The organism is Alphaproteobacteria bacterium (genome assembly GCA_004295055.1).
Taxonomy (GTDB): Bacteria; Pseudomonadota; Alphaproteobacteria; order SHNJ01; family SHNJ01; genus SHNJ01.
This window is the reverse complement of the sequence record SHNJ01000031.1, coordinates 57,672-115,342: the sequence shown is the minus strand read 5'-3', so window position 1 is coordinate 115,342 and position 57,671 is coordinate 57,672. Positions and strand designations below refer to the sequence as shown.

Sequence of the window (57,671 nt, the reverse complement as noted above, 5' to 3'; positions counted from 1 at the left end):
TTTAAGTTGCCTTGACGGTGGGGATTTTTATCGCTGAACGGGTACTCTGAAGCCCCGCAAAAAACCGAGATAGGGCCTAATCCTATCTTCACCTTACTCATATCAATCATTCTACTACATTACCTTTCTTCGTCTATCCTGCGTTTCTTATTTTTGCGCTCTTCTATATAAGCGTAACCTATATATAGGGTGCGGTATTACTCATTACATCTTACTTATGATAATAAATTATTAATGTGACAAATTGATGATTTGCACTGCAAAAAGCAGCTGAAATTTAATGTCTATTTAGTCTTGGACATTTAACAAATGGTTAAGAATATAGATTCAAATAGCTGAATTAGAATCAATATTTACGCCAATATCGATTCAAATCCCTGTTGCAATTTGGCTATGACTTCTTGCGGATTATCATATTCCATTTTGTCCGGCGAACCCCAAACCGGCTTTGGCCAGGCAGGATCCGATTCGAAACGGGCGATCACGTGAATATGCAATTGCGATACGATATTGCCCAGCGCCGCCGTGTTGATTTTTTTCGGCTTGAATAATTTTTGTAAAACGATGCCTGCCCAATTGACTTCATCGAACACCGCGTGGCGCATTTCCGATTCCATATCCTGAATTTCTATCAGGTTAGGTTCACGCGGAACCAAAATCAGCCAAGGCCAATGTGCGTTATTCATAAGTAATACTTCGCAGCAAGGTAGTTCTTTTACCCACAAACAGTCTTTTCGCAACTGCGAATGGATCCACGGCGGTGCGGTAAAGTCCTTCATGCTGAAATATCCTTTAACTTATTTAAAATGCGATGTTTTTTATAAAATCGTAGCGATAATACCATCTCATACAAATGCCACAATCTCCAAAATCCGCTTACAAATTGTGGCTATTTATAGTTGACAAGGAAAACGGTATGCCTATTCTCGGCCTTAGAATCCATATAAAAGCTTACTTTTAAAGGTAAAGCACAAGGATACAGGGTAAGGCAAGATAGCGTTATATGAGGATTTGTATTACGTCCATTTGCAACACTAAGAATTCTGCTGGCAAGGCGCTACTCCGGAAATCCGGGCATGTGCCGGGCTACGCATTATTGGCGGATTGGTGGCAGTCGCCACAGATTCGTTACGGCTGCTCGGTTAAAACATTGCTGTTATCGACTGAGCGCTTTTAACCCTAACCCAAGAAAAGTAAGGAGCTAAAACATGAATAACAGCACGAGCAAAATCTTTATCGCCGAAGTTATCGGCACTTTCACGCTGGTTGCGCTGATTTGCGGAAGCATTTTGGCCGGCAGCACCGGCTTGATCCCAGCAATCGCTGGCGGTCTGGCTTTGATGACCATGGTATATGCCCTGGGCGGCATCTCCGGCGGTCACTTCAATCCAGCCGTAACCTTGGCCGCAACCGTATCGCGCCGCTTGAACCCAACTGAAATGGTAACCTATTGGGTTGCTCAATTGGTTGGCGCTTTCTTGGCGATCGTAATCTGCCAAACCTTGTTCTCCACATCGGCTGCCGCCGCTGTAAGCACCCCAACCGTAGCTTCCGCTACCGCGATCACCGCAGAAGCCGTTGCCACCTTCTTCTTGGCATTGACGGTTTTGGGCGTAACTTCGCACCAATCGACCTCTCGCTCGGCCAACGGCCTGGCGATCGGCGCCACCCTGGTATTGGGCGGCTTGTTGATCGGTTCCTTGACCGGCGCTTCGCTGAACCCAGCTCGCTCGATTGCTCCAGCAATCATGAGCGGCGATTTCTCGAACCTTGCCACCTACATCATCGGCCCATTCGTTGGCGCCATCGTAGCTGGTTTGGTATCGAACGTTCTGTTCACTGCTGATTCGATCTCCTCGAGCAACAGCGGCTACAACAGCAACACCAATCAGCAATCGCGTCGCGCTGCCTAATCGCAGTACGATCTAGATTCGAAAGGCGGGCAAGCAATTGCCCGCCTTTTTCGTTGTCTAGAATTTTTTTGTTAATCACCAATTACGGCTTTTCAAGAGGGAGGCAAATATATTTTTTGCTATCTTGTAACCTCTTTTTCCAATTCTTATTTCTTCAGTGAGGCCGAAAAAGGCCGTAAGAATTTAATTATGGAAAGAGGAGAAAAATCATGAAACTGCGTATGTTAACCCCTTTGTCGCAAACAGATGCCTGGTCGCCGCTGGTAAATCGGATGTTTGAAGATTTCTTTACGCCGATGCGCACCGAGTCTAGCGGATGGAATCCGCGCATCAATATCGCGGAAACCGCCAAGGATTATCAGGTCAGTGTGGAATTGCCTGGCGTCGAAGAAAAAGATATCGATGTCAGCCTGCACGAAGGGCTTTTGACAGTGAAAGGTACCAAGCAGGCGGAGAAAGAAAGCAAAGACAAGAACTTTCATCGCATCGAAAGTTTTTATGGCAGCTTTGAACGCAGCGTGCAGTTGCCAGAGCACATTGAAGCGGAAAAAGTCGCCGCCGATTTCAAAAACGGCGTATTGCAGATCACAGTTCCCAAACTGGCGCAGATCAAGCCGGAACCGCGCAAGATTAGAATCGAAACAAAGTCTTAAACGTCTATTCCCTATTGGGAGTTATGCTTTTTGCTCTCTCCCTTAACCCTTCTCCGTCCCCTGCGGAGAGGGGCTTTTTTTATTTTCCTCCCTCTTTGGGGGAGGTGCAAATGCGCAGCACTTGCGGAGAGGGTTAGGTTCTTATACGCCTTACCCTCCCCGCTTGCCATAAATGGCTTCGCTGCCCCTCCCCAAGGGAGGGGAATTTCAATCTCGGATTATTTGACAAGGGGCGGCTCATCCTTTACATCAAGCCTGACCGATAAAGGAATGAAATGAAAGATAGCAAAGCGCCAAAAACACCGCCCGAATCGTTCGAATGCCGTATCGAAAAAATGGTCTTCGGCGGCTGGGGGTTGACCCATCATCAGGGCAAAGCCGTTTTCGTCAGCAACGTAGCCGCCGATGAAACGGTCGAAGCGCGCATTTATAAAAAAGCCAAAGGCGTGCGGTACGCCGAATTGAATAACGTAGTTACCGCCAACGCCAATGCTAGAACCTCAAAAAAATGCCAGCATGCCGGTCTGTGTGGCGGTTGCACGTACCAGCATTTGACCCAGGATTATCAGTTAAAAATTAAATTGAATATTCTGGCCGAAACCTTTCATCACAAAGCGGAAATTGGCGAAACCATCGTATCGCCGCGCCAGTTCAATTACCGCAACAAAATGGAATATGGCTTTACCCGTCCGCCTGGCGGCGAAATTACCTATGGTCTGCATCCACGCGGCCGGTTCCGGCATATTATCGATTTGCAGGAATGCCATTTAATCAATCCCGATTTATGGCAAACCGGCCAGACTATCAAACGCCTGATTCGTGAAAATTTCAGCAATGATACCACGGGCGAGCGCGGCGACTGGCAACATTTGACCATGCGCCAGGCATTTCATGATGGCAGCACGTTGATTATGCTGGAAGTCGAAGACCCGCAAAGCGACAAGGTACGTTTATTGGCCGAAAAGATTAAACAAACCTGCCCGACCGTTGTCGGCATTGCCGCCAAAAAACGCCATGGGCAACCTTCCCCGGTTTTGGGATTGGATTATTTAGAAGAAGTCATCGGCACATCAAAATTACGGTTTCATGCCGAAAATTTCTTTCAAGTGAATGTTTCGATTCTACCATCCTTGATTACCGAAATTGCAAAATTAGTAACTCCTATCGCCCCCAAAGTCCTATACGATTTATTCAGCGGCGTTGGCCTGTTTGGCGTGGCTTTGGCCCCGCATTTATCCAAGGATATTTCTATTATCGCCGCCGAATCCGACACTCGCGCCGCCGCCATTGCCCGGGACAATGCTGCGCGTAATGGCCTGACCAATTACCAAAGCCAGGCGATGGATTTGTATCAAAAAGGCTGGGGATCACAGTTACGCAGCAATAAAAGCCCGTCCGTGGCCATTATTGATCCGCCGCGCGCTGGCCTCGCCCAAAAAACAGTGGATGAGATCGGTGCCCTGGCCCCTGATCGGATCGTTTATGTCAGCTGCAACCCAACGACCCAAAAGCGCGATATCGATTGGCTGGAACGGTTTGGCTATAAATTGGGCGGCGTGCGGTTAATCGATATGTTCCCGCAAACATACCATCTGGAATCGCTGGCTTGGTTGGATAAAAGTTCCTAGAGGCCTAGTTCCTAGTACCTAGTTTTTACTAGGAAACAGGAGCTTGGAACTAGGTACTTACTTACCACTTATAGGTAAAGTTGAACTTGATTTCGCCATCCAGGTCAAAATCAATCTCGGTATTGAAATCGTCGCCGAATAATTGCAAGGCGGGGGTCAGTTTAAAGCCATCTTCAACATCGCTGATGCGGCTGGCGACCAACATGAACATCGATGAAATGCCATCATCGCCTAAATCCAGGTTCTTTAAACCCAAGCGCAATTCCTGACGGAATTTTTTAATGTAATCCTGGCCATAATAGCTTTCAAATTTGGCAGAGGTGTAAATTCTTGGATCCTGGTAATTATACTCGATCCCGCTGATCATCGCCTCGCCATAGGGATTGAACAGGCCCTTATTGGTCTCAAATTCACCATAACCCGAACGAACATATAAATCGGCGCTGCGATCGGCATTGCGCCAGTTATGAACCAAGTAATCCACTTGTTTACCGGAAAATTCTTCGACCAGACCCTGGTTCCGCCAGGTAATTTGACGTTCCGAAACTTTGGCCTTGCCGTCATCGGTAGTGGAATAATGATATTGGTAATCTTGAATCAAAGGCTCGGCAAAACTTACCCCGCCAGCCAATACTGAGCCGGTGAAAATCACAATAAAAAGAGCCCCACGCCTTAAAGTATCCATAAGGGATATTTTATCTAAAAACCTATAAAAAGTCAATAAGTTACCCGCCATCTTATCGTATCCTTTTATGTAAAATTCGTTAGATTCGCCCAAACTTCGTCGTTAAATGCCGTCAAATAAACCATTTTTGGCCATTGTTGACTTTGCAAAAACTGTTCCAAAGTAGCTTTGGCAATGCAGCAAGCTTCCTTTATTGGATAGCCGTAAACGCCCGTGCTTATGGCAGAAAAAGCAATAGTTTCGAGTTTTTCGCCCTCCGCCAAAATTAACGAATTGCGATAGCAGTCGGCTAAAAGTGCCGCCTCGTTTTTGCCGCCACCCTGCCAGACAGGGCCCACCGTATGAATCACAAACCGGGCGGGAAGCTGGAAACCGGGCGTTATGACCGCCTGTCCGGTCGGGCAGCCTCCAATTTTCCGGCAAGCTTCGAGGAGTTCTGGCCCTGCCGCCCGGTGAATCGCGCCATCAACCCCGCCGCCACCCGCCAAACGAGAGTTCGCGGCATTGACGATGGCATCGACCTTTATTTTGGTGATGTCGTCGCGGACGATTTTTAGGCGTGGGGAGAGAGTAAATTCGGACATGGCAGGAACTACCAGAACAAAAGTGAACGAAGTGCGGCCTTTGTACCATCGACCGGCGCATCGTCCAATAGATGTGCATAAAATCCTTTATTTATGCTGGTTTTTCGATGATATAATTTTGACTCGTATTTTTAAAAACGGCAAATCAATCCAAAAATTTCCGACAGGCGCGCCGCAATTCTGCCCAAAACAGCCACCAAAAAATCTGCCTCACGCCAAAGTAGTTCCGGTAAATTTATCACCAGCGAAAAAAAACTTGGCTTGGCCAAAAAAAGTTATTGCATATTTTGAAAAATGTTATAAATAATGTTCTTAAGACGCGAACGCACGTGCCTCTGCCCGCTGGCTTATCATAGAGCACCCGATGCAAAGGGGGATAAAGCTGGTTATGTAACGACGTAGACGTCCTTTTATTGGTAATTCCTTACGTATGGCAAAAGGAACGGATCATGGAAAAAGGACTGTTACATTTACAAGGGCGTAGATTCAAAAAATCTATTCCTGAAAAATTTTTAAAAATCCGCAGCAGGCTGCAACGGATGATGCTGCGTATTGGCGCTGGCCAGTCTTTCTATCTTCAACTCCAACATTGATACCGTGAATCGCTCGGCCCGTAGACGCGTCGGCATGTGATCGACGCTAAGGGGCCGGTACGGCATATCTTGCTGCCTTTCTTTTGGCGCCGGATATGCCCCGGGAAAAGTGCTGCCAAATTTTTGAAAAAGATCGTTGTTTTTGTTGGGATTTATTAGATAGAGATGAGAAGCGAATTTAAATACTGGAATCACCTGCCTTACCAGATCGGCCATAAAGCCGAAGTGAAGGTGCATCCTGTTCCTGAAATGATGAATTTCGCCAGCGTAGATGCGCTGATCCGCGAATTGAAACCGCGTGTGCCGGTCCATTGCATTCGTCCGCAAGTATTGCAACAAGTCGCCGAATGGTTTTTGGCGAACTTTCCTGGCGATGTATTATATGCCGTGAAATGCAACCCGGAACCTGCGGTATTGCACCATTTATCCGCGGCAGGCATTCGCCATTTCGATGTGACCTCCCTGTCCGAAATTAAGATGATTTCGAAATTCGCGCCAGGCGGCACAGCCTATTTCATGCACCCGGTGAAAAGCCGCGATGCCATCCGCAAGGCCTATTTTGATTATGGCGTGCGCGACTTTGCCTTGGACTCCAAGGACGAATTGCAAAAGATTATCGAAGAAACCGGTTCCGCAACCGATTTGAACCTGCATATCCGCCTCGCCCTGCCAAAAGGCGTTGCCGCACACGATTTGTCGGGCAAATTTGGCGCACACCCGGATTTGACCGTCGAATTATTGCAAGCCGCAGACAAAATCGCCCGCCAAGTCGGCATTTGTTTCCATGTCGGTTCGCAATGTTTGCACCCGGATGCGTATCGCCGCGCCATTAAATTGGCCGCGCAAGTCATCTCCAAATCCGGCGTTGAAATCGATGTATTGAATTTAGGCGGCGGATTCCCAGCCGTATATCCGGGCATGACCCCGCCGCCAATGTCGCGTTTCATGGATGCGATCAAGGCTGGACTGGCCGAAGACATTAAATTGCCAGCCCACACCAAAGTGCGCTGCGAACCTGGCCGTGCATTGGTTGCCGAAGCCGGATCGGTAGTCGTGAACGTTGAATTACGCAAAGGCGATAATCTTTATATCAATGACGGCGTCTATGGCAGCCTGTTCGATGCCGGTATTTTGAACATGCGCTATCCAGCGAAATTGATTCGCGGCAATGGCAGCGAACATAAAGCCCCATATAAAGGCTTTAAACTGTATGGCCCGACCTGCGATACCGTCGATTCCATGCGCGGACCATATTTATTGCCAGAAGATACCACCGAAGGCGATTGGATTGAACTTGGCCAATTGGGCGCGTATTGCACCACCATGCGTTCCAAATTCAACGGTTTCGATGAACACATGACCGTCGAGGTTTGGGATCAGCCGCAAATGCAAATGAAAGACTGGCAACCCCGCACCGACCGCCGTACCATGGACAAAGACAATGTAACCACATTGAATCTGATCGCATGGGAACGCGAAGCGTATGAGACGGAGATGTCTTAAACAACGCCACAAACAATTAAGGCGCCCATAACGGGCGCTTTTTTTTACTATGATTTATTTTTAATGGATTACCGCGCAGCTTGCGGCGTGCGGTGCCGTTGCAAGGCCTGCACGCTGGCGACATCTTTCGGATGGTTTTGGCCAAAGGCCTGATCCAATCGAACCAATTGCGGGGACAGGCCTTGACCGAGCATCACCGACGACCGGCAAATATCATAGGCATCGGGACAAGCCTGGGCAAATTGGCCGAGGGGAATTTCCGTATAGCGTTGGGAAAGAGGAGCATCTGAATTACGCTGGTAGGTCCGCAAGATTCCATCCGCGCAAAGTACGGCATCATAGGAATACCGGTTGTACCAATCTTCCCCCTGCGCCTTAAACGTATTGCTATATTCGCCCATTTGATTCGGAGGGTATTCTATGCTCGGAGATGGGACGAATTCATAATCCCCAGCCGTAAAAAAGCTGGGCGTATATTCCCGGATCTTAGGGGATCCAAAGGCGTAATGCTTCAAGTCGAAGCATGGCGCGTATGCCTCGCCGGGGTCAACATGGGTTTGGATAAACTGGGCGCAGGCGTCATATTGATCCGGAAACCGGTATGCGAACAAACGCAAGCCAATCGGATAGGCCGTTCCATCCGCGCCGTATTGAAAGGCTTGCGCGTCAACATATTCTCCGGCATATCCGCGACGCTGGATTTCGAAACTATAATCCTCGGTGGCGACCGTTCCGTCGGCGGTAAAATATTCGCGGGTCAAACACATTGAGGCCGGGCCAGGATATGGGGTGAAAACCTCATCGATCTTAGTCAGGGCGGGGGAGAGATAACCCAATTCCATTCTGATCAGAGTGCGGGCATCTTCTTGCGCCTCGGGGAACAGATTGCCGAATATGCGCGGGCTAACCTTGTGATTGGAGTCGCACCATTGGTCTTCGGACCGGAAATATTGATATTGCTGGGCGCACTCGATCTGCCCGTCGTCATAGATCGCCAGAGTATAGGTGATGGTATAATCCCAATCCCTAATTTGTTTCTCCATGAAGGTGTGCTTGGGGACTGAGTCGTGCCTTTGCTCGCATCCTACGCCCGGCATAAAAGTGGCGGCGGCCAGCAATCCGCTCAAACCTAAACTCCAACCGATCGATTGTCTCATGCGAGTCTCCTTAGCTTAAATGTTATCCTTTAGGTATAAAATATATTCTCATTCTGTCAATTGCAATCTTGCCCATCCCGTCAAACAATTACGTCCGGTCTCTAGTCCTGCGCTCCAACTTGCGCTTCGCCTCTTGTAATTGCAATTGTTCGAATTGCTGCGGGGTGCATTTCTCACCGCGCCACCAATATTCGATTTTGTCTGAGCGCACCACCGCCGGCCCGTCACCGCGATGCAATCGACCGTTTTCATACCAAGCCAAATAATTCGCGGCGATAATCGCGGACATGCCCATGCGGTGAAATTGTCCGCCCTCATTTCTCCATTCTAAACCTTGCGATGTTTCAATAACCGGCATATTTTTTTCCCGCGCAAAGAGACCGCGGGCGGTCCAGCACCGCTCTATAATATTATTTTCCGCATCGGCTTTTACTTGGGACGGACGGCCATTAAAAGAATGCAGCATTCCGCCATGCGTCATCAGATATTCATCGCGCGCGGCATCGTCTTTAATATTGGGATCTTGCTGCATGGCCGCCAAGACCGATGGATGTACCAAAAAACTTTTGCGATACCGGAAAAGCTGGTCCACCATGGCCAAGCCCTCTCCAGCCTGCACCGGTTCCATTTTCTGATAATCGACTTCGATGGCGATAAATCCGCCCAGTGTTTTAGGATCGATCACACCCAACGGCGCAAAGATAGCTAAATTATTTTGGGAGGGTTTGTAAAAATCAAGCCCATCCATATAAGGTTTTAGATTAAAATCCGGCGCTATCCCTGTCATTGGCTGGCTGGATTGCGCGGAAGGATGAATTAAAACATTCACTATTACAGCGCTAATAGCGACGCAGGACCAACCGACCAATTGACGCGGCAAACGGGAACGATAACGCATCCAACACCCCTTTTTATATTTATTAAGCCAATATTGGCCGATACGCTTGGCAAAATCAAAAAAGATCGGCGCACGATTATTTCCTTGGCTTTTGGCGCTGAAACGGCTATAAATGCCATTATAAGCTTTATCCATATGTCATTCTGAGCCGAGCGAATATCTTTTGCTATTCAGAGCTTTAGGTACGCCGTTCCGCTGAGAATGACATTTTAATTTGTAAAACGGACTGTATACGGACATGAATTTAAGAAATATTGCCATTATCGCCCACGTTGACCACGGCAAAACCACCCTGGTCGATCAAATGTTGCGCCAATCGGGAACGTTCCGTGAAAACCAAAACGTTGCCGAGCGCGTGATGGATTCCAACGATCTGGAAAAAGAACGCGGCATTACCATCATGTCCAAAGTGACCTCGATCATATGGAAAGACACGCGCATCAATATCGTCGACACCCCAGGCCACAGCGATTTCGGTGGCGAGGTCGAACGGATTTTATCCATGGTCGATGGCGTTGTCGTATTGGTGGATGCTGCCGAAGGCGCGATGCCACAAACCAAATTCGTGGTCAGCAAAGCGTTGAAGTTAGGCTTGAAACCCATTGTTTTGATTAATAAAATCGATCGTTCCGATGCCCGTATCGACGAAGTGCATCACGAAGTGTTCGATTTATTCGCGGCCCTCGATGCCACCGACGAGCAATTGGATTTCCCATTATTATACGCGGTTGGACGCGATGGCTGGGCCGTTGCCAATTTAAACGACACGCAGCGCGATTTAACCGCCCTGTTCGATTTAATCTTAAAACATGTGCCTGCCCCCAGCGTCGATGAAAATGCGCCGTTTTCGATGCTAATTTCGATGATCGAAGCGGATAATTTCCTGGGCCGTATTCTGACCGGCCGTATTTACAGCGGCAAAGTAAAGGTCAACGATACGCTGAAATCGATGAAATTGAACGGCGAAGCGGTGGAGCAAGGCCGGATTACCAAAATCCAAACTTTCCGCGGCATTGAACGCATATCGGTAGACGAAGCCAGCGCCGGCGATATTATTATGATCGCAGGCCTGCCAAAAACCACCGTGTCTGACACTGTCGCCGCACCTTCGGTGGCCGAACCGATTAAGGCTACCCCGGTCGATCCGCCAACATTGGCGATGACATTTTCGGTCAATAACTCGCCGCTGGCCGGCCGCGAAGGAAGCAAAGTGACTTCGCGCATGATCCGCGATCGTCTGTTCCGTGAGGCCGAAGGCAACGTTGCCATTCGCGTGCGCGATGCCGAAGGCGGCGATGCGGTCGAAGTGTCGGGCCGCGGCGAATTGCAATTGGGCGTGTTGATCGAAACCATGCGCCGCGAAGGATTTGAACTGTCGATTTCCCGCCCGAAAGTATTGCTGCAAAAAGACGAAGCGACCGGCGAAACGCTGGAACCATATGAAGAAATCATGGTTGACGTCGATCAGGAATATTCCGGCGTGGTGGTCGAAAAAATGGCGTACCGTAAATCGGAAATGACCGATATGCGCCCATCCGGCGGCAACAAAGTACGCATCACGTTCCATGGCCCCGCGCGCGGCATGATCGGATATCACGGCGAATTTTTAACCGACACTCGTGGCACCGGCATTATGAACCGGTCTTTCAAAGGTTATGGCCCGTACAAAGGCCAAATCGGCGGCCGCATCAACGGCGTGATGATTTCCCGTGAAGACGGCGAAGCCGTTGCCTACGCATTGTGGAATTTGGAAGAACGCGGCGAGATTTTGATCAATCCTGGCGATAAAATTTACAAAGGTATGATCATTGGCGAACATAGCCGCGACAATGATCTGGATGTCGTGCCAAACAAGGCAAAACAATTGACCAATATCCGCACCAAGGCAGCCGACGAAGCGATTCGTTTAACCCCGCCCCGCATCATGAGTTTGGAAGACGCGATTGCGTATATTCAAGACGATGAGTTGGTCGAAGTAACTCCAAAATCGCTGCGCCTGCGTAAAAAATTGCTGGATATGAACGACCGCGCCCGTGCTGCCAAAGACGCGAAAAAAGAAGCCGAAAAAGCAGCTGGGTAATAGGTGATGCGTTACATATAACGCATATGCGCGTCGTGATAGCGTTTTACTGCCGGTGGTGGCGTTGCACTACCGCCTGTTGAATCCCGCGCTTCTAACACATATTGTTTTTGTGCATCATAGGCTTTTGTATCCAGTGGTTCTAAACTAATTGCTGCTGCTTTCATCCCCATCTTTGGTGTCTTTCCACCAGTACCTAACCGCACTTCAGGCACGCCGTGCTTTTCTTTCATTCGTTTGGCGGCTTCTTTGTATAATACTTTGCAAACCGGATGATAAGTTTCATTTACTGGTTCCATAGAATCAAACACTAGCTCACCATTTTTAGCTAGCCACGCCCAAGATTGCGCGACAATTTTTTCGCCTTGCGGCGTTTTCTTGACCACCACATAAAATCCACCATATTCCGAGGTTGCCCCATGAACAGCCGCACGCTCGCCATGCCCTCCTACGGATTGGCAGTTATTGCTAAGTTGACCTAGAACCAAGCCACGGTAATCATTACAAGGCAGTTTATAAAATATGTAATCTCTAAATCCAATTTCTGCGCCATCAATTCTTACATCTGGCAGCTTGTCACTTGTCTTGAATCTTAATTCTAAACATTTATTAAAAGCATCTTCCGACAAACCGGCTTCGGCACAAACGCGTGCCAATTCAAGATTTTCTTTTCCTCGAGCATAAGCCGCATAAGGAAGAGCATCTTTTATTTCTTCCAATGTTCTTGGTGGCCGTCCCAAATGTTTTTCCACGCCAGGAGCAATACCCAGATATTTGGTCAAGCCCGGTCCATATTTTACCGCTAAATCACCCCAGGATTTTGGTGTCCATAATCCGCGTTTAGGTAATTCAAATTGGCAGAGATCGTGAACTGGCTGATTGGCATCCGCCTTACCATGCTGGCGCATATAATCTGCAACTTGCTGTTCATTTCCAAACAAACAGCAAAGTTTATAGGCCCATATCATAGGCTCATATGCTCTTTCATCACGGTTGTATGGATATTCCTGATTATAGGCAAATTGGATAGTTGGTAAAATTTGCGTAAACAAGGCTGGTTTAAAACCAAAAACAGGATACCGTGCTAATTCTTTACATGGCGGTTCCCGGTTCAAAACCTGTTGCCAAGCCGCTAAACCATCAAGCTGAATTAATTGATGTCTTTTTAAACCGGCAACAGTATTAATTTTGCCATTTACCTCTTTCCCTAAAATGTCTGGATCTGGAAGCAAGTCTCGAAATCTTGCTGCAATTACCAATTTCCCATCTGCACAAAAACGCAAGGCGGCGATTCTTATCAAGTGGATCTGATAATGTTTTAAAGGTCTTTCAATTCCAGCCTCTAATAACTCTAATGCTTTTTCTACATCTGCATTTCTGGTAAACCAATACGCATCCCTGGCATCTTGTGCAATAACAGCCCAAGCTTCCGAAACATTCGTGGGTTCTAAACTTCTACGAAAATCTCCTTCGGATCGAGGCCGCGATGGAATTTCTTGACCTGTTTCCAATATTGCCAGACGATTGACAAAATGAAAGAAAGTCCAAGAATTAGAATCGGTCACCGTATCAATTGTAGATTGGATATCAGCAGGAATAGAAAAACCACAACGCAACACTTGCGCTGCCATAATATCAAGAATAGAATCGGCCAACGTGAATCTTTCAGCTATTTTCTTACGTGCCTGCTGAACTGCGGCTTCCGCTATTTTTGGATGAAGAATTTGTTGATGTGGACCAGCAGTATATTGATATAATTCGTATTCATAGGCATCTGTCGACGCAAATAATTTAACCAATGATTTAAATGGATCATATTCCAAAGAAGGATCCGGATACTCAACCAGTTTAGGAATCTGCGCGGTAATTTTAGGGGCAATTTCCGCCTTTAAAGCTTCAATACCATTAGTACATTTTCCATCTATTGCGCGTAGAAAGAAAAAATATTTATCATCATTAGAAGCGCCTTGAAATAATTGTTGCCAGAAACCTTGACTGAAATCCTTGCGGGATAATGCTGCCCACATTATCGAACTGCGGACGCTATTACCATTAATTGGTTTTTGTAAATGCTGGCCAAAAGCCGCGTACAATTTCAGAACCGTTTGTTCTGGCGCCTTTTTTACAATCTCGGCTATTTTATCGCGTAAAGGTCCATCATTTTTAGTAAGCGCCAATAAAACATCCGGCTGTTCAGTCGATACAAGCATCACATCGATCAAATCCCACCGGCCAATTTCGATATACGTCGACAAAAAAAGGAAATAAGGCGCCCAAGAAAATCCTGCCGTTTGGTACGGCGGATTGGCGTGGTCACGCAGGGTTTTCCAATCAATCATTAATGGATCCTATAAAGATAGGATCGTATCTTAATGGTATAATGCTATACCGTCAAGTTAACTAAACCAATGATTATGTATGAGTTTTTAAGCCTTCGTATCAAGCTTGGTCCCGCGGCTTTTATCTTCGATATCGTCGTGGACTTTGCCATCGCGGCTGCCAATTAATCCCATGGCAAATGGGATACCGCCGATGACCACAAAGATTCCCAAAACTTCGATCCAACTTGGAATCTCGCCCAGGAAAATAGCGGCCATAATCACCGTTAACACTGGAATTAACGCGCCTGCCGCGCCAGCACCCGAAGCGCCAAAAATTGCAATTGCGGAATTGAAAAATAAAATCGCGCAAATCGATGTCAGAATGCCTTGATATAATCCTTGGAACAAAATGGTAGACACCGGATAATCAAAAATTCTGCCGCCAAAAGTAAAACTGTAAATTGGCAAATATAAAATCATCGATACAACGGCAATTAAGGCTACGCCATGCCAGGCATCAATACGCCACCACCGCACGCATACCGTATAAAAAGACCACGACAAAGAGGCCCCGATAAATAATAAATGCCCGATCCATTGATTGTCGTTGCCCGGCGTTAAATTCGGAAAACCGATTAAAAAGGCACCACCAATCACCAAGCCAATCCCTAACCACCGCACCACAGTGATAGTTTCATTCAATATCAACCAAGCGAGCAATGCGGTGAAAATCGGCACCATGCCCGGCATCAAGGTTGCACCATGGCTTGCTGGCGCAAATTTCACGCCATAGATAGAGGCCAGCGAATTAATCAATCCGCCCAAACAAGCGATAAGAATCGCCTTCCACCAAACCGTACCAAGACCGCGACGCACCAAAATTGGCAGCAAAATCAAACCCGCCACCGTCAACCGGATTGCAACAATATCGAATGGATCAACGCCATTGGTGACGCCGTAACGATTAAATACCCACCAGCCGGCCCAAATCAGACACGCTCCCAATAAATACAATAGTCCTTTGGTTTTTTCTGGCGTCAGGGCCAAAATGGTTTGTTTCATTTTTTGGGTTCCAAACAGGGTTACGGTATTGCCGTAAAATGTTAGAAAATATGGATAATTTCCTCTCCCCTATAGCAAAATCCGCCAAAATAGGCTAAGAAAATATGGTCATTTTTTCTAGGGTTTAATTATTGTCCACCACAACCGCCACTTCCCTGCCCGATTTTAACCAACCGGGCCTGACTTGGTTTAACGTACCAAAACCGCTGAGCATCTCCGAGGTGTTTGGGCGGCTGGTGATTCTCGACTTTTGGACATTTTCCTGCATTAACTGTTTGCATATTCTGCCCAGTATGCGCCGCATTGAAAAAGCGTTTCAAGATGATGTAGTGATCCTTGGCATCCATTCACCCAACTTCCCTTACGAACGCGATCCTATCAACGTATCCAAAGCCATCGCCCGGTATCACATTGAACACCCTGTGGTGCATGATCCGGAATTTAAATTATGGGATGCGTATGGCGTTAAGGTCTGGCCTACGCTGATTCTGGTTTCCCCAGATGGACAGATTTTCGCCCGGCAAGCTGGCGAGCCTGACGGCGATAAATTATTGGAAGCCGTCGGAAACGCCGTTCGCAAATACAAGGCCCAAGGCAAGTTGCGTCCGGCGGGAACCGAGCTGACCAAACCGGAAAAACAAGGCGGTGTACTGTTATTCCCAGGCAAAATGAAACGCCTGAAGTACAAAGGCAATTTTTATTGGGTGGTTGCAGATACGGGACATCATCAAATTGTCATTTTTAACGATCAAGGACAGCAAGTACAACGCATAGGACGCGGCGCACCGGCCAATTTAGACGGCGAATATAACCGCTGCGCTTTTGATAACCCGCACGGCATTGCCTGCGGCGAAGATGTTATTTATGTCAGCGATCTGGGAACGCATTTAATCCGCAGAATCGATTTAAAGGCGCAAACGGTTACCACGATTGCCGGCACCAACCGCCGCGGTTTGACTTTAACCAAAGAAGCGCCCGGCAAGGAAGTCGGCTTGGCTTCGGTCTTTGATATGGAATTGCATGGCGACCAGTTATACTTCGCCAATTCCGGAACGCATCAAATCGGCGTGATCGACACAAAAACTTTGGTTTTAAAACCGCTCGCCGGGGGCGGCGCCAAAGATATTCTGGATGGCGCTGGCCGCGCGGCGAAACTGGCGCAACCATCGGGACTCGCTTTTTCCGCCGAGCATAACCGGCTTTACTTTGCCGACAGCGATAATTCAGCGGTCCGGTATTTGGATCTAGCCGATCAGTTTAATGTGCGCACCGTCGTTGGGCGTGGCATGGCGGAATCGGGACGGCGCAATGGCTCCTTTAAAACCGCGCGATTCCAGCACCCTATGGGCATTACGATTTGCCAGGATTATTTAATCGCGGCGGACAGTTTTAACGCCAGTTTACGCAAATTGGATATTGCCAAACAAACCGTTGAAAATTTTGCCGAAGATTTTACCTGTACCGACGAAGCGCCGAAACCACTGCTAGATCCCGAAGGGATTGTGTGGGATGGCGCCGACCGTTTATTCGTGGTGGATTCCAACAATCATCGTATTCTGGCGTATGATTTGACAAAAAAGACTTGGGGCACTTGGACTCAATAATGCGGCTGGGTTATAAGCCGAAGTAGTTAGGAGAAATAATATGAAGAAAATTGCAATTTTAGGCGCTGGCAAAATCGGTTGGTCAGCCGCGCAATTATTGGCGGAATCCGGCGATTACAAAGTCACCGTCGCCGATAACAACGATCACGCCTTACAAAATCCGGCGGCAAAATCAGTAACCGCCATTCGCGCCGACCTGGCCAATACCAATGAAGTTGAAAAAATTCTAACCGGGCAAGAATATGTGATTAGCACTTGTCCGTTTTATTTGAACACCGCCATTGCCACCATTGCCCATAAACTGGGGGTGCATTATTTCGATGTCACCGAAGACGTGGAAACCACCCGCGCGATCAAGGAACTAGCCAAAAAAACCAAATGCGCCCTGGTGCCGCAATGCGGATTGGCGCCGGGCTTTATTTCGATTGCCGCCAATACCGTTGCCGGAAAATTCGACCAAATTTTGGATGTCACCATGCGCGTCGGCGCGCTGCCGCAATTTCCAACCAATGCATTGAAATACAATTTAACCTGGAGCACCGATGGATTGATCAACGAATATTGCAATCCTTGCGAAGCCATCGTCGAAGGCGAAATGGTGGAATTGCAGGCCCTCGATTCTATCGAGCACTTTACCCTGGATGGAAGCGAATACGAGGCATTCAACACATCGGGCGGCATCGGATCTTTGGGCGATTCCTTGTCCGGACAGGCGCGCAATGTGGCGTATAAAACCATCCGTTATCCCGGCCACCGCGATATTATCCAAACCTTGCTGCATGATTTGCGATTAATAGAACGGCGCGATTTATTAAAAGATATTTTCGAAGCCAGCATTCCATCCACCACTCAAGACGTGGTGTTAGTGTTTGTGACCGTAACCGGCATGCGCGCCGGCCGTCTGGTACAGGAAAATTTCCTGCGTAAGATTTACAGCCGCGAGTTATATGGCCGGACTTGGAGCGCGATTGAATTGACCACATCGGCCGCTTTATGCACCATGGTCGACCTGCATCGCGACGGTAAGTTGGCTAAAACCGGTTTCGTAAAACAAGAAGATATCGGCTTGCCGGTATTTCTAGCCAACCGATTCGGCAAATATTACGAAGATACTGCGGTAACGCCAGTGGCTTCTATCACCCACCCCCGCCGGGCTTAAAATATTCAGCCAATAAAAAAGGCCGCTGTAACAGCGGCCTTTTTGTTTTTTTAAACTTTTAATTAAGCATGCTCTCTGCGAGCAGCAGCAGCGGCAAGAGCAGCATCGCGAGTTTTGTCGCTTACTTTAGCGCCAACACGGCGTGCAGATTCATTGCCTGCTTGTACAGCTTCGGCTACAACCCGGCGGTGGCTGTGTTTTGCCATATATCCGGCTACCGCTTGTTCGCGGTCCGCTTTTTCATGCTGAATGGTGACAGCAGCTTGTTGCAAGCCCGACTGGCCAATGCCATTGCCTAAAATAATAGAAGCGGTGCGGTTGAAGCTTGTTTCATGGCCCGGTGTGCCGGCATAACCCATCACCGCCAAAGCTGCGGCAACTGCTGCGCGATCGAATTTGAATACTACACTCATTTCAACCCACTCCTTCTCTCTGACCCAATTCCTTATGCGTTTATTTCGCTATTAGTTCTTAAAGGTAATAAAATTACAAAAGTTAACAACACCTCTGATCTTTCTTACCTATTTATTAATATCTTACTTTTGGAAACAACTGTCAACGACTTTTTTGCAAAAAAGTCAAAATAGGCATGAATTTAATATTACGTACCTGTTATTGCTCGACTTATTTTCTGCTGAGGCCTATTTTTCATACCCTTTGATTATAGCATATTTTGGGCAGACGGAATTATTTTTTTAGCATCATCTGAATGTGGGCAGCGGCTTTGGCAACGGCGACAGGATTAACATCCGTCTGAATCCCATTGCGGGAGGCAAATTGCAGCACTTTTTCGGTGGCCACATTCCCCGGCGCACGCGTTCCAGCCGCCGATTTGGCATAAGGACAACCGCCAATCCCGGCAATCGCGCTGTCCACCACCCGGATTCCATAATCGCGCAGAGCAATTTCGATATTATCGATCGCATGGCCATAAGTATCATGGCAATGCATCGCCAGTTTCGATCCTGGAATCTTGGGCGTAATAGTATCCAACAACGCCTTAGTTTTGTCCGGCGTCCCCACCCCGATCGTATCGCCCAATGAAATTTCATATACGCCCATTTGATACAGCGCGTCTGAAACCTCGGCGACTTTCGCTGGGGCGATATCGCCTTCGAACGGGCAGCCCATGACGCAGGACACATAGCCGCGCACATCGATCTTATTGGCCTTGGCTGCTTCCATAACTGGGTTCAGCCGTTCCAAGCTTTCGGCAATGCTGCAATTAATATTTTTCTGCGAGAAAGTTTCCGATGCAGCAAGGAACACCGCAATCGTTTTTACCCCAGCCGATACCGCGCGTCCCATGCCCTTCATATTCGGCACCAAAACCGAATACCGCACGCCAGGTTTTTTATCAATCCCCGCAAAAACTACGTCGGAATCGGCCATTTGCTTTAATGCCGGACCAACGAACGATCCCACTTCAATATGCGAAAAACCGCAATCATTCAAATGATGAATCAGGCTGATTTTATCGGCGGCTGCAACGATTTTATCCTCGTTCTGCAATCCGTCGCGCGCGGTGACATCGACAATTTGAATGGATCGTGGAAACGCCATTAGCTTGCCGCTTCGATTGCAAGCAATTCGACGCCTTCCGATACTTGCTCGCCGACTTTATAGAAAATTTCCTTAACCTTGCCGCCGGATGGCGCCTTGATCGTATGCTCCATTTTCATGGCTTCTAAAATCAGCAAAGGCTGGCCGCGTTCGACATTTTGATTGGCGGAAACCAAAACCTGCACCACCTTGCCCGGCATCGGCGATTGCAAACCGCCGGCATGGCCGCGATGATCGGCCGCTTCGGCAAAACGGTGGAATTTGCAGTGGCCGGTATCGCCATTATACATAATCCAATAATCGTCATTTTGTGTAACGACAACCGCCTCGGTTTTATGGCCATTCAGGGTAAAACAAACGCCATCGTCACAAAATTCCGTATGGGCAATTTCAAACACGCGGCCGTCAATATGAAAACGACAGATGTCACCGGAAAATTCACATTTAACCGTGGTTGGCGCCTCGCCTGCCTCAAAATAGAAATAACTTTCGCCGCCGCCCGATAAACGCCATCCCATCGGTATTGTGCCGCAAGAAAATTCCCGCATACGGTATAAACACGCCAGCGCCATAGTAACATCAGCCAATTCGCCAGTTGGCTTATAAAATAAATTGGCGCGGTGCTTGGCGATGAAATCAGTGCTGACCTCGCCTTTGCCAAAGGCAGAATGCGCCATGATCGTGCGCAAAAAACCAAGATTGGTCACAAGCCCAGCGATTTTCACATCACGCAGCAAATGCTGCATTTGCGCGATGGCTTGGCCGCGTGTTTCCCCCCAAGTGATCAATTTTGCGATCATCGGATCGTAAAATGGCGTGATCGTATCGCCCGTTACCACACCCGTATCACAACGAACATGACGTGATGCAGACGGAAATTCCAAATGGCGCAACGTACCAGTCGCAGGCAGAAAATCTTTGTCTGCATCTTCGGCATATAGGCGCACTTCGATCGCGTGGCCATTGATCGATAGATCTTTTTGATCGAATCCCAATTTTTCGCCCGATGCCACGCGCAATTGCCATTCGACCAGATCTTTGCCCGTGATCATTTCCGTCACCGGATGTTCGACCTGCAGACGCGTGTTCATTTCCATGAAATAGAAATTGCCATCCTCGCCCATAATGAATTCCACCGTGCCAGCGCCCGAATAATTCACCGCGCACGCAGCATCGACCGCCGCCTTGCCCATAGAAGTACGGGTTTTTTCCGGCATATGCGGCGCCGGCGCTTCTTCGACTACTTTTTGGTGGCGGCGTTGAATCGAACAATCACGTTCGAACAAATATACGGTATTGCCAAAATTATCGGCGAAAACTTGAATTTCGATATGGCGCGGACGAACCAGATATTTTTCAACGAGCAATTTCGGATCGCCGAACGACGATTGCGCCTCGCGTTGCGCGCCTGCGACCGCGGACTCCAAATCGGCTTCCGATTCCACAATCCGCATGCCTTTGCCGCCGCCGCCTGCCGTCGCTTTTAATAAAACCGGATAGCCGATTTTGGCGGCTTCTTTTTTAAATGTTTTGATATCTTGATCTTCGCCATGATATCCGGGAACCACCGGAACCTTCGCCTTTTGCATCAGGGCTTTCGCCGCGGATTTCGATCCCATCGCGCGAATCGCGGATGCTGGCGGCCCGATAAATACAAGACCCGATTTCACACATAAATCGGCAAAATCGGCATTTTCAGATAGGAACCCATAGCCAGGGTGAATCGCCTCCGCCCCCGTTTGCTTGGCAGCGGCGATAATTTTGTCTTTGATCAAATAACTTTCCGCAGCCGTCGTACCGCCGAGGCGTACCGACTCATCCGCCATTTGCACATGTTGGGCATTGGCATCGGCATCGGAATATACCGCAACGGTTTTCACGCCCATCTGGCGCGCGGTGCGAATAATACGGCAAGCAATTTCGCCACGATTGGCGATTAGAATTTTTTTGAACACGATAATTCACCAAATTGAAAGTGGAATCATACCGCCATCCCTTTCCAACTCCCACAAAAAACCGGTGAAAAAAGGGAATTATATTCAGGCTTGACCAATCGACCGATAGTATTCTATAAGGAAACAGTAGGGTATAGATGACAAGAATAACACCAATCGATCATGCCGTTATTGCCGGTTTGGGCGACGGCCAACGCGGCCTGTTAACGGCTATTTTCTCCCGCAGCAGCGTAACGGAAATCGACCAGGCGCAATTTGAAAAACTATGCGTTGGATTGGGTTTCCAGCATGTGCGCGATGGCCATAATTTTAAGGTTTATGATACCAATGGAATTGTTCTGACGAAATACCACCCCAAAGGCGGACGTATTACCATTGTAGATCCTGGCGCGTTGAAAAATTTCGCAATCGCCTTAGCCGTTACCGGTTATATCACCGCCGACACTGCTGAAAAATTTGATCTGAAGAAATACAGGGATCTTCTGGAAATCGGAAAAACACGGACGGATTTTCTATCCGGCCTCGGATTCGTGAATCTGACCGATGCCGAAGAACCTGAACCAGCCACTGCTGTCGACCGCCATATTCATTTGCCTGTTCTGAATGAACTTACGACACATGATAAATCCTGCCCCACTATTCCCATCGGGTTGCGATTGCGCGGGTACGATTTAGCCGATCTTTCTACACCCGAGGCGCGCCAACAAGCGGAAACCGGCTATGCCCTGGCATTAACCGGGTTATTATTGTTGCCGCCCATGGAATACGAAAACCATAGTGGATATTGGAATAGTATCAATCAATTGATGCAAGAATTGGCCGGTATATTGCGCTTGGGTGCGAGACCAGTTTTCAGCCCGACAGAATTGGCTATCCTGGACAAGATATTGGAATTTGGAATCCGCCCGGATCAAAAAAACTTTGCTCAACCTTATCGCCGGGATACAACCATTATCGACATCCGCGCCAAAGCTTTGCGTCAAATCACCGGAATAACGGCCGACAGCGATGTGGGTGAAGCATTCGGAAAAGTAAAACATTTGCTGCGCAAAAACATGCGCGCAATCTTGGAAGCGCACGGTTTGTATCAACACCAGGCGCAGCGCGCGGATATAGCGCAACCGGCCCTGCCCACCGCAATCATCCAAGCCGCCACACCCCCCTTGGATGCGCCAAAAATGCCGCTCATCAAAGATGTTCTGCCGAAAGAACGGGTGCTGTTATACGATATCGATATCCATCTGGCCGAAGATCCAGCCACCGATCCTTTTGCCGACTTGCGCAAGCCATTTCCAACGCAATACATTCCATTGGCGCAAACTTTGGTACCGGGTTTAGCAATTCCGCCGGGTTTTTTTATCCGATCATCCTATTTAGAAAACCTTATCAAGGGTAAAGACAACGCTATCGTGACGGCAGCCCACGCCATTGCGCTCGCCTTTTTCCCGCATGGGTTTGCAAATATATATAGCCATAAACATACTCAGTTTCCTTTATCCTTCAGTATAGAAGATTGGGCGATGGCGTATCGTCTTATGACATTCGATCCCCATGGACCTGACAGTTTCGCGGCACACGCCGCAAGGCCCTTTTCCGCACCGATACAATTCAATGATTTATGTGCAGCGGCCAAAGCGTCCGGATACGGAGTCTGCGTTAGCGATAGACAAATGAAGTTTTTGTATCTTGTACTAAAGTACAGTGTTGACGTTTGCATCCAGACAGCGCTGAAACCTATTTACAGAAGAACTTATCGCACAGTTTCCCTGGCACACGCGCAGATTACAGGTCAAGCCCACAACCGGGAAGAAATTGACCGCGCCAATGCTTCTATTTCTTCCTGGTCGCTGGAAAATTGGGTTGTACCGAAAGGCTATGCAATTCCGAGACATGTTTTACAGCAAATATTCGCGCCTGCACCTAACAAGGATGCGGTGATGGATTTATACGATTGCATGGAACAAATTCTAATACCCCAGCAGATGAGACGGCCCCAACTTACTGCCTATTCGGAACATAGCCTGGCTTCTTTAGCAGTACTTGCGAAATTGCTGCAAATGTCTTTGGAAATGAGGTCTATCGCATCAATACAAGCTTTTTTGGAAGAGCCTTTCGCGGAAACCTGCGATCTAGGCAAAATCGCGGCGTTAGCCAATAGAAATGGCTTATACTACACTCCCGATCCCCAAAAGTTTACGGCCCGTTATACCAGCACTATCGATAGCCTTATACGCGGCACCAGGGCAGAACATATGGCCCGGGTAAAACGCATGCAGTCTTCTAGGCCTAGTAAATAGGATTTAAATACTACGCCCGTTTTTTCAACCATTTTGGCGCGCGTTTTTCCAAGAATGCGGAAATGCCTTCCTTGCCTTCGTGGCTGGCGCGGATTTTGGCGATTTGCTGCGCCGTCCATTCGATCAATTCAGAATTGTTTTTGCCCGACTGCACCTGGCGGATTAAATATTTGCATGCCGTTTGCGCGCCGGGTCCGCATTCCAATAACGCATCGACAATTTCTTCGACCGCGCTATCGAGTTCATCCGCATAACATAATTGATGCGCAAGCCCCATATCCAATGCGCGTTCTGCATCAAATCGTTCACCGGTTAAGAAATAACGCCGCGCATTGCGCGCACCGATGGCCGATACCACATAAGGCGAAATCACCGCCGGAATAAGGCCTAAACGCGCCTCGGACAATGCAAATTTGGCATCATAAACCGATACCGCAATATCGCAGCAAGCGATCAGCCCAACGCCGCCGCCAAACGCCGATCCCTGAACGCGCGCAATCGTGGGTTTGGTCATTTGGTCCAACGACGACATTAATTCGGCCAGCAACCGTGCATCGCGCAGATTTTCTTCTTCCGAATAACCGGACATCTTTTGCATCCAGCCCAAATCCGCGCCGGCCGAAAAACTTTTGCCATTCGCGGCCAGAATGACGACCCGCACATCCGAATCGGCATTCAATTGTTTTACCGCCTTTGTAAGATCGGCAATTAAACTTTCATCAAATGCATTGTGCACATCCGGCTTGTTCATCGTAATGGTGGCAATGCCGGGGGAATCTTTGGAAATTAAAACGGAATTGGTCATCGCAATCTCCTACATTCTAAATACGCCGAATCGTGTATCGTCCCACTGAGCGTTCAGCGAGGCTGAAATTCCCATCGACAACGCCATGCGCGTGTCGGTTGGCGATAAAATACCGTCGTCCCACAAACGCGCGGAAGCATAATAAGGATGGCCTTGATTTTCATATTGCTGGCGGATTGGCGATTTGAATTGCTCGGCTTCGGCGGCGGTTGGTTTTTTGCCTTCGGCCTCTGCCCTGTCCGCGCGGATCTGCCATAACACATTCGCCGCTTGTTCGCCGCCCATAACGGAAATCCGCGAATTCGGCCACATCCATAATAAATTCGGGTTAAAGGCCCGCCCGCACATTCCATAATTGCCAGCGCCGAACGATCCGCCAATCAGCACGGTAAATTTCGGCACATTGGCGCAAGACACTGCGGTCACCATTTTCGCGCCATCTTTGGCGATGCCGTCATTTTCATATTTGCGGCCAACCATGAATCCGGTGATATTTTGCAGGAACACCAATGGAATTCCGCGCTGACTGCATAATTCAATAAAATGCGTCGCCTTTAACGCGGCTTCGGAAAACAGAATGCCGTTGTTGGCGATAATACCGACCGGCATACCCATGATATAGGAAAATCCGCAAACGATGGTCGTGCCATACAGCGCCTTGAATTCATCGAACCGGCTGCCATCGACGATACGCGCAATGATTTCGCGGATATCGAACGGCTTGCGCGTGTCTTTGGGAATAATGCCAACCAATTCCGCCGGATCGTATTTCGGCAATTCCGGCGAGATACGATTTAATTTGGTTTGCGGCGAACGGTTTAGATTGCCAACAATATTGCGGGTGATTTCCAGCGCATGACGATCATGATCCGCCATATGATCGGCAACGCCCGACGTGCGGCAATGCACGTCCGCGCCGCCCAGATCCTCCGCCGTAACAACCTCGCCCGTCGCGGCCTTGACCAGTGGCGGGCCGCCCAGGAAAATAGTCCCTTGGTTTTTAACAATCACCACTTCGTCCGACATGGCGGGAACATAGGCGCCGCCTGCGGTGCAAGAACCCATCACCACCGCTATTTGCGGAATACGTCGGGAAGACATGCGCGCCTGGTTATAAAAAATACGGCCGAAATGATCGCGGTCTGGAAACACGTCATCCTGCATCGGCAAAAACGCGCCGCCCGAATCGACCAGATAAATGCAAGGCAAGTTGTTTTGCGCGGCGATGTCTTGCGCCCGCAAATGTTTTTTCACCGTCATCGGGTAATAGGTTCCGCCCTTAACCGTCGGATCGTTGGCGATGACGACCGATTCCTGGCCATTGACGCGGCCAATGCCGGTAATGATACTGGCGGCGGGCACATCATCTTCGTACATATTATATCCGGCAAAGGCGCTGAATTCTAAAAATGCCGAGCCGGGATCGAGCAAATGATTGATCCGGTCACGCGTGAGTAATTTGCCGCGCGCAGTATGTTTTTTGCGCGCGTCTTCGGATCCGCCCAGCTGAATCCGCGCCAGTTTTTCGTTCATATCGTCAATCTGCGATTGCATATGCGCGGCGTTGGTTTTGAAATCTTCGGATTTTGTATTGATCTGGCTGGATAAGGTTTTCATGCGGGTAATCGGGATAAGGGCTGGATATAGGAAAGCGGCCCTTAAGATGCCTTAAAATAAGCCGGATTCCAAGGAGATTTAGAGTGCGGGGCAATATGTGGAGAAATATATGGATAGGAGTGTGTTCAGGCTTTGAAATCAAGGTTTCAGAAGTATCAACCCATTTTTCTTAAATCAGCAAAATCTGCATCGTCATTGGCGGAACCAAATAACCCCGCACTCTTGTCATGCAGATACAGGCTTACAAAACAGGAATTCTGCAAACCAGTTGGCACATTAGGCACTTTCCCAGCACGCACTAATCCAAAGCTTTTTTGTTGTTTACCCGGATAAATCTCAGCAGCTGGAAATTGTTCATACAATAAGGATTGACCAGCAAGTTCTTCCAATAAATAGGTAACGCATAATTGCTCCGTGGTTGGACTGCCAAGAGCTTTTCTTCTGCCTAAAAATAAATTAACATCATACATAACAGCTTCACGGAAATTTTTATCGACCGCGAATGCGCTTTCAAACATATGCAGATACCTTATAAACTTATGATTATATTTCCATGCATCCCACCGCAGAATGCAATATGGAATCTTGAAATTGGATAATATGTGATATGATTCTTGCAGCCACTGATCGCCCTGAATATGGGCTTTCAATCTGGCATCGTTTTCCGACAATTTTAGATCCGCCATGTGATTATACCGATGCAAAGTATCGGTAAGATCGACGATGCAATCTTTAAAATTATCATTAGCCCATTCTACCAATGCCGCCAGACGATCACCTCTGTGATTATTGCTATCTAGACTTACGCCCAATACACAGCGATTATATAAGGCGATTTGATTTTTTGACGTTTTAATTTTGATTTCGAACATTCTGCGCCTCAATATGAAATGTCCGCATCGCTGTGCGTCGGTTTCTTCGATATATTCCAAATAAATTCAAACGCTCTTCGATTTTCTTCAGCAATGTTTTTCTCAGAAACAACTACAACACGAGGTGTTTCCATCCAACTAACCAAATAAGCGACTTTATCCGCATACACTAGCTTTACGTCACCCTTGGAAAATAAACTTTTATGCATCCATCTATATTCTGAAAGGTCACCCATTATGTATGTGTCGCCTTCCTCCAAAAGAAAGCGCATCTTAATGCCTTTTTTTCTTAGAAGACGCGTTTTCTCAATAACCTCATCCGTTGATCTTTTTTCAGAAGCAGAACTGAACAGAATTTCTTTTTCTCCTTTAACATTCAGGTCTTCAAAATCTTCCAGCAATTTTAGATAGCAATTTTCACCTTCATAAATTTGTACCAAATCCGTTTTGAGCTTCACACCACTGCCATCCGTAAAAATTACACCCGCCTGCTCCAACGATGATTTGATTTTCTCGGCGCTAGTCGTGCGCAATTGCGATTCGCCCGTTTCGGCGCGAGCAAGCGCGGGGACGGAAATCCCCGTTTGTTCGGCCAGCTCCTCCCGCGACCAATTCAGCAAAGCGCGCGCGGCGCGTATTTGTTTGGCGTCTATCATGTTTTCTGCATAACAAGATATAAAACATATTGCAAGAACATATAAAAAATATCGTCATTTTTTATTTTTCTGGATGGAATATTATCATTATATATCAATAATTTGTGTATAATACCATCTATAAAAGGCATAAAATATATCGTTATTAGATATTTTTTCTATTGAATTAACTTTTGATTAACCTTATGATCCTATTCTCTCGTTGCCAACAACGGGAACTAAGGGACTAGAGATGGATTACGCGAATCAAAATACCAAACCAAATTACGCGATGATGAGCGAAGAAGAAATTTATGAGTATTTGGAAATTAAATATGGCCCCTATTTTGCGCTGAACGTAGTTGAAGAAATGCGCAAAGTACAAAAAGCGGCCTAACGGAGTTAAGGGAGCGAGATATGCCAGCACAACAAAATAAAACCAATGCCAACACCAAAGGCAAAAGTCAAAATTTAGCCGAGGCGATGGAAGCGGAAATCCGCTTGCTACGTTATTGGATGCTGCAAACTTTGCAGAATTATAAATCCTGGCGCGCGGAAATGAACAATGACGGCGCATTGCCGGCAAAAAAAATCGCCAATATGCAAAGCAAAGTGCAGGGATTGATCAACCAATCGTTGCGCGAATACCGCCGCAAGCAATCGTTGTTGCAGAATTTGCTAAAAAAACAAAATTATTTTAACGACCGGGAAATTCAATATTACCGCATCGAAAATCATTTCGGCGCGGGCGTCGCCGCCATGTTCGCGAACGATAATTATGCCTAACGCCATATTAGCTGCCTCGCCGCGCATTGTACTACTTAAAAAGTATTAATCTTTAAGCATAATTATAATTACGCAGATCCACCATTTTTGGATTAAATTTGCTTTTAAAATAATGAAGGCTTTCGGTTTCAGACCCACCTATATTGACAGCAAGGCATCCGGTCTGCACCAACGCGCGGCACATTTCCACCATCATAAATTCGCTTAATCCTTTAATGCTTTTGTCAACAATCAAGGCCAGAGAATTAGCCGGACTCCCCGGTTTCCATGGCATTTCCCAGTGAATAAACCCCGCGATAGATTCTTCTGTTAGAGCGATTAAGCCGAAATTTCCCGGCATTCGTTCCATAATATTTAATAGCCCTTCATATCCATCATGCGCTTCCGGGCGATGCCATTGTTGAATCAATTCTCTCATGCGATCTTTATGCGCAGCCGGATTGTAAGCCTCAATTCTACAAATCGTTCTAGCGGCTCTATTATAATTGTTCTTTACATCCTCTAATAACCTGCCGCGCAGTTTTCCAACATACGCAGTATCCAGTATGCAGACTGGGTAACGCCAATCTAAGAATAGTTCCTCATCCATAACTGCATTGAGATTAGAATTTGCGCAAACGGCTAGTCTTGCAGCTTTTAATCGGCTGTTACGCGGAACATGATGTAAAACTTGATGCTCTAGATTTGGGCAATATCCATTAGGATAAAATACCAACAATTCGTCTTCTAAGTTAGGATGCTTAGCAATTAAAGCCGCTTGCCCATCCTGTTCCAACACCCATAAACCTTTTCTTCCGGTAAACAAATAATATGTAGGCGACAATTGATAACTGTCGTTGTTATTGGCCGCTTTCAGAAAGTCGAAATTTTCTGGCCCTAAGGATACGATTTGCTTTAGCTTTCCGGATATATGCATCATTTTACAAGCCTTTAGGCACGGCGCAGTTTTGCCATGCGAAATCCAGCAGTTTCTGCATAGCCATGGCAAATCCTTTGTTTTGAATGATAACGATTTGCTCCGGCGGCCCCCAATCCACAAAGGCGATTTTATCGCCATAAACTTGGATGGGTACATTCTCAAAATATTGTTCTGCTATCCACCGATAGCTGTATGAAGGCGCTATAAAAGTGGAATCGCCTTCTTCAACAATCAATTTTTCTTTAATATTCGCTTTCAATAAGCGTTGAATATGTTTTTCCAAATATTCATAATCCACACTATCGATGCTTTGTGTTTCCTTGACGCCGGTAATATAGACACACGCATTTTCCCGAGCCACAAGGGTTGCATACACATCATCCAGCAATTGCCGATTGGCGTATTCGCCGGTTAAGGTCGTTATTAAATTATTTTTCTTGCGCACGCCAGAACCCGGCAAAAATTCGATGCCTGCTTTTTCAAAAGCTTCTTCTATAACAATTCGGGTATTTATACGGGGTTGAGTATGCCCACGCTCTACATTTTTGATGGAATCCTTGCTCAAGCCGGTAATTTTGGCCAAATCTTCGATTGTCCAGTCCAACAAGGCGCGTGCGGCGCGGATTTGAGAAGCATCCAAAGTCATAGTCTTACCCTGCTTTGTTTTAGAAGGCCTGAATCCCATTATCAAGATAAATCATAAAAAAAATGAATATTAGTAATATTTTTTATGATTTCTATCTATAAATTAACCATTCATTAACCATTTAGGCCTATTTTACCCCTCGTAACCAACAAAAATTAATATTTAGGGAGAGCTTTTTATGAACCAAGAATTCGCCGGGCCGGGTTTTTATTTTGTACCCGCCAATCCGCGCCAGACAAAAATGCTGATTTGCGCCATGCGCGCTGAGATTCAATTGCTGCGGTATTGGATGTTGCAAACTTTGCGGCATTACAGAATGTGGCAAGCGGAAATGCCGGTTGCGGGATTCGGCGCGAAAAACATCGTCGATATTTCCGAGGCGATCCCGCGCCTGATCGCCAAGGCGTACCGCGAATACCGCCGCAAGCAATCGTTGCTGCAAAATTTGCTAAAAAAACAAAATTATTTTAACGACCGGGAAATTCAATATTACCGCATCGAAAATCATTTCGGTGCGGGCGTCGCCGCCATGTTCGCGAATGATAATTATGAAAGCTAAGGTTAAATACTCCCAATAAAAAAGCCCGGATTAAACCGGGCTTTTTTTATTCTATCTAATTGTTAGTCGCAACAGCGCGTGGCTCTGGCTCTTGCTGCTGCCGTCGCCGTCGTGGTGCTTACTTTTGGCACACCGCGAACTTCTCCCTCGCCGAAGAAACAAACACGAGTTTCGGAACCAAATTGATTTTGACCACCAGTCAGAGTCCATGTCGCAACCACATCTGGATCGATTTGGCCGCATTCGTAATCATTAAAAAGCGGAGTTTCGCCATTTTGCGCCAACGTGCCGTAATTACCAAATACGAAAGTGATTTCTTTACCGACATTGGCATCGCCAATATCGATAATCATATCGACGCCCTCTTGTGTAATGTCATTATAACCTGAACCTACTGGAAATGGTTTTCCATCTTTGTCCAGGACATACACAATACCAGGCTGGTTAGATGCAGGGGAAATAATGGTAATAAATCGACTATTTGCAACGCCAGTAAAGGCAAATAAATTATCGCCAGTAACACTGTACTCAATTCCGTCAATTTCGCGGCCGGTCATTCTTTCCGATGTCGCAAAAGCGGTGTTGTCGCTGCCATGTTGTTCCCAAATATCTGCATTCGCTTGTGTGCCGAAAGCGGTGGCCGCGGTAAAGGCGGCAATCATTCCAAAATTTGCTCGGACCATTTTTCTCTCCACGAAAAAAGTAGTTTTTGAAGTAAGCATTTATAATCCACTTACCATTTGGTTGGCAAAATGATTCTTAGCCATCCTTGCAATTATATTGCTAATTTTATTTCATATTAGTATAATTATATTATAATCATACGATAGTATTAATTATTCGTGCGCACATATAAAAAGGCCTGGGTTTCACCCAGGCCTTTTGAATCAAAATTTGATCTTTATCGATTAGCGGCGGCGACGCGCGGCCAATAAACCGCCAGCCATAGCCAAGGTCAACACACCCGGAGCTGGAACACCGGTAATGCCAGTAATTTCGTATACGCGAGTTTCGACGCCAAATTGATTCTGACCCCCTGTGCCATTCCATGCACCCATAAACAATGGATTAATTTGTCCAGAGCTTCCAACGTCATACAAATCCGATCCATTGCTGAGTGGAACCATACCATAATTAGCAAAAACTAGGGTAATTAGTTGACCAACATTCTGAGCACCAATATTCATAGTCATATTTATGCCTGTTTGATCCACGTCATTATAACCAGAACCTACTGGTAATGGATTACTAAACATGTCAAACCCTGCAAACATACCTGGTTGGTTTGAAAAACCAGAGGTAACAGTAATATACTGACTTGTTGCACGAGCCGTAAATGCCCACAAATTGTCCCCCGATATATTTACTTGAACACCAGTAACATTTCCTGTCATCATTTCCGATGTGGCAAAACTAGTGTTATTGGTACCCTGATGCAGCCAAATATCCGCGTTGGCTGGCACAATACCAAAAGCCGTTACCGCGCCCATAGCTGCAACAGCGGTTAATCCAAAATTTGCTTGCGCCATTTCTCTCTCCCTTAGAATTCTATAGATATATGTTTAGCCAAAACGGCTTTTAAACACAAGTCCGCTTTTGGCCAAAAAACAGACAAGATATGCTTTTTCATACCTTAGTACTACAATTACAATAAATAATAACATTAAATCAATATATTGTAATTTAATTACTAATATTTTTATCCGATGTTTACTGCCGCTTAACCATACTGAGTAACAATAAGAGGATGGGGAAAAAGGTTTTGTTCAACCCACTTTAATTTTTTGGGATGAGCGAGGGTTGTAAACGGTGCAAATTTTTAAATCACAATCTGGCTTTATTGGCGGGGCATATATCGCCACTCTTGTCGCGTCGGTCGCGATGCTGGGCACGCTGATCACGCTGACCGCTGGCCTTGCGCAGAAAGTAGGCACCACACAAAGCGATTTAAATACCAAAAAGAACATAGACCGATTAGCGGAATATATTCTTGCTAACAAGATTAGCAATATTGATGGGGATCGTTATCTTGAATTGCCGCGCATGTATTACACCAAAACTCAACCTAATCCAGAAGGTGATACGCAGCAGTGGGAACAATCTGCTATGGGTTTTATAGAACCTCTATTGACAACTATTAACAATCAAGAAGTAGATTTGCGAGATACCATCGGAAAGGATGCTTACGGTAGAGACTTCCGAATTTGTTCTATCAATCTTCAAGATATAGTACCACCATATGTTGCTAATGGACGGCGCGAGGTTCAAGCTAATACAACGCTGCTTATGAAACAATCTGTATTTGCAATTATCAGTTACGGACAAAACGGTACGCCTGAGTATACCTGCAATTATGCTTTGAATGAAACCCCCGTGAACGGCAGCGACGACCAAATTAGACTTATCAAATACGGCGAAGTGTTGGAACACGCCAATGCCAATCGCCGCGCTTTGTTGCATAACGGCGTTCCGACCTGTACGGCCTTGCAAACTTTGGAATACACCAATGTGCAGGATGGCGATGGCAATGCCACCGGAGAGCATAGCTGGAACTGCCGCGACAATTACATGAATTTTGTGAATCAGGATTATTCTTCGCATGGTTTACGCCGCTGTTTGGATTCACAACGCCTGGCTTTGAATGCCGATGGCACTTTAGGTTGCCGGGTTGTCGATCAATTGGCCAATCAAGTGCCGGAGAATATCAATATGGGCCGTTTGGCCGCCGGCATCTGTTATCGCGGGTACGCCATTGGCGCGTTATCGAGCGTGGCCAACGACAATTACAGTTTCCGGTGTGATCGTCTTTCTTCGTATGGCGATGAAATTGGTCCGCCAAGCGTAAGCTTATCCATTCCGCTGTTGGCAAGCAGCTGCGATTTCCAAGCATCCGGCGGACAATTCAAAGCCTTGTACCAAAGCCGCGATGGCACCTTGCGTTGCCTCGGCATGCCAAGCAGCTTATTAAGCGGCAGCAATTGTTCCGGACGGCCATACATCGTATTCGATCGCGGAAAATTATTCTGTTTTGCCGGGAACTTAAGTTTCGAGGTCAAGCAAACCTGCCAGCCAAATCAAATATTGGAATTCCAGACGGTTACTAACAATACGCAATGTTTGGAAAGCAATAACACTCAAGAACCGCGCAATTGGATCATTCCATATAGCGATACCCGTACATCTTGCAGAGCGGGTGATTTTATCATGCACGACGGCACCAATTATGTATGCCTGGATAGGTTTGAATTATTGACAAGAGTTACGCCCAGCAGTTCTTGCAACGGACACCAAATGGTCAGTTGGGATGAAACCAACAAGAAATTTAAATGTATATATAGGTAAATGAAAAGAACATGATGAAACTGTTTACCATATTTCGCAGAAAAAACAGCCAGAGAGGCTTCTTAGCCGCGCCGGTCCTGTTCGGCATGCTGGCCAGCGCGGCCGCCATTACATTAGCGGGAAGCTATGTCGGCATTTTTGACAAGCTAATCGATCAGCAAAGAAACGTGCAAGCCCGGAACAAGTTACAACAACTGGCCAGTATTATTGCGGAATCAAATCTGGATCAACAAGGCGTCATGAAAGTGGCGCCGGCGATGTCGGCGACTGCCGGCGGCAGATCGATGCAGGACGGAGATGTGCCAAATCCAGAGTGGGGTGGCAAACTGCCGACTGGATTCTCCGCCAACACCAAATTCGGCGAAGTTGCTTATTTCGCTTTCATCCATATGCCGCGAAGCACGGATAATGCTCCGGCCGGTTATTACTTGTCTGGCGCAGGCGGCATTCCAAATCCGGACGAAATGTCTTTTGCCATGATTCTTCCCGGTGCGGACGGACAAATAGACACCAATAAGAACGATGTTATGCAAGGCATTACCCGAGGCGACGATATCGGTATTTTTAAAACCGTTAGAGACGTTAACAGGGATGCTTACAAAAATCTTATCGAAAACGCCGGGAACATTCCAACATGCGGAATTACAGGAACGGGCAGAGATCGTAAACTTACAAATTTACAATGGAATATCGATCAGAAAAATTGGGAATGCGTGGAAAGCACTATTCCAGCATTTTTCCTGAAATCCGACAGCGCCGCGGAAAATATACCTACTTGCCCACAAGGCACCGCCTTGACATTGCGATTGGTGCATGAGGGCGATGCAGAACATGAGTATCAAGAACTGGCCTGCGTTTCTACCGTGGCGCCACGCGCCCGTTCCGACTTTGGATTGATTTTCGACGAAAATGGCGCTATTGCCTCTTTAATTGACGGCGATATGGCCGCTGCCGCTCCTTGCACCAATCATATCGAAACATTCCGCTGGACGGGAACACAAAGGATATGCAACGGCATACCGGAAAATGTGGTTCTAAGCACCTGCTCTGCTGGAAATTGGCTCGCAGTGGCGCTATCGCGCTATACTTCTTGTTATCCATTCAATAATACCAACCTGGCAAGAAATGGCGGCCCCGGAGCGCGCACAGCTTGCAACGGTGGAATTACGCCATACTACGCCAGTGGCCGCACATTCTGTCCGGAAGATGCGCAAGCTGGCGGATTAAGAGTATGCAAAGCGGGATTCGACGTCGGCTTTGTTTCCAGCATGGGCGGATTTGGCTGTTACATTTTAAACGACCCAGTGCTGGCCGGCGGGTTTGCAGAAGATGCCGCCGTGCATTACAGCACAAGTGACGGATGCCCCGTGAACAATGTCATGCAAGCCCGGGTGGACGATCGCAGATTGGTACAATGCATCAATATATTTGAAGCGCTTCGTTTTGCCATGCCGGCGAATACATGTCCGCCGATTAACGGCAAAAGAGGTTCGTTAACTTTCATAAAAGATGCAAATCCGAATCCGCGGTTTACATGCACAGCAGTGGATTAAATGAATGAGATTTAGAATGAAACCATATCATAACATTCAAAATCGCCAGCGCGGGATGGTATCGCATTTATTGCTTTTTATCGTTCTAATCATGCTGGCCAATGCTGCTATCTTTACGCCGAACATTAATGCATTAAAAGATAATCGCCAATCTGCTGAGAAAATAACCGACGACACATTGTTGAATGTATTGGCTTCTAGCATTGCGCGGGCCTCCAGCGACAATATCCGCAGCACCGGGAGAGTGCATCCAATTGCAGCCGTATTTCCTGATAACAGCGATACTACTTCCGATGCGACTATTACCACTCCTCTTTTGGAAGGCAATAATCCTACCTATGCTTATGGCGGTAAATTGCCGAGAAACTTGCGTCAAATGGCCCCACTGCGGCCAGATAGCTTGCGTAGATATATGCGTTATTGTCCATATTATCCGGTAGAAGCCGGCTATAGCAGCACAAATGGGTATATTCCAGCACCCGCCAATCCGCCGATATTATTTACCCTTATTCTAAACAAATATCCTGATCATATGATGACTTGCAGCGCTGCCGCTGCTGGCGTAACAAGCGATAACAGCAAATACATCAATGTAACGCCGGCACAGGCATTGAAATGGATCCGCAGTTCGCAAACGGAAAATACCACGCTTAGCGAAAGCGCCTGTCCTGCCGGCGAAGAAATGATATTCAAACCTCAAGCTGTGGATGTCAACGATGAGGACGGCGATGGCAATACCGCGGAAACTTTGCCAGCCCGGTTCCGTTGCGAAAGAAATGTTCTGGGATTGGCCGCCGCGCCAGGCAGCAATGAAACTCAAAATTGTACCGTTGGAACCGCCCTGAATTCGCGCGGCACCAATAATGATGGAACTATCAATAACGGGATGAGCTGTGCCGACATCGAAATTCGCGAAGCAAAAGTCAACACAGAGACCTATGACAACGTAAACCGGCAAATCGTATCGATGTACGCGGTAGATGAATATTACGATGCGGTCTCTCCGGTAGCGGCCGACGGCACCTGGCCAAATCCGGCTTTACCGAATGATATTATGACTCGTTTAGCCAATTTTGAATGCCCACAACGTTATTATGATAATCATCCATATTTTCCCGGTACGCGCAGTAAAGGCGTGATCATATTGCGGGATGGCAGTCTAATTTGCGCCGGTGGGTGGACATTGTTAAATTCCAGACCGCCAAATCCATCAAACGGCCCAACGCCATGCCCTGAAGGTAAAAAGATTGTTTGGGACGCAACAACCGCGACCAGCAACACTTTCGTCTGTGAAGGCGTGAATGCGAACGATACTACCTATGGCAGATGGGAAGAGTCATGCTCTCTGGCCAACGGTGACGGACCGTTAGCCCACCAAGTGGTAGGCTATTCCCCAAATACCAATCAATTTTACTGCTATTTATCATCGAACTCGCAGCAAGCGCGGGACCGTACTTACACTTATCCGGAACGCAGTTCAGCCAACTGCAAAACGGATGCGGCTGTAACTTTGCTTAATAATTCTGCAGATTGCAGCCAGACATATCCTGAATTATTACACACTGGCGTGCACGGTCTAGCCAATTATCATGCCAATTGGGCTTACAATTGGGATCCAGCGGCAAAAACTATAGTTTCTGTTGATCCAGGACCAACTACATACACTCCTGTTGGATTGCCGGCTGGACAAGACGTAGTATCAGCACCAGCAGATGGTACAATTGTATGCGAAACTGCGCAGAAAAACGGACCACAGACAGATTGCACTGAAAATGCGTCTGAAATAGGACACCCGGCAGACTAAATAGTTTCTATGGCCATCGCGACGGCTTCACCGCCGCCAATGCACAGGCTGGCAATACCACGTTTCAATTTCATATCTTGCAACGCATGAATTAGTGTCACCAACACGCGCGCGCCGGAAGCGCCGATCGGATGGCCCATTGCGCAAGCGCCGCCACGAATATTGACCTTTTCATTAGGTAAATTCAATTCATGTTGCGCGGCCATGGTAACGACGGCAAACGCCTCGTTAATTTCAAACAAATCCACGTCTTTTAAATTCCACCCGGCTTTTTCGGCGACTTTTTTAATGGCAAATACCGGCGCGGTTGTAAACCAGGCTGGTTCTTGCGCATGCGTCGCATGGGCGACAATCCGCGCCAATGGCTTTGCTCCGGACTTTTGCATTTGCGCTTCGCTGCAAACAATTACCGCGGCAGCCCCATCGGAAATGGAACTGGAATTGGCCGCCGTTACCGTGCCGCCATCGCGGAAAGCCGGTTTCAATGTCGGAATTTTTTCCGGTTTAGCGTTACGTGGCTGTTCGTCTGAACTGATGGTTATTTTTTCTTTCTTATTGTCCATGACAATCGAAACAATCTCACGGGAAAAACTGCCGTCCATACCTGCTTTGCGCGCGCGGTCTAATGATCGCAGCGCGAATTCATCCTGTTGAGCGCGGGTAAATTGATAATGCTGCGCCGTATCCTCGGCGAATGTGCCCATCAAACGGCCGCGGTCATAGGCATCTTCAAGCCCATCCAAAAACATGCTGTCGGCAATTTTTCCATGGCCAAGGCGATATCCACCGCGCGCTTTTTCCAACAAATATGGCGCGTTACTCATGCTTTCCATGCCGCCTGCGATCACCGCTTCGTTATGTCCCGCCAAAATCGAATCATAACCCAGCATCACCGATTTCAATCCCGAACCACAGACTTTGTTCACTGTCGTGCATCCAACACCGATTGGAATCCCAGCACCTATGGATGCTTGCCGTGCGGGGGCCTGGCCTAAACCTGCCGGCAAGACGCAACCCATAAGAACTTCATTGATGGAATCTGATTTTATGCCCGAACGTTCCAATGCCGCCTTGATAGCATAACTGCCCAGTTGCGGTGCCGTCAGCGATGATAATTCACCTTGAAATCCACCCATCGGGGTACGCGCCGCACCGGCGATATAGATATTTTTTGACATGGAAACCTCGAGATATAATATAGGTCGAAACAGCTCGAGGGTAAGTGTACGCTATTCCCCTATCTTCATGCCAGGATAATTGCCGAATCCGGATAAACCGCCCATCAGATTGTTGTTTACCCCATTATCATATTTATAAATAGCGCCTGGCAAATCCGATGTAACATAATGAAACCAGTCAGTCGTAGAATCGGTAACCGTTCCAACCAGGCCGCTTTGACCGAGGATCAAGGCCCAGTCTTGCGCGCTGCTAAGGGTTTTGGCGGTGCCTTCGACATATCCTTGTTTGACGCCAGTAATGAATTGCTTGGCCTGACCGCTATTGATGCCGGTCATTTCCTGAATCGGTCCCCATTGCCTTGCCCAGGCCGCATCGGCGCTGCCTTGAACTCGCGGAGCAAAATTGCGAACTTGGTTTGGCGGAATATGCTGAACCGTATAAGGCGTTGGCGCCGGCGCCATCGGCGCGGGGGCAACGTACACTTTATCCGAACTTTGCGGTTGATTATTGGAATAATCGGTATTCCATACCGGACGCGCATTTTCCGCATTTGCGGTGGATGCCGTCATTATTCCTATTGCTAAACACAATATTACTTTTTTCATATACCCTCCTAGGCCGCCGCTTCTTGAAACATCTCCCGTCCAATAAGCATGCGGCGAATTTCCGATGTTCCCGCCCCGATTTCATACAACTTCGCATCCCGCCACAAACGGCCAACGGGATATTCATTGATATATCCATTGCCGCCCAGCGATTGAATCGCCTCGCCCGCCATCCAGGTCGCTTTTTCCGCTGCATACAGTATAACACCGGCCGCGTCTTTGCGGGTGGTTTCCTTGCGATCGCAAGCGGAAGCAACCGTATAGACATAAGAACAGCAAGCATTCATGGTGGTATACATGTCGGCGATTTTGCCTTGCATCAATTGAAACTCGCCGATTTTTTTGCCGAATTGCTGGCGTTCGGTAACGTAAGGCATCACCGCATCCATGCAAGCGCGCATAATGCCTAGCGGACCGCCAGCCAGAACCACGCGTTCATAATCCAGACCGCTCATCAATACGCGCACGCCATCGCCCGGCTTGCCTAAAATATTTTCAGCCGGCACTTCGCAATCTTCAAAAATCAGCTCGCAAGTATTCGATCCGCGCATGCCAAGCTTATCCAGTTTCTGCGCCGTTCTAAAACCTTTCATGCCTTTTTCAATCAGGAATGCGGTAATTCCTTTTGATCCCGCATCGGGATCGGTTTTAGCATACACAACCAATGTTTCAGCATCCGGCCCGTTGGTGATCCACATTTTGGTGCCGTTCAAAACATAACGGTCGCCGCGTTTATCCGCGCGCGTGCGCATGGATACAACATCCGATCCGCTGCCGGCTTCGGACATGGCGAGCGCGCCGACATGTTCGCCGGAAATTAATTTCGGCAAATATTTTTTCTTTTGCGCATCGTTGCCGTTTAAATTGATTTGATTGACGCATAAATTCGAATGCGCGCCATAAGACAAACCAATGGACGCCGAAGCGCGGCTTATTTCTTCCATCGCAATCACATGCGCCAGATATCCCATGCCAGCGCCGCCATATTGTTCAGGCACAGTGATGCCAAGCAATCCCATCGCGCCAAATTCGGGCCATAGATGACGGGGAAAAACATTGCTGTGATCGGTTTCGGCGGCAATCGGTGCAATTTTATCGGCAGCGAAATCGGCCACAGTTTGCCGCAACATGTCGATAGTTTCGCCAAGATTGAAGTTTAGGGTAGAATAAATTTGTGCCATATACTATCTCTGGTAGGGGAATAATTATAATTTAAGTTATTGCCCTGATTATAGAATGCTCCTAATACCGTTAACAATATATTAACAAAAACTGCCGTTTTTATGATGTCCTGGGTTGCCCGTTTAAAACCTTCAAAACAAGTCATTTCAATGCTTTGGCCTTTAATGGCCATAGCCTTGTTTTCGGCTGCGGGCTGGCTATTGCATAAAACCCTTAAAAAGCACTCCTGGCAGGACTTTTTGGATGCCATCGCCGCAATCCCACACACCCATGTTTGGTGGGCCATAGGGCTTACCGTGATCTCTTATGTGGTTTTAGCGGGTTATGATGCTTCTGCCCTATTCTATGTTCGTAAAAAGGTTCCTTGGCCACGCATTTTCATGGCTTCGTTCATGGGATTTGCCTTTAGCCAGAATCTAGGCGTTTCTCCGATCACTGGCGGATCGGTACGATTGCGGCTTTATGGGCACAGCGGCATTGGCCCTATCGATGTTGCCAAAATCGTCGCATTCTGCATTCTAACCTATTCTATTGGCGTAACCGCCATTTTCGGATTCGTGATGGCGTTTTTCCCTTATTATTTGGAACCGTTCGAATTCATGCCAACGTTGCTGAGTGAAATATTGGGCGGACTAACGCTGGCAATAGTAACGGGGTATATATTTTGGGTTGGACATCGCAAGCATCCGATTCAATTCAAAGGTTTTGAATTTAAGATGCCGTCGGCGCCATTGTCGATATTTCAATTAATAATAACCGTCACCGATGTCGCGGTTGCATCGGCAATTTTATATGTCCTGTTGCCAGATTCGAAAATCATCGGATATCAGCATTTCTTTTTCATTTATGTAATCGGCACCACTATCGGCATTCTGTCGCACGTTCCCGGCGGACTTGGCGTTTTTGAATGGGTGGTATTGACGATGCTGGGCAATTATTATTCGGCGCCGACTATTTTCGGCACGTTGCTGTTGTTCCGCATAATTTATCTGCTGGGGCCATTGGCTATTGCCGCGGTGTTCTTAGTGCTGTTTGAATGGCAAGAAGGACGGCGGAAGAAACCAACGCCGTAATATAAAGCCATTAGTCCGTTGGCTTTAGCTTTTTAATTGAACAATTTTTTGCTTGGTGCCTTCTTGTCCGTGGGCTTCGACCGCTGCGATAGCTGTCATATTGACAATCCCGCGCACAGTAACCGACGGCGTCAGCACATGCGCCGGCTGACCGACGCCAAGCAAAATTGGGCCGATCGACAAACCGTCACCCAACGCCTTCAGTATATTATAAGAAATATTGGCTGCATCCAGCGTCGGCATGACGAATAAATTCGCCGATCCCATTAAACGGGAATTTGGGAAAATCCTGTTGCGGATTTCTTCGTTTACCGCCGCATCGGCGTGCATTTCGCCTTCGATTTCCAGGGACGGCGCACGCATGTGAATCAAAGACAATGCCTCGCGCATTTTGCGAGCCGATGGCGCCTCGGAACTGCCAAAATTGGAATGCGACAGCAAGGCGACTTTCGGTTCAATGCCAAAACGCCTGACCGCTTCGGCCGCTTGAATGGTCATTTCCGCAATTTCATGCGCGGTAGGGTTATCGGTAACATAGGTATCGCACATAAAGTAAATGCCGCGCGTCAAAATCAAAACATTCAGGGCGGACGGCACATGCACATCATAATTCAAACCGATAATGTCCATAATATCGTTCAAATGAACCTGATATTTGCCAGACGTGCCGCAAATCAAAGCATCGGCCTCGCCACGCTTGATCATCAATGCCGCAATAATAGTGTTCCGCGTGCGAACGACGGTCTTGGCTTGATCCGGAGAAATGCCGCGGCGTTCCATCAAACGGTGATACAGGCCCCAATATTCTGCAAAGCGCGGATCAGAATCCGGATTGACCATTTCAAAATCCTTGCCGGCTTTGATACGCAAGCGGGATTTTTCAATACGCTTCTTAATAACGTCCGGACGGCCAATGATGATTGGTTTTGCCAAACCTTCGTCCACCACCACTTGAATGGCGCGCAACACGCGTTCATCCTCGCCTTCCGCATAAACGATACGCTGCGGATTTTCTTTCGCGGCTTCGAATACCGGTTTCATCACCAGGCCGGAACGGAAGACGAATTGGCTTAGATCCTGATGATAGGCTTCGAAATCTTTGATCGGACGCGTCGCCACGCCGGAATCCATGGCGGCCTTGGCAACCGCCGGCGCGATTTTCAAAATCAAGCGCGGATCGAACGGTTTTGGAATAATATAGTCCCGGCCAAAACTCATCGCCGCATCGCCATAAGCGCGCGAGGCCACATCGGACGATTCCACATGGGCGAGTTCGGCAATCGCCTGCACGGCGGCCAGTTTCATCGGCTGATTAATAGTGGTGGCGCCAACATCCAACGCGCCACGGAAAATATATGGAAAACAAAGTACATTATTGACTTGATTAGGATAATCACTGCGGCCGGTGGCGATAACCGCATCGCTGCGCGCCGCCATAATTTCTTCCGGCATGATTTCCGGCACCGGATTCGCCATTGCCATAACAATCGGGTTCTTGGCCATGGTTTTGACCATCTCGCCGGTCAAAACCTTGCCCGCCGAAAGGCCCAGAAACACATCGGCATCTTTAATAACATCGGCCAATTTGCGCGCATCCGTTTTACGGGCATAGCGCGATTTGTACGAATCCATTTCTTCCTTGCGGCCTTCGTATACAACGCCGGCAATATCGCAAACCCAAATATTTTCGCGCTTTAGCCCAAGCGACACTAACAAATCCAGGCACGATAAAGCCGCCGCACCGGCGCCAGAGCATACAAATTTCACTTTGTCGATTTTTTTGTCGACCAGTTTCAAACCGTTGACAACGGCCGCGCCGACAATAATTGACGTTCCATGTTGATCGTCATGGAATACCGGAATTTTCATCCGCTCGCATAACTTGCGCTCGATCTCAAAACATTCCGGAGCTTTGATGTCTTCAAGATTGATTCCGCCAAATGTCGGTTCCAATGCCGCGACGATATCGACGAATTTGTCAACATTTCGTTCGTTCACTTCTAAATCGAATACATCAATACCGGCGAATTTTTTAAATAAAACCGCCTTGCCTTCCATCACCGGCTTTGCCGCTTCCGGGCCAATTGCGCCAAGCCCAAGCACCGCAGTGCCATTTGTAATCACGCCTACCAAATTGCCGCGCCCGGTCAATTCCGCCGATTGAATTGGATCCCGCGCAATTTCTTCGCAAGCAACCGCCACGCCAGGCGTATACGCCAACGACAAGTCCCGTTGCGTTTCCAACGGCTTGGTCGCAACCGTGCCTAATTTGCCCGGTTTCGGATAACGGTGATATTCTAATGCGGCTTCGCGCAGATCTTTATCTTTGGTCATAATTTTCCTTTGAATCGCAATAAGATAAGCGGATTGGAACGCAGGCACAATTGCAAAGACGTGCATCGCAATATTACCCCCGTAAAATAAGGATTTAGAGTTACATTTTGATGAAAATATGGCGGTTTTACGGGATTATCTATGGTTGCAGCGCGTCAAATACGCTTGGCTTGACGCGGCGCCAAAGCTCATTTATGTAATGGAAATCATGAGTGAAAATAGCGATTTGACCAACAAACCTTATGTTTCCCCCACTATCGGTGGGCGGGTGCATATTCCGATTCCGAATGGAGCGGACAAGGTATTGCTGCATTCTTGCTGCGCCCCTTGTTCCGGCGAGGTGATGGAGGCGATGCATGCGGCAGGATTGGCCATAACGATCTTCTTTTACAATCCAAATATTCATCCCAAACGTGAATATGAATTGCGCAAGAATGAAAATATAGTGTTCGCCGAAAAAATGGGCATCCCGTTTATCGATGCCGATTACGATGCTGCCAATTGGTTCGAACGAGTCAAAGGCATGGAGATGGAACCGGAGCGCGGCATAAGATGCACCGAATGTTTCGATATGCGGTTTGAACGCACTGCGCTGTACGCGCATGAACATGGATTCAATCTGTTCACATCGTGTTTAGGAATTTCGCGCTGGAAAAATATGGAACAAATCAACGGCTGCGGATACCGCGCGGCGGCGCGTTATCCGAATATGACGTATTGGGATTATAATTGGCGCAAACATGGCGGCGGCGCGCGGATGATCGAAATTTCCAAACGCGAGGAATTTTATCAGCAGGAATATTGCGGGTGTATTTATTCGCTGCGCGATACCAACGACTGGCGCGTTAAAAACGGCCGCGAGAAAATCAAGATCGGCGTGAATTATTATAAGAACGAAGCGGATGCCGAAAACGCGGGTTAAACCGCTTTTTTATAAAATACCGTATCTACTTTCATCCTTGGAAAATCCGCCGGCAAATCGCCTTCAGCAATACTGATATAATTGTTCTTTTCATAAAACCGGTGCGCGGCGAGAAACTTGCTGGTTGTTCCTAGATAAATATTTTTGAATTTCATTTCCGCCGTCCAGGATTCCAGCCCATCCAATAAATTCTTTGCGGTGAAATGCGGCGCGCCGCGATAATTCTGATCGACGAACATTTTACGGATGACGCCGTTATCATTTGAAATCTCAATTAGGGCGATTGTACCAACAATATGGCCGCCGGTCTCCGCAACCCAAAAATTGCCACGGCCTTTTTGGTAAAAGCCCGGAATATCTGCCAAATCCGGTTGATCCGCCAGCGTTATCGGAATTTGAAATTCCTCGCGTTGAATTTTACCGATCAATTCGCCAATACGGGTTTTATCCTGCGGCTGATAGGGACGGATAAGCATAAACTATCTTTTATTTATTAGGTTTATTATATTCTGCATGCCATTCATTTAGCCCTCGCTTCAACAGCCATACACTGGCTAGTTTTTCATCCTCGTCATAAAGCAGAGATTCAATTTCATCAATTTTCCAGTCTTGATTTTCTTTCACAAACATGAAATTGGTCCGCACCGGTAAGCCATTTTTAAAATAAACTCGCACAATAGCCGAATTTTTCCCATTTTCTGATTCCATCCGAAAATCGGTTATATCCCAATCTTGTCCTGCAATCAGAATATCAGAATCGAGTGCGCACATTTCCCCAGTGCGATTCACACAGGCGTTTTCCATATCGATCGCATTGCCCAATGCGTGGCTGGCATATGGACGGATTGCATCAGTTGCACTGGGCTCGGTCTGGAGATCCGCATGCGGATCATCCAAATAAGGCTTGTATAAATTTTGCACTATTTGCGATGGGGTTTCCGCTGCCAAAACTGGGCTGGCTAAAAAAAACATAATTAGAAAAACATTAAAATATTTAGGCATCTCGGTCTCTAAAGCTACCTTGACGGACGTACTATATCTTTGTTAGGTGGGATATCCGCAACACGCGACCGTTGCGGTTTAAGAACGGACAATACGACTGCCCCGCCCTCTATAACCAAGGCAATACAACTAACCATTAATATCATTACAGCATCCAAAGTGGATAATGGGCGTTCGCCATCTACAAAAATAAATTCTGGATTCGAATCCGCCGGTAATTTTTTTGTCATGATAACTTTCCCTAATCGATGGGTCATAAAGCGGCTATCGGCTTATGGTGGCTTGCCAAGCCGTAGCCTTTGGTTGCGTCGGCCCACCTACACCCATTCGGGCTTCGGCGCGGCAGCCTTCTTTTCTTTCACATTGCTACTGACGATACGGATAAAACAAGACTGGCTTGCCGAGTCGTAGCGCAAGGCGCTTTAACCTATATAGTCCGCCTTCGCAGCTTTGCTGCTACGGCGCCACAGTCTACGCTAACGCGTAGACTGGTGCGGTCAAGAGGACTCGAACCTCCACGGGTTGCCCCACAGCGACCTCAACGCTGCGCGTCTACCAATTCCGCCATGACCGCGGCCAAGGCGAAAATAGCAAATATTAACTCCAACCGCAACGAGGTTCGGCCAAACACCAAAACACCTATAATTATTGAGTTATAACTCTATATTGATATAGTACCGCCATGTTGAAACCATCCCCCGCGCGCCTGAATTGGACCATGGAAACCGAACCGGTTTCTTATCCCGATGCTATTTCCCATATGCAATTGCGGGTGGCGGCGATCCGTGCAGGGTTGGAACCCGAACAAATATGGCTGCTGGAACACCCTGCCTGTTACACCGCCGGGACCAGCGCCAATGAAAATGATCTAACCGATCCAGATTTATTTCCAGTGTTCGAAACTGGGCGCGGTGGGCAATATACCTATCATGGTCCCGGCCAGCGCATTGCTTATGCGATGCTGGATTTACAAAAACGCGGCATTGATATCCGCGAATATGTCTGCATGCTGGAACGTTGGATTATCGCAACATTAAAACAATTCGACATCAACGGAGAATGCCGTGACGGTCGGATTGGCGTTTGGGTTTCTTATGACGGACGCGAGGATAAAATCGCCGCATTGGGCGTGCGTGTCAGCCGTGGCGTTGCCTATCACGGCATAAGCATTAACAATAACCCCAACCTGGATCACTTTCGCGGTATCGTGCCTTGCGGAATCAAAGAATATGGCGTCACGTCGCTGACGCAACTGGGGCGAAATGTTTCCATGGCCGAATTAGACCGTGCCTTACAGCAACAATTTTATCCTATTTTCGGCGCAGAATAGGCGCTGTTCGGCGCGTAAATTTGTGCTAGAATAAACTTATCACATTTATTCTTGGAAAGGTTCCGATATGAAAGCCCCTTTGTCTTCTTATAGTCCTGAATTCAACAAAAAATTACGGTACGGCGCCATTGCAGTTCTGGCCGTTTTGATCATTGCCGGGGGTTTGTATTTTTACCTAGACCATAAATACCGCGCCATTATCGCCGATTTTAACAAGTCATTGCAGCCGACTGGGGCGTTGACTTACAGCAGCATGGATGTCAGTCCATTTTTAGGCAAAGTGACACTTGGAAATCCGGTTATCATGTATCAAGCCGGCGAATTAATTAAAGCCGAGAAAATGGAACTGCAAGGTTTGCGTGGATCGGGCGCGCAATTGACCCATGCGAAAATTCACGCCAACAATCTGCAATTCTCGCCAACCGGCCGCAATCTTGCCGATATTCCAGCCGGTACAAATTCGGCATTTGCCGTTAGCGGCGAATTAAAAACCGAATATGGCCATGACCCTGCTAGCAATAGCTATGATCTAAAATCTTTTTCTTTTGAAACGGCTGATAAAAGATCATCGATTGAATTCGATCACGCAAAATTGGATAACCTGAAATTCTCGGATAAAAATTCCATTCAAGCCCTAAGCTTTGCGATTGAAAACGCAAAAATCAGCAATCTGAATATGAGCCTTTCGGCCGGCACCGGTACCGAACAAAGAACCGTGACCGAATTTTCAACCAGTTTTGCGTATGAAAAAATGGCGGATGGCAGTTTCGAAGTGCGTAACTTCAACTTGAAATTGCCGGAAATCAACGATTATGCCGCATTCGATTTAGTGCGTTGGCATACGGATAATACAACCCTGCCCCTGACATTCTTGACCGAAATCAAAGGTCTTGATATTCCGGTAGGATTGCATCCGCAAACGGCGGAGTTCTGGAAACCATATGGCTATACCAGAATTAAATCCGACACCAAAATTGGCTATGTTTTTGACAAAGAAACCAAAAAAGTGAACGCGCAATTGCTGTTCGATTCGCCGTCTTTATTCAAAACCAACGTTACGGCCGTGCTGACCGGTCTTGATTTAGCCGCCCTCGCGCAAGATCCAAATGCCAATATTTTATTGACGTTTGAAAATCTGCAATTGGAAAGCGCCGAAGTCAATTTCACCGACGCGTCGTTCTTGAAAAAAACTTTGGAAATTGAAGCGCAAAAACAAAACATCACTGTGCCGGAATATGCCGCAAAGTTGGGTGCCGATATTGATCAGGCATTCCTGGCAGATCCCGCCAACGCGTCCGATCCAGCCTTGGTGGACGCCGCCGGAAAACTAAAGGCCTATGTGGGCACCCTGGGCACTTTGACCATTAACATGAAACCGGCGCAGCCAGTTCCATTCAGCCAGGTTATGATTGGACTGATCCTGGACCGCGTCAAATTGCTAAAGGCCATGGGCGTGACGGTAACCGTCAGCTAAATCATTCGGTTGGTTTTTGTTCAAACCCGGCTGTCGGCATAGCGGCTAGTTCTTTGTAGCCCGTGATCGTCAGCCGGTCGACGCTGGCCAATATTGGGCCGCGCAAACATTGTTTGATAGCTTGATTTAAATCCGCCATCGGGCCCACCAACACCGCTTCTACAGGGCCATCTTTGCGGTTGCGCACAAAGCCGGAAAAACCTTGTTTCTCGGCCATTTTAACCGTCCAGGCGCGGAATCCCACGCCCTGAACGCGGCCATAAATCCACAAATGAACTTCGGCGAATTTGGTTTTGTGATCCAAGCTATGCTTAATCCAATCCAGTTCCTGAATCGACTGCCACTTTGGCGCCAAATGCGGCGCTTGCTTAGGATCGTCCCCCGCCAATTCGCAGCGGAAAATTTCAGGCAGAAAGCCTGCGGCAAAAAATTCATCCACCGTAAGTCCACCGCGCAACCATATATAAGACGCCAATGCCGAGCCAGTAAGATTAGTCGCAAACAACCACAATCCCAAATGCCAAGGGTCCATTTTCTGCATGGCATTGGCAAGCTTTTGGATGGAATCCGATGGCTGATCGGCGCGGGTTACGCCAAGGCAAATATTGAATTTTAAGCCTTCCGTTTCAAGACGGGCCAATAATCCGCCCCAGATCTGTTTTTCCTTAGCGCGCAAATTTTCGGGCTGTCCCGCCCAATAACAAATCGCATCGCCAGCGGCATAGGACAATATTTCTTCTTTGACTTCTTTTAATCGCGGCGCGATGCGGTCTTCGACAGAAAAAGCCCAGCTGGTGATCGGCATTTGCGCCGGCACAATCGTTTCTTTCTGATCGCGGAATTCAGCGGCAATTTTCTTGGCCAGAATCAGGTTCGGCAAATCCAAAGTTTGTTGTTGCGGCGTGCGGACCATTTTTTGATCCAACCACACGCAAAATCCCTTGGCATGATACCCGGCCAGCGCCGTTTCATAGAAACGTTTCATGAATTACCAATTTTCCACCGTCGGAACGATATCCTGCATCCGATCGATAATTTTATGCGCGCCGACTTCTTGTAATTGCGCCGCCGTGTGATAACCCCAGGAAACGCCCAGCGTATTGGCGTTCGCCGCGCGACCCGCTAAAATATCATAGGTACTGTCGCCGACGAACAATGTTTGCGCCGGGGTAAAGTTCAGTTCCGCCATGGATTGATTTAATAGAAATGGGTCTGGTTTTCCAGGCCCATTGTCCGGCGTTTTAATGGTGGAAAACAGGCGTCGGATATTATGTGAATCCAACACAGAATCCAATCCTGCTTTCATTTTGCTGGTGAAAATGCCAAGCGCATACCCTTTGACTTTTAAAGTTTCCAACATTTCCAACGCGCCAGGAAATAACGGCTGCAATTCCAGCACTTGTTCTTTCAATACTTCATAATGGGCGCGGAATCGTTCGACAAACGGGCCGATTTGTTCTTGTTTAATATGCGGCAAGGCTTTTGGCACCGCTTGAATCAACGGCAAACCCACGCCCGAAAGCAATTGATGACGCGGCGCGGAACAATCGATGCCCATATCGCCGCAAGCCATTTGCAAACATTTTATAATCATATTCTGGCTGTCCAAAATAGTGCCATCGACGTCGAAAGTGATAAATTTCAATTTCTGCAATTTTTATTCCTTTATAGATGTAACATGCTTTTCTATTACAGTGCTGGCTTGTTCCGGTGACAAATCGGTTGTATCCAATATTATTGCGTTAGCATGATCGTGCAGATGTAAAATAGTATAATCCATCAATCTATCCAATATCTTAATATCCATTAACTTGCCTTTTGCTGCACGAGAAGGTTGCATCATTCGCAAACGATTTTGTTCGGCGGAACATGTAAGAACCACCGGCACGAACGGCACGCCACGAAGGTGCGCAAAACGCGCAAATTTATTTAATCGTTCTATATCTTCAGGTAACTCTGCGGCCAACGCATTGGTAAATATGAAAATATCTTTCTGAGGAAGTTTTTCTAACTTATTGAATATGACCGCCGTTATTTGATCCAGAGCATCTAAATATTCTGGTGTACCATGATCGGTACATGTGGTGGCCGCGTCTATGATACGGTGATTATCGATTAACCTCGCGCCCAAGGATGCCGCCAGATGCTGCGCAACTGTCAATTTTCCAACTCCTGGCATGCCATTGATATGAATGATCACAGTTATTACTCAAATTTGATGGAAAACCCAAAAAATTGCATCGTTTTTTCAAAATGATCCGGCAATGGCGCCCGCATCGTAATCGGCCCCAAATCGGGATGAGGAAACGTAATGCGCTGCGCATGCAAATGCAATAATAAAGGCCCTTTTAGCCCGTCTATTTCCGTCGGCGCATCGCCATATTTCGGATCGCCCAAAATTGGCATGCCCTTCGCCTCGCAATGGACTCGCAATTGATGGGTGCGTCCGGTGATTGGCTTTAATTCCACTAATGAGTAGCCCGATGGGTGGGATTGGATGGTGCGGTATTCGGTGATCGCTTCATCGCCCTCGTCATGATCAACCTCTATTTTTTCCATATCTTTGCTTAGCCTTTTGGCCAGCGGTAAATTGATGATGCCGGATTTCGGATTAGGAATGCCATACGTAATCGCTAAATAAACTTTATCGGTTTCCTGTTCCGCAAAAGCGCGTGTTAAATGCCCAGCAGCCTTGCCGGTTTTTGCCAGTAACAATACGCCGCTGGTATCCTTGTCCAAGCGGTGCACCAATTTCAATTTCCGGTCATATACCGCAGCGCTAATTGCATCGACATGAATATTGGTTTTACTGCCCCCCTGCACCGCAAGCCCGGACCATTTATTCAGCACGACGATACAATCATCGTCGTAAATGATATGCGACTTAAATTTTTCTTGGACCGATTTTGGAATAACGCCGGTTTGTCCTTCTTTTTTATCGCCCGATGCTAATTTTTGCAGGAATGGCGGCAGGCGGATTTCCTGCCCCTCTTCCACCCGGTCGCCTGGCTTAACGCGTTTTCCATCCAATCGCACTTGGCCAGTACGCAGCAATTTCTGCACCGCGACGAAATTCAATTGCGGAAAATGTTTCAGCAACAGCCGGTCAATCCGGCTGCCCGATTCGTCGGCAATAACTTGCAATTTAATGGCGTTACTCATTCGATTCCGGTTTCGATTTGCGGAATAAGGAGAAAATGGATCGCCGCGGTTTTTTGCCCGTTTGCCGCGATGTTTCGCTGGCATCGATCGTCAGCTGATATTCCTTGCCTTGATAGGTATAGGAAACCGAATAATAAGGCGCATATAGTTCCAAATAACGATATTCCAAAAATTTGCGCCAGGTAATGCCGCGTTTTTCCTCGCCATGAACAGAACGGTTAATTTCCGATTCGATTTTGCGGAATAATTTTCCCTGAAATTCACGGGTGAATATTTTCTGCGCGTCCAGATCGGCGGGAATAACCGTTGCATTTAATTCGCGCGCGGCCACTTCCGACCAATCCCCGACCGGTTTTCCTTCCCATCCGTATTTCAGGAAAAAGCGGCGCAAATGCCGGTCAATATCCTTGCTGGCAAGACGCGTTTCTTGCAATTGGTCCTGTACCAAACCGGATTGTTCCACCCAATTGACGACTTTTTTTACTTCGGCGGTTCCGCCAGCGCCAGCCACGGTTTCGCGCACATAATCGCCGCCATAACCGCGCCATTCGACCGCAATCTGGCAGTTATAAATAAAATACGGTACCAGGACACGGCTAATAGAACTAATTTCCGCCATATTGGCGGCATCTTTGGGCACAAGAAATCCGCGGCTTAACCAGTCCTGCAACATTTGCGGGATTTCGGTTTGATCCAGCGTAAATGGCGTAAATTTACGCCCGACCAATATGCCTTTGGATTGTGCCAACATATATAAACTCCAATCTTAAATTGGACTGTTATCGTCTAAAAAACAAGGGGCAGCCTAGTTAGGCTGCCCCTTTAATCTTAACGATTAAAACCGTTATTACGCCGCGGCGGTTTCGGTTTTTTGACCCGAATCCTGGCCTTTGGCCGCAACATCACGGTCAACCAATTCAATTACTGCCATCGGGGCCGCATCGCCATGACGATAGCCGGCTTTTAAAATGCGGATATAACCGCCTTTACGGGCTCCATAACGCTTAGCCAGAGCATCGAACAGTTTCGATACTGTGTTGTCATCGCGCAGCGTAGCATAGGCCTGACGGCGATTATGCAAACCGCCTTTTTTGCCCAGCGTAATCAAGCGTTCGACGAACGGGCGCAATTCTTTTGCTTTTGGCAAAGTGGTTTTCACTTGCTCATGCTTTAACAGCGAATTCGCCATATTTTCGAACATCGCGGTGCGGTGCGACGCGGTGCGGTTCAAAATGCGGTGTTTTAGTTTATGTCTCATGTCTGCCTCTTTAGGGTTTTGGGTATTGGGTTTTGGGTATTGGGTTTACAGGAAATTCCCTAAACCCAAACCCCAAATCCCGAAACCCTTAGTATGGGTCCTCTAATTTTTTCGCCAGCTCTTCAATATTTTCTGGCGGCCAGCCTGGGATTTCCATGCCCAAGGTCAAGCCCATTTGGCCAAGCACTTCTTTGATCTCGTTCAAAGATTTGCGGCCGAAATTCGGGGTGCGCAACAATTCGGATTCCGATTTTTGTACCAAATCGCCGATGTAAACGATGTTGTCGTTTTTCAGGCAGTTGGCCGAACGAACCGACAATTCCAATTCGTCCACGCGGCGCAACAAATTGCGGTTGAACGGCAGATCGACGCCTTTTTCGGCTTCGACGATGGCGGTTGGTTCTTCGAAATTGATGAACAGTTGCAATTGGTCTTGCATGATGCGCGCGGCATAAGCGACAGCGTCTTCAGGGCTGACGGCGCCGTTGGTTTCCAGGGTCATGGACAATTTATCATAATCGGTGCGTTGACCGACGCGGGTGTTTTCCACTTTGTACGATACTTTGCGAACCGGGCTGTAGATTGCATCGATCGGAATCAAACCGATCGGCGCGTCTTCGGCGCGGCTGTCGGCGGCAGGCACATAGCCTTTGCCAGTCGTCACAGTCAATTCCATCATGATTTTTGCGCCTTTATCCAAGGTGCAAATAACCAATTCCGGATTCATGATTTCAATATCGTGGCCGGTTTCGATCATGCCAGCGGTGATTTCGCCTGGACCGGTACCGGACAAACGCATGCGTTTTGGGCCTTCGCCAAACATGCGCAAGCCAACCGATTTCAAATTCAAAATAATATCGGTAACGTCTTCGCGAACGCCTGGGATTGCCGAGAATTCATGCAACACGCCTTCGATTTGAACGGCGGTAATGGCCGCGCCTTGCAGCGACGACAATAAAATACGGCGCAGTGCGTTGCCCATCGTCAAACCAAAACCACGTTCTAATGGTTCGGCGACAACGGTTGCGGTGCGAGCCGGGTCTACACCTGGCTCGATATTCAATTTATCCGGCTTAATCAAAGCTTGCCAATTTTTTTGTAACATGCGTACTTCCAACTAACTCCGCATTTCTGGGTCTGTCGAGAAATGCGATGTTAAACAATGAAAACCCGTGGTTGCGACAGACCCACCCCACGGGCTTTACCAAAAAATCAAATCAGACGCGGCGGCGTTTCGGCGGACGGCAACCATTGTGCGGAATCGGCGTAATGTCTTTGATCGACGTAATACCGAAACCAACCGATTGCAATGCGCGCAACGCGGATTCACGGCCAGCGCCTGGACCTTTTACCAAAATCGACACGGTGCGAACGCCATGTTCTTGCGCCTTGCGGCCAGCATCTTCGGCGGCAATCTGGGCGGCGTAAGGCGTCGATTTACGCGAGCCTTTGAAACCTTTGGTGCCAGACGAAGACCAGGCAATGGTGTTGCCTTGTTGATCGCTGATGGTGATGATGGTGTTGTTAAACGTTGCGTTAACATGCACCACGGCGGTGGCGATGTTTTTTCTTTCTTTGCGTTTAACGCGGGTGGCTGTTGCTGGTTCTGCCATTTTATCCTGCCTATATTAAATTACTTGGTTACCATTTTCTTGCCGGCAATCGCGATACGTTTGCCTTTGCGTGTGCGGGCGTTTGTATGCGTGCGTTGACCGCGGACCGGCAGACGTTTTGCATGACGCTTGCCTTGATAAGATCCGATGTCTTGTTTGCGTTTGATGTTCATCGAAACTTCACGACGCAAATCGCCTTCTACGGGATCGTCACCATCGTCAATCGCTTGACGGATTCTTAAAATTTCTTCGTCACTTAATTCCATGACGCGCTTGGTGTGCGGGATGCCGACTTTGTCGCAAATCGTCACGGCGTTTTTCGGACCAATGCCATAGATATAACGCAGCGCGATAACCACGCGTTTTTGGGTTGGAATATTTACACCTGCAATACGGGCCATGCCCCTGACTCCTTTAAATATTTTGCCTTTTTTGTTATTGTAACTTGTTGTTTTTACAAAACAAATCCCCCCTGCGCCAGACAGTCCCAGCCCAGGAACGGCGGATTATAGCGATTTTCCCCTTGCCGTCAACTAGTTATCCACAAGATTTATTGGGAAATTTTATTTTGTATGACTGACGGTAATACTATCAAAACTAGGAGATTCAGCCTTGATTTGTATCCTTTTGGGTGTTAAATTGCCTTTTTAAAAATACTGGAAAAACATGGGAAATAGTCCAATAGTATTGGCACAATTACTGTTATCTCAATCGCAAGAGTATGGCGGTGCGCATTCCATCTGTCCTGCTGCTGCGCAGCTTCTTCCAGTTGAGGAAATGAAATTGGATCCTAACTCTTTTCTGTATTGCGTTCTGGAAGAACGCCCACAGGGAGACATGGGCTTTGAATCGACATTCATGATTATTTGCGGAAATGGCAAATTAATTTTTGGGCAATCTCCGATTCCAAAAAGGTTTAAAGAATTGCAAAATGAAAATGGCCCAACCGGCAGATACAGGTCATTAGAATGGATTGAAAATATAGGTTGCTTTGTTACTGCTATTGTAAATGATCGGCCAAACGATTCAGTTATCGTTAGAAAAAACGCATAGGATATCGTCGATCACCTGCCACCGGGTAGCCTTACATTATTATTTTCTTTTATGCAGGCAAAGCCCGAACAGCGTGTTGATGCTTTTAAATGTCTAATGATGTTAAAGAGTTTTATTACACCACGCGTGCACACGACTTTTATGCATTCGCCAGCGGTTGTATTTACTCAAAATATTAATATCCGCTAGGATGACAATTAGGAAACTATTTTAAAATAGCCGTTAATTGATGCTGCACATCGTCTATTTCAGCCATGCCATCCACGGTTTTTAATGTGCCTTTAGACTGATAATAAGGCAGGATCGGCGCGGTCTGTGCACGGAAAGCTTCTAGGCGCTTGCGAACCGTTTCGGCCTTGTCGTCTTCGCGGCGGGTAAACTGGCTGAAACCGCATTTATCGCAAATTCCGGCTTTAACCGGCTTTTTGTACTCGTCGTGATACCCTTCGCCGCAAGCAGCGCAAGTATACCGTCCGGCGATACGCTTAATCAGCTCTTCTTCATCTACTTTCATTTCGATGACATGATCCAATTTCAACTTTTTGCGGCCAAGCATTTTGTCCAATGCTTCGGCTTGCGCCACCGTGCGCGGAAAACCGTCCAAAATAAATCCATTTTTCGCATCCGGTTCGCCGATGCGCGATTCGATCATTTGAATGACAACCAGATCCGGAACCAATTGGCCGTGGTTCATATAATTCTGCGCTAGCTGGCCAAGATCGGTGTGATGTTTAATATGCTCGCGCAACATATCGCCGGTGGCGATCTGAATCAGGCCAAATTTTTCCTGTAAAATTCTGGCCTGCGTTCCTTTGCCCGCCCCTGGCGGGCCGAGCAAAATTATGTTCACTTGCGGCCCCGCAATTTGGCTTTCTTGATCAAGCCTTCATATTGGTGCTGGATCAAATGCGCGTTGATTTGCGCAACCGTGTCCATGGTTACCGATACGACGATCAACAACGACGTGCCGCCGAAATAAAACGGCAAGGAATGTTTGGCAATCAGAAATTCCGGCAACAAGCAAATGCCAGCGAGATACAAGGATCCCAAAACCGTAATGCGCGTCAACACATAGTCCAAATAATTAGCCGTAGTCGCGCCCGGACGAATACCAGGAACGAAACCGCCATATTTGCGTAAATTTTCTGCGGTTTCAGCCGGATTGAAAATAATCGCGGTATAGAAAAACGCGAAGAAAATAATCAGCAACGCATACAACCCCATATAAGCAGGCTGACCGTGGCCAATCGTGCTGGCAATCGTGCGCAACCATTCCGGGCTGTCGCCATGCGCAAAGCCGGCGAAGGTCAACGGCAATAACAACAGCGAGCTTGCAAAAATTGGCGGAATAACGCCAGAGGTGTTCAATTTCATCGGCAAAAAGCTGGCGTCACCGGCGGTCATGCTGTTGCCAACTTGTCTGCGCGGATATTGCACCACAATGCGGCGCATCGCGCGTTCAACGAAAACGATAAAGGCAATTACAGCCACGCACATTACGATCAGGAACAACAAGAAACCGGTCGAAATCGCGCCGGTGCGGCCCAATTCAAATAACTGCGCCAAGGCCCGCGGCAAGTTCGCGACGATACCGGCGAAAATGATCAACGACGATCCGTTACCAATGCCGCGCGCGGTAATTTGTTCGCCCATCCACATCAAAAACACGGTACCGCCGGTCAAAGTGATTACGGTGGTCAAACGGAAAAACATGCCTGGATCGGTAACAGCGGATCCAACGGAACCTGTCATGCCTTCCAAACCGACCGCGATACCATAAGCTTGCACAGCGGCTAAAACCACGGTGCCATAGCGGGTATATTGATTGATTTTTTTGCGGCCCGCTTCGCCTTCTTTTTTCATCGCTTCGAAAGACGGCACAACAGCGGTCAATAATTGCACGATAATCGACGCCGAAATATAAGGCATAATGTTGAGTGCGAAAATCGACATACGGCTGACCGCACCGCCCGAAAACATATCGAACATGCCCAGAATGCCGCCAGAATTATGCTTGAAAATATCAGCCATGATCACCGGATCAATGCCCGGCAATGGAATATAGGTGCCCAAACGGTAAATGATCAAAAGCCCAAGGGTAAACCAAATGCGTTTCTTCAGTTCTGTCGCTTTGGCCAGAACGCCGAAATTCATATTTTGGGTCAATTGTTCTGCGGCGGATACCATTGGAATTCTCTCTCTTTATTGACATTGCCCTCCCCCTGTGGGGAGGGATGCTTTAACTTAGCGAACAATAGTGAGCTTAGTTAAAGCTGGGTGGGGGTACCCCC

Annotated in this window: 55 protein-coding genes and 1 tRNA gene (1 of these 56 only partly in view); 18 read left to right on the top strand and 38 right to left on the bottom strand. The window is 47.6% G+C overall.

Annotation, left to right across the window (positions count from 1 at the left end):
- Positions 1-110, bottom strand: partial view of a TIGR00730 family Rossman fold protein gene (locus tag EYC62_08140; GenBank protein ID TAH32698.1) — the 5' portion only. The gene continues 1,393 nt to the left of window position 1, outside the view; only the first 110 of its 1,503 coding nucleotides appear in the window; its start codon is at positions 108-110; the stop codon falls past the left edge of the window.
- Between the two features lie 243 nt (positions 111-353).
- Positions 354-779, bottom strand: coding sequence for an HIT domain-containing protein (locus tag EYC62_08135; GenBank protein TAH32697.1), 426 nt, complete (start codon positions 777-779; stop codon positions 354-356).
- 429 nt (positions 780-1,208) lie between these two features.
- Between EYC62_08135 and EYC62_08130 the strand changes: the two genes are divergently transcribed.
- From EYC62_08130 to rlmD, 3 genes are all read left to right on the top strand, one after another.
- Positions 1,209-1,913 (top strand): aquaporin family protein, encoded by a 705-nt coding sequence (locus tag EYC62_08130; GenBank protein ID TAH32696.1) that lies wholly within the window; start codon positions 1,209-1,211, stop codon positions 1,911-1,913.
- 209 nt (positions 1,914-2,122) lie between these two features.
- Positions 2,123-2,566 (top strand): Hsp20/alpha crystallin family protein, encoded by a 444-nt coding sequence (locus EYC62_08125; GenBank protein TAH32695.1) that lies wholly within the window; start codon positions 2,123-2,125, stop codon positions 2,564-2,566.
- Between the two features lie 275 nt (positions 2,567-2,841).
- A complete protein-coding gene (gene rlmD / locus EYC62_08120; GenBank protein TAH32694.1) occupies positions 2,842-4,194 on the top strand; it encodes a 23S rRNA (uracil(1939)-C(5))-methyltransferase RlmD in 1,353 nt (450 codons plus the stop codon).
- Between the two features lie 61 nt (positions 4,195-4,255).
- Here the strand turns inward: rlmD and EYC62_08115 are convergent, their stop codons facing one another.
- Together EYC62_08115 and EYC62_08110 are read right to left on the bottom strand one after the other, a co-directional pair.
- The gene (locus EYC62_08115; GenBank protein TAH32693.1) at positions 4,256-4,846 is read right to left on the bottom strand and encodes a hypothetical protein; all 591 of its coding nucleotides are present in this window, start codon (positions 4,844-4,846) and stop codon (positions 4,256-4,258) included.
- 98 nt (positions 4,847-4,944) lie between these two features.
- Positions 4,945-5,463 carry an O-acetyl-ADP-ribose deacetylase gene (locus EYC62_08110; protein TAH32692.1) on the bottom strand — a complete coding sequence of 173 codons (519 nt, stop codon included), beginning with the start codon at positions 5,461-5,463 and terminating at the stop codon, positions 4,945-4,947.
- A gap of 758 nt (positions 5,464-6,221) precedes the next feature.
- On the opposite strand from EYC62_08110, the gene EYC62_08105 reads away from it, so the two are divergent.
- Positions 6,222-7,559: a type III PLP-dependent enzyme gene (locus tag EYC62_08105; GenBank protein TAH32691.1), complete on the top strand. Its 1,338-nt coding sequence runs from the start codon at positions 6,222-6,224 to the stop codon at positions 7,557-7,559.
- Positions 7,560-7,627: 68 nt separating this feature from the next.
- Here the strand turns inward: EYC62_08105 and EYC62_08100 are convergent, their stop codons facing one another.
- Complete coding sequence (locus EYC62_08100; GenBank protein ID TAH32690.1) at positions 7,628-8,716, bottom strand: hypothetical protein; 1,089 nt, start codon at positions 8,714-8,716, stop codon at positions 7,628-7,630.
- 88 nt (positions 8,717-8,804) lie between these two features.
- On the bottom strand, positions 8,805-9,614 hold the full coding sequence (locus EYC62_08095; protein ID TAH32689.1) for a hypothetical protein: 810 nt from the start codon (positions 9,612-9,614) through the stop codon (positions 8,805-8,807).
- Positions 9,615-9,852: 238 nt separating this feature from the next.
- Here EYC62_08095 and typA point away from each other — a divergent pair, with 238 nt between their 5' ends.
- Positions 9,853-11,694 carry a translational GTPase TypA gene (typA, locus tag EYC62_08090; GenBank protein TAH32688.1) on the top strand — a complete coding sequence of 614 codons (1,842 nt, stop codon included), beginning with the start codon at positions 9,853-9,855 and terminating at the stop codon, positions 11,692-11,694.
- 11 nt (positions 11,695-11,705) lie between these two features.
- Here typA and EYC62_08085 read toward each other — a convergent pair whose 3' ends face one another.
- Positions 11,706-14,033 (bottom strand): hypothetical protein, encoded by a 2,328-nt coding sequence (locus tag EYC62_08085; protein TAH32687.1) that lies wholly within the window; start codon positions 14,031-14,033, stop codon positions 11,706-11,708.
- 87 nt (positions 14,034-14,120) lie between these two features.
- On the bottom strand, positions 14,121-15,077 hold the full coding sequence (locus EYC62_08080; GenBank protein TAH32686.1) for a DMT family transporter: 957 nt from the start codon (positions 15,075-15,077) through the stop codon (positions 14,121-14,123).
- A gap of 131 nt (positions 15,078-15,208) precedes the next feature.
- Between EYC62_08080 and EYC62_08075 the strand changes: the two genes are divergently transcribed.
- Complete coding sequence (locus EYC62_08075) at positions 15,209-16,681, top strand: redoxin domain-containing protein (GenBank protein TAH32685.1); 1,473 nt, start codon at positions 15,209-15,211, stop codon at positions 16,679-16,681.
- A 40-nt stretch (positions 16,682-16,721) separates the two neighbouring features.
- Entirely contained in the window at positions 16,722-17,840 is a 1,119-nt protein-coding gene (locus EYC62_08070) for a saccharopine dehydrogenase family protein (protein TAH32684.1), read from the top strand.
- A 62-nt stretch (positions 17,841-17,902) separates the two neighbouring features.
- On the opposite strand, the gene EYC62_08065 is transcribed toward EYC62_08070, so the two are convergent.
- The 3 genes from EYC62_08065 to EYC62_08055 all read right to left on the bottom strand — a co-directional run bounded on the left by EYC62_08065 (position 17,903) and on the right by EYC62_08055 (position 21,358).
- Positions 17,903-18,253, bottom strand: coding sequence for a hypothetical protein (locus tag EYC62_08065; protein TAH32683.1), 351 nt, complete (start codon positions 18,251-18,253; stop codon positions 17,903-17,905).
- Between the two features lie 274 nt (positions 18,254-18,527).
- The gene (locus EYC62_08060; GenBank protein ID TAH32682.1) at positions 18,528-19,403 is read right to left on the bottom strand and encodes a hydroxymethylglutaryl-CoA lyase; all 876 of its coding nucleotides are present in this window, start codon (positions 19,401-19,403) and stop codon (positions 18,528-18,530) included.
- Positions 19,403-21,358, bottom strand: coding sequence for an acetyl/propionyl/methylcrotonyl-CoA carboxylase subunit alpha (locus EYC62_08055; protein ID TAH32681.1), 1,956 nt, complete (start codon positions 21,356-21,358; stop codon positions 19,403-19,405). The genes EYC62_08060 and EYC62_08055 overlap by 1 nt, the downstream gene beginning before the upstream one ends.
- A 137-nt stretch (positions 21,359-21,495) precedes the next feature.
- On the opposite strand from EYC62_08055, the gene EYC62_08050 reads away from it, so the two are divergent.
- The gene (locus EYC62_08050; protein ID TAH32680.1) at positions 21,496-23,655 is read left to right on the top strand and encodes a hypothetical protein; all 2,160 of its coding nucleotides are present in this window, start codon (positions 21,496-21,498) and stop codon (positions 23,653-23,655) included.
- 10 nt (positions 23,656-23,665) lie between these two features.
- On the opposite strand, the gene EYC62_08045 is transcribed toward EYC62_08050, so the two are convergent.
- From EYC62_08045 to EYC62_08030, 4 genes are all read right to left on the bottom strand, one after another.
- Positions 23,666-24,460, bottom strand: a complete 795-nt coding sequence (locus EYC62_08045; protein ID TAH32679.1) for an enoyl-CoA hydratase/isomerase family protein — start codon at positions 24,458-24,460, stop codon at positions 23,666-23,668.
- A 9-nt stretch (positions 24,461-24,469) separates the two neighbouring features.
- Complete coding sequence (locus tag EYC62_08040; GenBank protein ID TAH32678.1) at positions 24,470-26,077, bottom strand: methylcrotonoyl-CoA carboxylase; 1,608 nt, start codon at positions 26,075-26,077, stop codon at positions 24,470-24,472.
- A gap of 155 nt (positions 26,078-26,232) precedes the next feature.
- Entirely contained in the window at positions 26,233-26,949 is a 717-nt protein-coding gene (locus EYC62_08035) for a tRNA-dependent cyclodipeptide synthase (protein TAH32677.1), read from the bottom strand.
- Between the two features lie 8 nt (positions 26,950-26,957).
- Entirely contained in the window at positions 26,958-27,605 is a 648-nt protein-coding gene (locus EYC62_08030; GenBank protein ID TAH32676.1) for an XRE family transcriptional regulator, read from the bottom strand.
- Between the two features lie 396 nt (positions 27,606-28,001).
- Here EYC62_08030 and EYC62_08025 point away from each other — a divergent pair, with 396 nt between their 5' ends.
- On the top strand, positions 28,002-28,370 hold the full coding sequence (locus EYC62_08025; GenBank protein ID TAH32675.1) for a hypothetical protein: 369 nt from the start codon (positions 28,002-28,004) through the stop codon (positions 28,368-28,370).
- Positions 28,371-28,422: 52 nt separating this feature from the next.
- Here EYC62_08025 and EYC62_08020 read toward each other — a convergent pair whose 3' ends face one another.
- Complete coding sequence (locus EYC62_08020) at positions 28,423-29,445, bottom strand: DUF2156 domain-containing protein (protein TAH32674.1); 1,023 nt, start codon at positions 29,443-29,445, stop codon at positions 28,423-28,425.
- Positions 29,291-29,974 carry an XRE family transcriptional regulator gene (locus tag EYC62_08015; GenBank protein TAH32673.1) on the bottom strand — a complete coding sequence of 228 codons (684 nt, stop codon included), beginning with the start codon at positions 29,972-29,974 and terminating at the stop codon, positions 29,291-29,293. Before EYC62_08015 ends, EYC62_08020 begins: the two co-directional genes overlap by 155 nt.
- 139 nt (positions 29,975-30,113) lie before the next feature.
- Here EYC62_08015 and EYC62_08010 point away from each other — a divergent pair, with 139 nt between their 5' ends.
- Positions 30,114-30,494: a hypothetical protein gene (locus tag EYC62_08010; protein ID TAH32672.1), complete on the top strand. Its 381-nt coding sequence runs from the start codon at positions 30,114-30,116 to the stop codon at positions 30,492-30,494.
- A gap of 62 nt (positions 30,495-30,556) precedes the next feature.
- On the opposite strand, the gene EYC62_08005 is transcribed toward EYC62_08010, so the two are convergent.
- Together EYC62_08005 and EYC62_08000 are read right to left on the bottom strand one after the other, a co-directional pair.
- Entirely contained in the window at positions 30,557-31,177 is a 621-nt protein-coding gene (locus EYC62_08005; protein TAH32671.1) for a hypothetical protein, read from the bottom strand.
- Between the two features lie 225 nt (positions 31,178-31,402).
- Entirely contained in the window at positions 31,403-32,023 is a 621-nt protein-coding gene (locus tag EYC62_08000) for a hypothetical protein (protein ID TAH32670.1), read from the bottom strand.
- A 280-nt stretch (positions 32,024-32,303) separates the two neighbouring features.
- Here EYC62_08000 and EYC62_07995 point away from each other — a divergent pair, with 280 nt between their 5' ends.
- Genes EYC62_07995 through EYC62_07985 form a run of 3 tightly spaced genes read left to right on the top strand, consistent with a single transcriptional unit; the run spans position 32,304 to position 37,193 of the window.
- A complete protein-coding gene (locus EYC62_07995; GenBank protein ID TAH32669.1) occupies positions 32,304-33,836 on the top strand; it encodes a hypothetical protein in 1,533 nt (510 codons plus the stop codon).
- Between the two features lie 11 nt (positions 33,837-33,847).
- Complete coding sequence (locus EYC62_07990) at positions 33,848-35,389, top strand: hypothetical protein (protein ID TAH32668.1); 1,542 nt, start codon at positions 33,848-33,850, stop codon at positions 35,387-35,389.
- 16 nt (positions 35,390-35,405) lie between these two features.
- Complete coding sequence (locus tag EYC62_07985; protein TAH32667.1) at positions 35,406-37,193, top strand: hypothetical protein; 1,788 nt, start codon at positions 35,406-35,408, stop codon at positions 37,191-37,193.
- On the opposite strand, the gene EYC62_07980 is transcribed toward EYC62_07985, so the two are convergent.
- The 3 genes from EYC62_07980 to EYC62_07970 are packed head-to-tail and all read right to left on the bottom strand — an operon-like array spanning position 37,190 to position 40,158.
- Positions 37,190-38,371, bottom strand: coding sequence for an acetyl-CoA C-acyltransferase (locus tag EYC62_07980; protein ID TAH32666.1), 1,182 nt, complete (start codon positions 38,369-38,371; stop codon positions 37,190-37,192). The two genes, EYC62_07985 and EYC62_07980, sit on opposite strands and share 4 nt — an antisense overlap.
- A gap of 51 nt (positions 38,372-38,422) precedes the next feature.
- Positions 38,423-38,941: a hypothetical protein gene (locus EYC62_07975; GenBank protein ID TAH32665.1), complete on the bottom strand. Its 519-nt coding sequence runs from the start codon at positions 38,939-38,941 to the stop codon at positions 38,423-38,425.
- Positions 38,942-38,985: 44 nt separating this feature from the next.
- Positions 38,986-40,158: an isovaleryl-CoA dehydrogenase gene (locus EYC62_07970; GenBank protein TAH32664.1), complete on the bottom strand. Its 1,173-nt coding sequence runs from the start codon at positions 40,156-40,158 to the stop codon at positions 38,986-38,988.
- A gap of 102 nt (positions 40,159-40,260) precedes the next feature.
- On the opposite strand from EYC62_07970, the gene EYC62_07965 reads away from it, so the two are divergent.
- On the top strand, positions 40,261-41,232 hold the full coding sequence (locus EYC62_07965) for a UPF0104 family protein (GenBank protein ID TAH32663.1): 972 nt from the start codon (positions 40,261-40,263) through the stop codon (positions 41,230-41,232).
- A gap of 24 nt (positions 41,233-41,256) precedes the next feature.
- Here EYC62_07965 and EYC62_07960 read toward each other — a convergent pair whose 3' ends face one another.
- A complete protein-coding gene (locus tag EYC62_07960; GenBank protein TAH32662.1) occupies positions 41,257-43,566 on the bottom strand; it encodes an NADP-dependent malic enzyme in 2,310 nt (769 codons plus the stop codon).
- A 208-nt stretch (positions 43,567-43,774) separates the two neighbouring features.
- On the opposite strand from EYC62_07960, the gene EYC62_07955 reads away from it, so the two are divergent.
- Positions 43,775-44,488: an epoxyqueuosine reductase QueH gene (locus EYC62_07955; GenBank protein ID TAH32661.1), complete on the top strand. Its 714-nt coding sequence runs from the start codon at positions 43,775-43,777 to the stop codon at positions 44,486-44,488.
- Here EYC62_07955 and EYC62_07950 read toward each other — a convergent pair.
- The 4 genes from EYC62_07950 to EYC62_07935 all read right to left on the bottom strand — a co-directional run bounded on the left by EYC62_07950 (position 44,485) and on the right by EYC62_07935 (position 46,064).
- A complete protein-coding gene (locus tag EYC62_07950) occupies positions 44,485-44,964 on the bottom strand; it encodes an N-acetyltransferase (protein ID TAH32660.1) in 480 nt (159 codons plus the stop codon). The two genes, EYC62_07955 and EYC62_07950, sit on opposite strands and share 4 nt — an antisense overlap.
- 10 nt (positions 44,965-44,974) lie before the next feature.
- A complete protein-coding gene (locus EYC62_07945) occupies positions 44,975-45,490 on the bottom strand; it encodes a DUF3828 domain-containing protein (protein TAH32659.1) in 516 nt (171 codons plus the stop codon).
- Between the two features lie 14 nt (positions 45,491-45,504).
- Positions 45,505-45,720: a hypothetical protein gene (locus EYC62_07940; protein TAH32658.1), complete on the bottom strand. Its 216-nt coding sequence runs from the start codon at positions 45,718-45,720 to the stop codon at positions 45,505-45,507.
- 259 nt (positions 45,721-45,979) lie between these two features.
- A tRNA-Leu gene (locus tag EYC62_07935) sits at positions 45,980-46,064 on the bottom strand.
- A gap of 108 nt (positions 46,065-46,172) precedes the next feature.
- Here EYC62_07935 and lipB point away from each other — a divergent pair.
- The gene (gene lipB, locus EYC62_07930) at positions 46,173-46,820 is read left to right on the top strand and encodes a lipoyl(octanoyl) transferase LipB (protein TAH32657.1); all 648 of its coding nucleotides are present in this window, start codon (positions 46,173-46,175) and stop codon (positions 46,818-46,820) included.
- A 67-nt stretch (positions 46,821-46,887) separates the two neighbouring features.
- On the top strand, positions 46,888-48,294 hold the full coding sequence (locus EYC62_07925; GenBank protein ID TAH32656.1) for a hypothetical protein: 1,407 nt from the start codon (positions 46,888-46,890) through the stop codon (positions 48,292-48,294).
- Position 48,295: 1 nt separating this feature from the next.
- On the opposite strand, the gene EYC62_07920 is transcribed toward EYC62_07925, so the two are convergent.
- The 9 genes from EYC62_07920 to EYC62_07880 form a co-directional block, all read right to left on the bottom strand.
- Entirely contained in the window at positions 48,296-49,279 is a 984-nt protein-coding gene (locus tag EYC62_07920) for a hypothetical protein (protein TAH32655.1), read from the bottom strand.
- Between the two features lie 3 nt (positions 49,280-49,282).
- Entirely contained in the window at positions 49,283-49,948 is a 666-nt protein-coding gene (locus EYC62_07915) for an HAD family hydrolase (protein ID TAH32654.1), read from the bottom strand.
- A gap of 3 nt (positions 49,949-49,951) precedes the next feature.
- Positions 49,952-50,494, bottom strand: coding sequence for a hypothetical protein (locus EYC62_07910; GenBank protein ID TAH32653.1), 543 nt, complete (start codon positions 50,492-50,494; stop codon positions 49,952-49,954).
- Between the two features lie 5 nt (positions 50,495-50,499).
- Positions 50,500-51,540, bottom strand: a complete 1,041-nt coding sequence (locus tag EYC62_07905) for an RluA family pseudouridine synthase (GenBank protein TAH32652.1) — start codon at positions 51,538-51,540, stop codon at positions 50,500-50,502.
- Entirely contained in the window at positions 51,449-52,207 is a 759-nt protein-coding gene (locus EYC62_07900) for a hypothetical protein (GenBank protein ID TAH32651.1), read from the bottom strand. The genes EYC62_07905 and EYC62_07900 overlap by 92 nt, the downstream gene beginning before the upstream one ends.
- A gap of 96 nt (positions 52,208-52,303) precedes the next feature.
- Positions 52,304-52,714, bottom strand: coding sequence for a 50S ribosomal protein L17 (locus EYC62_07895; protein ID TAH32650.1), 411 nt, complete (start codon positions 52,712-52,714; stop codon positions 52,304-52,306).
- Positions 52,715-52,802: 88 nt separating this feature from the next.
- On the bottom strand, positions 52,803-53,819 hold the full coding sequence (locus EYC62_07890; protein ID TAH32649.1) for a DNA-directed RNA polymerase subunit alpha: 1,017 nt from the start codon (positions 53,817-53,819) through the stop codon (positions 52,803-52,805).
- A gap of 112 nt (positions 53,820-53,931) precedes the next feature.
- Complete coding sequence (locus tag EYC62_07885) at positions 53,932-54,327, bottom strand: 30S ribosomal protein S11 (protein TAH32648.1); 396 nt, start codon at positions 54,325-54,327, stop codon at positions 53,932-53,934.
- Between the two features lie 20 nt (positions 54,328-54,347).
- Positions 54,348-54,728 carry a 30S ribosomal protein S13 gene (locus EYC62_07880; protein ID TAH32647.1) on the bottom strand — a complete coding sequence of 127 codons (381 nt, stop codon included), beginning with the start codon at positions 54,726-54,728 and terminating at the stop codon, positions 54,348-54,350.
- Between the two features lie 265 nt (positions 54,729-54,993).
- On the opposite strand from EYC62_07880, the gene EYC62_07875 reads away from it, so the two are divergent.
- A complete protein-coding gene (locus tag EYC62_07875) occupies positions 54,994-55,380 on the top strand; it encodes a hypothetical protein (protein TAH32646.1) in 387 nt (128 codons plus the stop codon).
- Between the two features lie 205 nt (positions 55,381-55,585).
- On the opposite strand, the gene EYC62_07870 is transcribed toward EYC62_07875, so the two are convergent.
- Together EYC62_07870 and secY are read right to left on the bottom strand one after the other, a co-directional pair.
- Entirely contained in the window at positions 55,586-56,230 is a 645-nt protein-coding gene (locus EYC62_07870; protein ID TAH32645.1) for an adenylate kinase, read from the bottom strand.
- On the bottom strand, positions 56,227-57,567 hold the full coding sequence (secY, locus tag EYC62_07865) for a preprotein translocase subunit SecY (protein TAH32644.1): 1,341 nt from the start codon (positions 57,565-57,567) through the stop codon (positions 56,227-56,229). Before secY ends, EYC62_07870 begins: the two co-directional genes overlap by 4 nt.
- Positions 57,568-57,671 lie beyond the last annotated feature (104 nt).

Coding starts and splice junctions, on each gene's coding strand:
- EYC62_07900 (TAH32651.1), bottom strand. CDS start 52,207: ATGTTGGCACAATCCAAAGGCATATTGGTCGGGCGTAAATTTACGCCA.
- EYC62_08085 (TAH32687.1), bottom strand. CDS start 14,033: ATGATTGATTGGAAAACCCTGCGTGACCACGCCAATCCGCCGTACCAA.
- EYC62_07885 (TAH32648.1), bottom strand. CDS start 54,327: ATGGCAGAACCAGCAACAGCCACCCGCGTTAAACGCAAAGAAAGAAAA.
- EYC62_07920 (TAH32655.1), bottom strand. CDS start 49,279: ATGAAACGTTTCTATGAAACGGCGCTGGCCGGGTATCATGCCAAGGGA.
- EYC62_07990 (TAH32668.1), top strand. CDS start 33,848: ATGATGAAACTGTTTACCATATTTCGCAGAAAAAACAGCCAGAGAGGC.
- EYC62_07875 (TAH32646.1), top strand. CDS start 54,994: ATGGGAAATAGTCCAATAGTATTGGCACAATTACTGTTATCTCAATCG.
- EYC62_07955 (TAH32661.1), top strand. CDS start 43,775: ATGAGTGAAAATAGCGATTTGACCAACAAACCTTATGTTTCCCCCACT.
- EYC62_08000 (TAH32670.1), bottom strand. CDS start 32,023: ATGGCGCAAGCAAATTTTGGATTAACCGCTGTTGCAGCTATGGGCGCG.
- EYC62_07890 (TAH32649.1), bottom strand. CDS start 53,819: ATGTTACAAAAAAATTGGCAAGCTTTGATTAAGCCGGATAAATTGAAT.
- EYC62_08130 (TAH32696.1), top strand. CDS start 1,209: ATGAATAACAGCACGAGCAAAATCTTTATCGCCGAAGTTATCGGCACT.
- EYC62_07970 (TAH32664.1), bottom strand. CDS start 40,158: ATGGCACAAATTTATTCTACCCTAAACTTCAATCTTGGCGAAACTATC.
- EYC62_08020 (TAH32674.1), bottom strand. CDS start 29,445: ATGTACCCATCCAAGTTTATGGCGATAAAATCGCCTTTGTGGATTGGG.
- EYC62_07925 (TAH32656.1), top strand. CDS start 46,888: ATGAAAGCCCCTTTGTCTTCTTATAGTCCTGAATTCAACAAAAAATTA.
- EYC62_08100 (TAH32690.1), bottom strand. CDS start 8,716: ATGAGACAATCGATCGGTTGGAGTTTAGGTTTGAGCGGATTGCTGGCC.
- EYC62_08035 (TAH32677.1), bottom strand. CDS start 26,949: ATGTTCGAAATCAAAATTAAAACGTCAAAAAATCAAATCGCCTTATAT.
- EYC62_07945 (TAH32659.1), bottom strand. CDS start 45,490: ATGCCTAAATATTTTAATGTTTTTCTAATTATGTTTTTTTTAGCCAGC.
- EYC62_07985 (TAH32667.1), top strand. CDS start 35,406: ATGAAACCATATCATAACATTCAAAATCGCCAGCGCGGGATGGTATCG.
- EYC62_08135 (TAH32697.1), bottom strand. CDS start 779: ATGAAGGACTTTACCGCACCGCCGTGGATCCATTCGCAGTTGCGAAAA.
- rlmD (TAH32694.1), top strand. CDS start 2,842: ATGAAAGATAGCAAAGCGCCAAAAACACCGCCCGAATCGTTCGAATGC.
- EYC62_07960 (TAH32662.1), bottom strand. CDS start 43,566: ATGACCAAAGATAAAGATCTGCGCGAAGCCGCATTAGAATATCACCGT.
- EYC62_08105 (TAH32691.1), top strand. CDS start 6,222: ATGAGAAGCGAATTTAAATACTGGAATCACCTGCCTTACCAGATCGGC.
- EYC62_08050 (TAH32680.1), top strand. CDS start 21,496: ATGACAAGAATAACACCAATCGATCATGCCGTTATTGCCGGTTTGGGC.
- EYC62_08010 (TAH32672.1), top strand. CDS start 30,114: ATGAACCAAGAATTCGCCGGGCCGGGTTTTTATTTTGTACCCGCCAAT.
- lipB (TAH32657.1), top strand. CDS start 46,173: ATGTTGAAACCATCCCCCGCGCGCCTGAATTGGACCATGGAAACCGAA.
- EYC62_07980 (TAH32666.1), bottom strand. CDS start 38,371: ATGTCAAAAAATATCTATATCGCCGGTGCGGCGCGTACCCCGATGGGT.
- EYC62_07905 (TAH32652.1), bottom strand. CDS start 51,540: ATGCCAGCGAAACATCGCGGCAAACGGGCAAAAAACCGCGGCGATCCA.
- EYC62_08040 (TAH32678.1), bottom strand. CDS start 26,077: ATGAAAACCTTATCCAGCCAGATCAATACAAAATCCGAAGATTTCAAA.
- EYC62_08110 (TAH32692.1), bottom strand. CDS start 5,463: ATGTCCGAATTTACTCTCTCCCCACGCCTAAAAATCGTCCGCGACGAC.
- EYC62_08095 (TAH32689.1), bottom strand. CDS start 9,614: ATGCGTTATCGTTCCCGTTTGCCGCGTCAATTGGTCGGTTGGTCCTGC.
- typA (TAH32688.1), top strand. CDS start 9,853: ATGAATTTAAGAAATATTGCCATTATCGCCCACGTTGACCACGGCAAA.
- EYC62_08025 (TAH32675.1), top strand. CDS start 28,002: ATGCCAGCACAACAAAATAAAACCAATGCCAACACCAAAGGCAAAAGT.
- EYC62_07880 (TAH32647.1), bottom strand. CDS start 54,728: ATGGCCCGTATTGCAGGTGTAAATATTCCAACCCAAAAACGCGTGGTT.
- secY (TAH32644.1), bottom strand. CDS start 57,567: ATGGTATCCGCCGCAGAACAATTGACCCAAAATATGAATTTCGGCGTT.
- EYC62_08070 (TAH32684.1), top strand. CDS start 16,722: ATGAAGAAAATTGCAATTTTAGGCGCTGGCAAAATCGGTTGGTCAGCC.
- EYC62_07950 (TAH32660.1), bottom strand. CDS start 44,964: ATGCTTATCCGTCCCTATCAGCCGCAGGATAAAACCCGTATTGGCGAA.
- EYC62_07965 (TAH32663.1), top strand. CDS start 40,261: ATGATGTCCTGGGTTGCCCGTTTAAAACCTTCAAAACAAGTCATTTCA.
- EYC62_08080 (TAH32686.1), bottom strand. CDS start 15,077: ATGAAACAAACCATTTTGGCCCTGACGCCAGAAAAAACCAAAGGACTA.
- EYC62_07975 (TAH32665.1), bottom strand. CDS start 38,941: ATGACGGCATCCACCGCAAATGCGGAAAATGCGCGTCCGGTATGGAAT.
- EYC62_08045 (TAH32679.1), bottom strand. CDS start 24,460: ATGACCAATTCCGTTTTAATTTCCAAAGATTCCCCCGGCATTGCCACC.
- EYC62_07940 (TAH32658.1), bottom strand. CDS start 45,720: ATGACAAAAAAATTACCGGCGGATTCGAATCCAGAATTTATTTTTGTA.
- EYC62_07895 (TAH32650.1), bottom strand. CDS start 52,714: ATGAGACATAAACTAAAACACCGCATTTTGAACCGCACCGCGTCGCAC.
- EYC62_08015 (TAH32673.1), bottom strand. CDS start 29,974: ATGGGATTCAGGCCTTCTAAAACAAAGCAGGGTAAGACTATGACTTTG.
- EYC62_08060 (TAH32682.1), bottom strand. CDS start 19,403: ATGGCGTTTCCACGATCCATTCAAATTGTCGATGTCACCGCGCGCGAC.
- EYC62_08005 (TAH32671.1), bottom strand. CDS start 31,177: ATGGTCCGAGCAAATTTTGGAATGATTGCCGCCTTTACCGCGGCCACC.
- EYC62_08065 (TAH32683.1), bottom strand. CDS start 18,253: ATGAGTGTAGTATTCAAATTCGATCGCGCAGCAGTTGCCGCAGCTTTG.
- EYC62_08125 (TAH32695.1), top strand. CDS start 2,123: ATGAAACTGCGTATGTTAACCCCTTTGTCGCAAACAGATGCCTGGTCG.
- EYC62_08030 (TAH32676.1), bottom strand. CDS start 27,605: ATGATAGACGCCAAACAAATACGCGCCGCGCGCGCTTTGCTGAATTGG.